We start from the raw sequence: 46,099 nt of genomic DNA, 5'->3' as shown, positions 1-46,099 counted from the left end.
CGCCGGCCCCTGTTCCGTCGCGGGGTCCGCGGACCGGACGACCACCGAGCCGACGTCGGCGGCGCGGTCCGCGCAGACCGCCTCGGCACCGCGCACCCAGCCGACCGCGCCGGCCCCGATCACCCTGGTCCCGGCCGCCGCTCCGCACGACCCCCCGGCCCCCGCACCGTTGCCCGTCCCGGCTCCGGCCGCGCCCGCCACGCCCGTGCCGCCGTCGCCCACGTCGCCCACGGGCGCCAACTGGTCGCCGCTCGGCGCCCTGTACGCCACGCTGCCCACGCTGCCGGGGCAGCCGGCACTGGCGGACGTCGTCGTCTCGACCGCTCCGCTCCGCACGCTCCAGGACGGCCTGCTGCCCGAGCCGTCGTCCTCCCCCGACTAGGGGTCCTCCCGCAGCTGCGGTTGACCGGTCTGCGCCGTCCCGGCGCGTGTCCGCCCAGCCCGGCTGCTCTCCCGTGTTCCCGGCCGCCCACGGCCGCGACACGCAGCGAGTGAGAGACCTGCCGATGACCGGCCGACCCCTCCAGCCCCTCGGGCGCTGACCAGGGACACGGCCTGGCGGTGGCGCCACGGGGGCCACCGCCTGATCGGTCGGGGCCCCGGCCACGGGGCGGGGCCCCGACCACAGACCGCCGGGGTCATTCTCGGGGGCGGATCCCGGCTCCCCCCGCCCGCCCGGGTGTCGATCGGCACCCGGGCGGGCACCTGGTCGCGGTGAGCACCTTGACGCTGCACGCCACCGGACCGGTCGCCCCGGCCGAGGCATGGGACCGCTACCTCCACCCGGCCCGCTGGTCGAGCTGGGCACCGCAGATCCTCGGCGTCGTCACCGACGCGGAGCAGATCGCCCAGGGCGTCACCGGCCGGGTGCGCGGCCCGCTCGGGGTGACCGTGCCGTTCGTGGTCGACGAGGTGGACGACGCTTCGCGGCGGTGGCGGTGGACCGTCCAGGTCGGGCCGGCCCGCATGTCGCTGCTGCACTGGGTGACGTCCGGGCCCGACGGCGGAACGACGACGGGGCTGCGGGTGCGCGGCCCGCTCCCGCTGGCCGCCGGGTACGCGCCCGCCGCGTTGGTCGCCCTGCACGGCCTGGTCCGCACATGACGACCGTCCTGCCTCACCGTGCGTGCTCCAGGCTCACCGCACACCGTGAGCCAGGAGCACGCATGATCAGGTGACCTGATCCCGGGGGAGCCGGGCGTCTCGTACGGTGCGTCCATGAGCGTCACGCACCAGGTGACCAACCAGGTCCCGCCGCTGGTCGGGCACGACCCGATCGGCGGGGACGCTGCGCTGTCCGAGGCCTGCCTCCGGCACGCCGACGCGGCCGCGCTGGCCTCGCTGGCCGGGCTGGGCGCCCTGGCCGGCAGCGCGCAGGCCCAGGAGTGGGGCCGGCTGGCCAACGAGAACCCGCCCCGGCTGCGCACCCACGACCGGTACGGGCACCGGGTCGACGAGGTCGAGTTCCACCCCGCCTGGCACGAGCTCATGGGCACCGCGATCGGCCACGGGCTGGCCGGCGCTCCCTGGGCGGATCAGGCGGCCGGCGACCGGCACGCCCACGTCCGTCGCGCGGTCGGCTACCTCGGCTGGACGCAGGTCGAGATGGGGCACGGCTGCCCGGTGACGATGACCTACGCCGTCGTCCCCGCACTGCGCCGCACGCCGGACCTCGCCGAGGCGCTGGAGCCGGCGCTGACCAGCCGGGACTACCAGTTCGGGCTCGCCGATCCGCAGACCAAGCGCGGGCTGGTGGCCGGCATGGGGATGACCGAGAAGCAGGGTGGCTCCGACGTCCGGGCCAACACGACGACGGCGACGGCCAACGGGGACGGCAGCTGGTCGCTGACCGGGCACAAGTGGTTCACCTCCGCCCCGATGAGCGACCTGTTCCTGGTGCTGGCGCAGACCGGCGAGGGGGTCTCCTGCTTCCTGGTCCCCCGGGTGCTGCCCGGCGGCGAGCGCAACGCCTTCGCGCTGCAGCGGTTGAAGGACAAGCTGGGTGACCGGTCCAACGCCTCCAGCGAGGTCGAGTTCGACGGGACGACGGGCTGGCTGGTCGGCGAGCCCGGCCGGGGCGTGCCGGCGATCATCGAGATGGTCGCCACCACCCGGCTGGACTGTGTGCTCGGGTCGGCGGCCACGGTGCGCGCAGCGCTGACCCAGGCGGTGCACCACGCCCGGCACCGGCGGGCCTTCGGTGCCCTGCTGGCCGAGCAGCCGCTGATGCAGAACGTGCTCGCCGACCTGGCGCTGGAGAGCGAGGCGGCCACCGCGCTGGCGGTCCGGCTGGCCGCGGCGCAGGACGCGGGGGAGCGGGACTACCTGCGGCTGGCCGGCGCGGTCGCCAAGTTCTGGGTCTGCAAGCGCGCCCCGGTCGCGGTCGCCGAGGCGCTGGAGGTGCTCGGCGGCAACGGCTACGTCGAGGAGTCGGGGATGCCCCGGCTCTACCGGCAGGCGCCGCTGAACTCCATCTGGGAGGGCTCGGGCAACGTCATCGCCCTCGACGTGCTCCGCGCGCTGGGTGCCGGGTCCTCGTCGCTGGCCGCGGTGACCGCCGACCTGGACGCCGCGCGCGGCGCGGACGCCCGGTACGACGCCGCTGTGCACCGGCTGGCCACCGAGCTCGCCGACCGGGAGCAGCTCCCGCTGCGGGCGCGCCGGATCGCCGGTCAGCTCGCGCTCTGCCTGCAGGCCGCGTTGCTGCTGCAGCACGCCCCGACCGCCGTCGCCGACGCCTTCTGCGCCACCCGGCTGGGCGGGGACTGGGGCGCGGTCCTGGGCACCCTCCCACCGGGCGCACCGGTGGCCGAGCTGGTCGATCGTGCCGCCGTCGTCCCGGCCTGAGGCGCCGGTGGGCGAGCAGCGGCGGCGTCGGCGGGCGACCAGTCCCACGGTGACACCCGTCGACCGGCACACTGACCCGGTGACCGAGACCTACGCCGTCGACACCGCCTCGGCCGACGGGTACGACGCGGACGGCGTCCGTCCGGCGCTCGACCTGCTGGTGTGGGACGCGCCCAACATCGACATGACCCTGGCGAACGTGATCGGGGCACGGCCCACCGCGGCGTCCCGGCCGCGTTTCGACGCGATCGCCGCCTGGTTCGTCGACGGCGCCGAGGACCCGGGTGCGCCGGTGCAGCCGGAGGTCGAGGCCTGCGTCTTCGCCAACGTGCCGCCGCAGCACGCCACCTCGCTGCAGCGGTGGGTGGAGGCGCTGCGCAGCTTCGGCTACGCCGTCTTCGCCCGGCCCAAGCTGCAGCCCGACGACGACATCGACCAGTCGATGCTCGACCACATCAGCGTCCGGACGCACAGCCACGAGCTGCGCCGGCTGGTGGTCTTCTCCGGCGACGGCCGCAACTTCGCCGAGCCACTGGAGGACCTCGCCCGGTCCGGCACCGAGGTCGTCGTCGTCGCCTTCAGCGAGGTGGCCGGCTACGCCATCACCTCGGAGCTCCTGCAGTTCGTCGACATCGAGGACGTGCCGGGCGCCTTCGCCGTCCCGCTCGACCGCGTCCGGCTCGACGCGCTGCCGGTGGACGGCGCCTGGCTGCGGCCGACCAAGAGCCTGCGGGACGCCGCCGGCGCCTTCACCGCGCGCCGCAGCTGAGGGAGGCTCCCTGCCCTGTCGGCAGGGGGCCCCTGCTCCTGCTACCTGCGGGCGAGCCGCCGGACGCCGGAGGTGTACGGCAGCGAGTAGTGCGCGAAGACGGCGGGCTCGTCCTCCACGCTGAGCTCGCCGTCGGTGTCGATCGACGGGGCGTCCTTCGTCAGGTCCTTGCTCACGGTGACCCGGATGGCGTCGGGCGTCACGGTGGCGTTGGTGAGCGGGACGAAGGTCAGCTTGTGGCGGCCGATGATGCCGGTGGTGACCGCGGCGAAGAACGGCAGGTCGGTCGTCGTGTCCACGTACACCGACTCCAGCGTTCCGATCTTGCTCCCGTCGGGGTCTATGACGTTCTTGGTGCGCCAGTCACGGATGTTCTCGGCCGGGAACACGGGTCCTCCTCGGGTCACGGGCAATCGTTCCTGCATGCCCGGCGATCGGCCCGCTGAACCGTTGACCAGCGGAATCGGGTGTCTCCGGGGGGTGTTGTACCGGGTGTTCGTCAACGCGAGGAGGACCCGTGAAGGGTGACCGTGTCGAGGTCGTCGTCGACGCCGGCGGCAGCAGCCGCACCTACGAGATCGAGGCCACTCGGGCCGGCCGCCGGGTGGAGACCACGCACGGGCGCGGGCTCGTCGAGGTCACCGAGGTGACCCGCGGCGGCACGCCGGTGCGCACCGCCCGGTTCATGGCCGGCCGGGTGCTGGCGCTCGTCGAGCACCCGGCCCCGCGCCGGGTCGAGGACGACGAGCCGGCGGGCGCCGACGTCCGGCCGGTCCGCGCCGCCTGAGGAAACACCCCCTGCCCCCCACGACTCGCACGCTCGCCGTAGGCCCCTGCAGGGGGCCGGCTGAAGCCTGCAACGAGTTGGTCGTGATGGTGGGGTTGCAGGGGGCGGGGAAGAGCACCTGGGTCGCCGAGCACCTGGCGGGGACGCACGTGGTCGTCAGCAAGGACCACTGGCCGAACGCGCGGCACCGGGAGGCCCGGCAGCGCCGGGTGGTCGCCCAGCTGCTCGCCGAGGGTGCCAGCGTGGTCGTGGACAACACCGACCCCTCACCGGCCGAGCGGGCGGCGCTGGTCGAGCTCGCCGTCGCCGCGGGCGTCCCGGTGCGGGCGGTGTTCCTCGACGTCCCGCTGGAGACCTGCCGGCGGCGCAACGACGCCCGTACCGGGCGCGCCCGGGTCCCGGACGTCGGCCTGTTCAGCACCGCGGCGCGGTTGGTCCCGCCGTCCACCGTCGAGGGCTTCACCGACGTCCAGGTGGTGGCGGGCTGACCTGCTAGGCCGCCGGGCCCGAGGAGGACCGGGGCCGCGGCAGCGCCTCGGCCGACATCTGGCCGGACGGGAGCCGGGCCCAGACGTGCTTGCGACCGGGCTCGTTGCACCAGCCGTAGTCGATGGACAGCTGGGCGACCATCGGCAGCCCCATGCCGCCGTACGCGGGGTCGCGGTCGACCGCGGGCTGCGGAGGCGAGTCGGGCGCGCCGTCGGTGAGCACGATCAGCCAGCCGGCGGGCAGCGCGACGATCAACGCCACGACCGAGCCGCCACCGTGCCGCAGGGCGTTGGAGGACAGCTCCTCGAACACCAGCAGCAGGCCCTCGCGGGCGTCCTCCGTCGACCGGGAGGCCAGAGACGGGTGCGCCAGCCGGGCTCGCAGGTCCATCCGTACCCGGGAGGCGTCGTGCACGGTGGGCAGCTCCCACCGCCAGACGTCGCCGTCCTCGGTCGGGACCGCGGCAGACGGCCAGACCAGTGCACCCACAGTCAGCCCCTCCCGTCGGCGGTTGCTCCGCCCGGCACCATGGTGGACGACGGCGTCTCGGACCGCAGCACGGGGGGTCCGGCACGCCGTGTCCGGGTCAGCCCGGAGGCGCGCTCCCCGGTCAGACCCCGGCCGGCGTGCCTGCCCCGTCCCCGTAGGCGACCAGCCGGCTGACCAGGAACTCCACTGCGGCGGGGCCGTCCACGCCCTCGGCGACCTCGACGGCCGCAGGCGCCGCCGACACGGTGCGCCGGTCGACCAGCGTCTGGCCGCGTGCGGCGCTCGCCCCGGTGTCCACGACGACGTCGCGGCGCACGGTGTGCAGCGTGCCCGGTGCGATCGCCTCGGTGAGCGCCAGCGCGTCGTGCACGACGACGCCGTCGGTGCCGTAGCTGCTCCGCGCGTGGTCCAGGTACTGCCGCAGGATCGCCGCGGCCTGGGAGCCGACCCCGCCGGCCGCGGCGAACCGGGCGATGCCGGCCTCGGTCAGGACGGTGGGCAGCGTGACGTCCAGGCCCACCATCACCGTGGGGAGACCGGCGCGGAACACCACCGCGGCCGCCTCCGGATCGGCCCACACGTTGAACTCCGCCGCCGCGGTCACGTTGCCGCCGCGGCTCGCGGACCCGCCCATCACGACCAGCCGGCCGATCCGGGCGGCGGCGTCGGGGTAGACGGCGAGCAGCAGCGCGAGATTGGTCAGCGGGCCGATCGCCGCGACGGTGACCGGCTCCTCGCTGGCCAGCAGGAGGTCGGCCAGGGCGACCACGGCGGGTCGCGGGTCCACCGACGCCGGCGACGGGGGCAGGACGACGCCGCCCAGCCCGGCGGCACCGTGGACGTGCCCGGCCCGCTCCGCCTGCGGGACCACCAGCGAGGTGGCGGCGCCGACCGCGACCGGCACGTCGGAGCGGCCCGCCAGGTGCAGCACCCGGAGCGCGTTCTCCGTCGTCTGCGCCAGGTCGACGTTGCCGTGCACCGTCGTGACCAGGCGCAGGTCCACCTCCGGGCTGGCCAGCGCCAGCAGGATCGCCAGGGCGTCGTCGATGCCGGGGTCCGTGTCGATCACGAGGGGGGTCACAGCCACGGCGACATCCCATCAGACGTACGCGACACGCCGGTGCGTCGCCCCGGCCGCCGAGGTCATCGACCGCCGGATCGGCCGGTGACCTGGACTTTCGTCGACGACGGTCGACAAGTGCCCGCCTCGGCGGCGGGGTCGTCGACCGCCCCGAGGGGGTCGCACAACGGTTCGGTCACGCGGCCGGACCGGGTCGCCCCGGGACGGGGTCCACCGGCGTCGCCGTCCGTAGGTTCTTCCTTGCCCGCGGTCCCTTCCCCGACCGCGGCAACTACTCCCCGGAAGGCGGCACCCCATGGCTGTGCAGACCGCACCGGGCTCCCGCACCGCCGTGCTCGCCGCCGGACCCGCCGGTGCCCCTGGGCTGTTCGGCACCGGACCCACCCAGCCGGCCGAGCGGTACGCCACCGCCGACCTCGCGGTCGGGCCGTCCGTCGGGCTCGCGACGGCGGTGCCCGGCGACGGACCCGGCGGCCCGCCGGCCCACGGGACGCCGGTCCGCTCCCGCTGGCAGCGGGTGAGCAGGCGCCTGGCGACCTGGGGTGCCGGCGCCGACGGGGCGCACCTGAGCTGGCGGGGCACGCCGCTGCGCGTCCACCGGCTGGGCGACGGGACGACCCGGGCGACCACCCCGGCCGTGGCGGTGGCACCCGTGCCGGCCGCCGCGCCCCCCGTGCTCCCCGCGCCCCCGCGTCCGGCGGCGGTGGACCACGACCTCGAGGCGGCCATCGAGTTCGCCACCGACTTCTCCGTGGACCTGCTGCGCACCCCGGTCCGGCTCGCCCCTCCCGCGCCACGGGGAACCGCACCGGTGCGGTCGCTGCTGGCCGGGCTGCGCGGGCTGGCCCGGCAGGCGGCCACCTGGGGGAGCGGCACGCACGGCGCGCGGCTGAGCTGGGACCGGCCGGTCCCGCCGCCGCTGTACAGCCTGGTCCTGGCGCCGCTCCCCGACCTCCGGCACAGAGCCCCGGACGACGACGACCCCGCGCCGCTGCGTGAGCTGCCCGGCACGCCCACCGCGCCGCCGCCCCGCCGGCACTCGTGGCAGCGCGCGCACCGCCGTCCTGTCCTTAGGCTGGCTACGTGTTCACCACGCGTCCGGAACTGGCCGGCACCTTCGGGATGGTCGCCTCGACCCACTGGCTCGCCAGCGCGGCAGGCATGGCGACCCTCGAGGCCGGCGGCAACGCCTTCGATGCCGCGGTCGCTGCGGGTCTCACCCTGCAGGTCGTCGAACCGCACCTCAACGGCCCCGGTGGGGAGGTCCCGGTCCTCTTCGCCCGGAGCCCGCGGGCAGCCACCGGCGCGGGGGAGCCCGTCGTCCTGTCCGGTCAGGGGGTCGCCCCCGCGGGCGCCACGATCGAGGCCTACAGCCAACTGGGCCTCGACCTGGTCCCGGGCACCGGGCTCCTCGCCGCCACCGTGCCAGGCGCCCTCGGCGCGTGGCTGACCCTCCTCCGCGACCACGGCACCCTGCCGCTGGACGCCGTCCTCCGCTTCGCCATCGAGTACGCCGAGCACGGCCACCCGCTCCTCCCGCGGGTCGCCGCGACCGTCGCCTCGGTCTCCGAGCACTTCCGTTCCCACTGGCCTACCTCGGCCGCCACCTGGCTCGCCCCCGACGGAGCACCCCCCACCGCCGGCCGCCTGTTCCGCAACCCGGTCCTCGCCTCGACCTACCGCCGACTGCTCGACGCAGCGCGCGGTCCCTCCCGAGAGGCACAGATCGACGCGGCACTCGCGGCTTGGTACACGGGGTTCGTCGCCGAGGCGATCGACGAGTTCTCCCGGTCCGCTGTCATGGACGACTCCGGTCGTCCGCACAGCGGGTTCCTCACCGGAGCAGATCTCGCCGGCTGGCGCCCGACGTACGAGCCGCCGGTCACCCTCGACTGGCGTGGGTGGACGCTCGCGAAGGCCGGGCCGTGGTCCCAGGGCCCGGCGCTGCTCCAGGCGCTCGCGATGGTGGACGGCCACCCGGCGGCAGGTGCCGGGGCCGGGTACGCATCGGGCACCGACGGTCAGCCCCGCGTCAGCCCGGACCTGGTCCACGCCAGCGTGGAGGCGGTGAAGCTGGCCATGGCCGATCGCGAGGCCTGGTACGGCGACACGGCAGAGGCACCGGTGGACGACCTCCTGTCCGCCACCTACACCGAGCAACGGCGGGCGCTCATCAGCGACCGGGCCAGCACCGAACTGCGGCCCGGCTCGCCCGGCGGGCGCCCGCCCAGGCTCCCGGCCTTCGTCACCGAGACGTCTGCCGGCGCCCGCCCGTCGGCGGGCACCATCGCCGGGGTCGGCGAGCCCACCGTCGACACGCGCGGCACGACCCGGGGCGACACCTGCCACGTCGACGTCGTCGACCGCTGGGGCAACATCGTCTCGGCCACCCCGTCCGGTGGCTGGCTGCAGAGCTCGCCGACCATCCCCTCGCTGGGCTTCGCGCTCGGCACCCGGGCGCAGATGTTCTGGCTGGAGCCGGGGCTGCCCAACTCACTGCTGCCGGGCAAGCGCCCGCGCACCACGCTGACGCCGTCGCTGGCCCTGCGCGGAGGGGTCCCGACCCTCGCGTTCGGCACCCCGGGCGGTGACCAGCAGGAGCAGTGGCAGCTGTGCTTCTGGCTGGCCCACGTGCTCGGTGGCCTGGACCTGCAGGCCGCGATCGACGCACCGGCCTGGCACACCACCAGCTTCCCGTCGTCGTTCTTCCCGCGGGACATGACCCCCGGCGAGGTCGTCGTCGAGTCGCGGCTCGGGGAGCCGGCCATCGCCGAGCTCCGGCGCCGCGGGCACACCGTCACCGTCGCCGACGGCTGGTCGCTGGGGCGGTTGTCGGCGGTGTCCGTCGACCCGGAGACCGGTGTCCTCCGTGCGGCGGCGAACCCCCGGGGCATGCAGGGGTACGCCGTCGGGCGCTGAGGGCAGGGCCGGGCCCACCAGGCATGATCGGTGGCGGGCGGGGACGTCTGCCCCGGGCGAGGAGGGGAGCGGGGTAGATGTCACCGCTGGACGCCGAGCGGCTCGCCGCCGCCCGCCGGGTCGCCGCGTCGGCGGTCGGCTCCCCCGGCCTGCAGCGGCTGGCCGACCTCGCCGCGCGGCTGCTGGGCGCACCCTCGGCCGGCATCGCCGTGATGGGCGAGGTGCAGACGATGGCCGGCGGCTCCGGGCCGCAGGTGTGGACCGTCGGCACCGAGCTCCCCCCGGCGGAGACGCTCAGCGGGCTGGTCGCCACCTCCGGCGCGCCGCTCGTGGTGCCGGACGCACGGGACGACCCGCGGCTGGCCGAGCTGCCCGCCGTCCGGTCGGGGACGGCCGTCGCCTACCTCGGCGTCCCGCTGACCGACCCGGTGCGCCACCACGTCGTCGGGGTGCTGGCCGTCTTCGACCCGGCGCCGCGGGCCTGGACCGAGGCCGACGTCGCCCTGCTGTCGCAGCTGGCCGCGCCGGCGGCCAGCGAGCTGGAGCTCGCCGCCCTGACCGCCGATTTCGAGGCGAACCGGCTGCGCTGGGGGCTGGCGATCGACGCGGCCGGCATCGGCAGCTTCGACTGGGACCTGGTCACCGGCCGGCTGACCTGGGACGACCGGATGCTGGAGGTCTTCGGGTACGACCAGGAGGGCTTCACCGGGGACATCGAGGCGTTCACCGACCGGCTGCACCCCGAGGATGCCGCCCGGGTGCAGGAGGCGATCCAGACCGCCGTCGACGGGTGCGGGGTCTTCGAGGCCGAGTACCGCGTGCGGCACCCCGACGGCGCGGTCCGCTGGGTGCAGGCCCGCGGCCGGGCCCTGCCGGACGAGCGGGGCGTCGCGGTGCGGCTGCTGGGCGCCGGCTACGACACCACCGAGCAGCGGCTGGCCGATGCGCGGGTGGCCCGGGTGCTGGAGTCGATGCCGGCGGCGTTCTTCTCCCTGGACCGGCAGTGGACCTTCACCCACGCCAACGTCGAGGCGGAGCGGCTGCTGGGGCTCGGCCGGGAGGAGCTGCTGGGTGGGGTGGTCTGGGACCTGTTCCCCGCCGCGGTCGGCAGCGACTTCGACCGGCAGTACCGCGCGGCCATGGACTCCGGCCGGCCGACGGCGTTCGAGGCGTACTACCCGCCGCCGCTGGACAGCTGGTACGAGGTCCGCGCCTGGCCGAGCCCCGAGGGCCTGTCGGTGTACTTCCTCGACATCACCGAGCGGCGGCGCCGGGAGGAGCAGTCGCGGCGGGACGCCCGGCGGCTCGCCTTGATCGCCCGGGTTTCGGACACGTTGTCCGCCGCGCTGGTCGACCGGCGCGGCGGCACCGGAGCCCTGCAGGAGCTGCTGCACGCGGTGGTGCCCGAGCTGGCGGACTGGGCGATCGCCAGCCTCGTCGGCGCGGACGGCCGGCTGCACGACGTGGCCAGCTGGCACGCCGACCCGGAGCTGCGGCCGGTCGCCGCGGAGTACGCCCGCGTCCGGCTGGGCGCGCTCAACTCCACCGCCCCGATCGTCGACGCCCTGGCGACCGGCGAGGTGACGGTCGTGCCCGACGTCTGGGCGGCGGTGGGCGCGCACCTGCCGCCCGGTCCGGCCCGCGACACCCACCAGCAGCTGGACCCGGCGACGGCGGTGGCCATCGCGCTGGTCGCCCGCGGCCGGGTGCTCGGCGCCATGAGCCTGTACCGCGGGCGGGACCGGGACCTGATGGACGCCGCCGACCGGGCCACCCTGCGGGACGTGGCCGACCGCGCCGCGCTGGCGTTGGACAGTGCCGCCCTGCACGAGCAGGAGCGCCGGATGGCCGAGGAGCTGCAGCGCAGCCTGCTCACCGCGCCGCCGGAGCCCGACCACTCCCAGATCGCCGTGCGGTACGTCCCGGCGGTGCAGGCCGCGCAGGTCGGCGGCGACTGGTACGACGCCTTCCTGCAGCCCGGCGGCGCCACCGTGGTGGCGATCGGGGACGTCGTGGGGCACGACACGGTGGCGGCCGCGGCGATGGGCCAGCTGCGCAGCCTGCTCCGCGGGATCGCCTACAGCAGCCGGGGCGGTCCGGCGGCCGTGCTGAGCGACCTGGACCGGGCGATCGAGGGGCTGCAGGTGCACACCCTGGCCACCGCGGCCGTGGCCCGGTTGGAGCAGGAGCCGGTGGACCGCGCCCGCGGCGAGGCCCGGCTGCGCTGGTCGAGCGCCGGGCACCCGCCGCTGCTGGTGCTGCTCCCCGACGGCCGGGTGGAGGTCCTCGCCACGGAGCGGGCCGACCTGATGCTCGGCGTCGACCCGCTGGCGGTCCGGCGCGAGCAGGTCGCCGTGCTCCCCATCGGGTCGACGGTGCTGCTGTACACCGACGGTCTGGTCGAGGGACCGGACCTGCCCCTCGACGACGGCGTGGCGCGGCTGACGACGCTGCTCGGGGAGCTGGGTGGCCTCGAGCTCGACGAGCTCTGCGACCAGGTGCTGGTGCGGATGCGCCCGCACGGCTCGGAGGACGACGTCGCGCTGGTCGCCGTCCGGCTGCACCCGGAGGACCGACCGCGCCCGGCCGAGGCCGGCCCGGAGGTCACGCCCCGCACCCCCTGAGGGCGCTCAGCGGCGGGGGAGCAGCGCCCAGACGCTCTTCTGGCCCTCGGTCAGGTGCCAGCCGTGGTCCTCGGCCATCTCCGCGATCAGGTACAGCCCGAGCCCGCCCTGGCTGGGGTCCCGGCCGACGGCGGGCTGCGGCGGGCGCTGCGCGGCGGAGTCCCGCACCTCCACCAGCCAGGCGTCCGGCGTCCGCTGCACCCGGGCGCGGACCCCGCCGCCACCGTGCCGGAGGGCGTTGGAGGCCATCTCGTCGAAGGCGAGGACGACGGCCTCGTCGAGGTCGGTCGCCTCGTCGGTGCCGCTGGACTCCTCGGCCAGGCCGCGGCGCAGCTGGGCGCGGACGCGGGGCAGCTCGGAGACGTGCTCGAGGGCCCAGTGCCAGCCGTCGGCGGCCGGCGGCGGTGGCGACGAGGGCCACGCCGGACCGGCCGACTCGCCCGTCACCCGCACTCCTCGCGACCTGGCCGCTGCATGCTCAGCGGCGAACCCCAGTACTGGCCCCCGCGGCCGGCCGTCAAACCCGGGGCGGGACGTGACCCGCACCTCATCCTGCCCCGACGCGGTCAGCGGGCACCAGCCGCACCCGCCGTCCTAGGGTGCGCAGCGATGGAGGAGACGGAACTGCTGCGCGCCACCGGCCTCGAGGTCGGCTACGGCGGAGAGCCGGTGTGCGCCCCGGTCACCCTCACGGTCGCTGCCGGGACGGCGGTGGCGCTGGTCGGTCCCAACGGCGCCGGCAAGTCCACCGTGCTGCAGACGATGGTCGGCCTGCTGCCGCCGCTGGCCGGGTCGGTGTCCTTCGCCGGCCGGCCCGTCGACGAGCGGGAGGCGCACTTCCGCCGGGCCGTGGCCGGCGTGCTGGACGACGACGCGTTCTTCCCCTCCCTCACCGGCGAGGAGCACCTGCTGCTCACCGCGCGGGGCCACGGGGTGGTGGGTGCCGAGCAGGTGGTGGCCGACCAGCTCGCCGCCTTCGGGCTGACCGAGCGGGCCGGTGCGCTGCCCTCCCAGCTCTCCTCCGGGCAGCGGCGCCGGCTGGCGCTGGCCGGCGTGCTGGTGCGCCCGGCCCGGCTGCTCGTGCTGGACGAACCCGAGCGCCGGCTGGACACCGCGATGCGGCGCAGCCTCGCCGACCGGCTCGCGGCGCTGGTGGACGCCGGCGTCGCCGTGCTCTTCGCCAGCCACGACCCTGCCTTCATCGGGGCGCTGGCCGACCGCGTGCTGGTGATCGGGGACGACGAGTGCCCGGTCGTCGCCCCCGGTGACGCGCTGGCCGCGCTGCAGGAGGGCTGAACCGTGCTGGCCGCGGCGCCGCTGGCGACCCGGGCCGGGGACGAGTGGAGCGGCGCGGCGGTGCGCCGGTTCACCCGCCGGGCCACCGCCGCCCGCGCCGACACCTCGTGGCTGACCCGCGCCGGTGACCTGCTCTCCGGCCTGACCTCGGCCGGCGTCGCCGTCGCGCTGTGTGGCGGCACCGTCGCCCGGCTGCGCGAGCAGATCGCCGCCCGGCCCGCCGCGGACTCCGCGGTGCTGCCCGGCTCGCTCACCGCCGCGGCGGTCGCGCTGGCCCTGGCGGCCGCCCTCGTCGCGCTCCTCGCCCGGCTCGGCCCGGTGAGCGCCACCCCGGCGGCCGCCGCCTGGTGGCTGTCGCTGCCGGCCGGGCGGCGCGGGCTGCTGCGCGGCGAGCTGCGCCGGGTCGCGCTGCTCGCCGGTGCGACCGCGGCGGCGGTCGGCGTCCCGGTGGCCCTGACCCTGGCCCGCACGCTGACCGGGGTGCTCGTCGGGGTCGGCGCCGGGGCGCTGCTGGCGGTCGCGGCGGTCGGGGCGCTGGTCCTGCGGCAGGCCGCCGGCCGCACGCGCCGGGTGCCCGCCGTGGCCGGGGTGGTCACCGTGGCCGCGCTGGCCGGACCGGCCGCGGTCGGCTGCCTGCTCGCGGGAGCCGGCGGGCGGCTCTCCGCCGGGGGGCCGGGAACGGTGCCGGAGCCGGTCGGGCTGGTCCTGGTCGGGCTGCTGGCCGTCGTCGCCGTCCTGGGCCTGGGGCTCGCCGACCGGCGGCTGGACCGGCTGCCGGCCGGGGCGCTGCGGGCCTCCGGGGAGACGGTGCAGTACGCCACCGCGTCGGTGCTCTCGCTGGACACCCGGGAGCTCGGCCGGGCGCTGCGGACGGCGGTGCGCCGGCCGCGGCGCCGGCGCTCCTGGGGCTGGGTGCACCGCCCCTGGCAGGCGGTCGTCGCCGGTGACCTGGCGGTGCTCGGCCGCTCCCCGGTGCGCTGGGGCCAGCTGCTGGCCGGTGGGGCGCTGCCGGTGCTGGCCGCCCGCACGGAGGGGCTGGCCGAGCTGCCGGCGCTGGTCGCGGTCGCCGTCGTCCTGGGCTGGGGGAGCGCGGCGGTCGCGCTGGGGGAGCCCAGCCGGCGGGCGGCCGCCGCCCCGGCCGCCGACCGGTCGCTGCCGATGGCGGCCTCCGAGGTGGTCCGGGTCCGGGTGCTGGTGCCGGTCGTCGTCCTGGCCGTGGTCTGCGGCCTCTCCGCGCTGCTGGTCGGCCAGGGGACCGGCGTCCCGCTGGGCTGGCTGGCGCTGGGCGCCGCGGCGGCGCCGGCCTGGGCGGGTGCCGCGGTGCGGGCCGGCTACCGACCGGATCTCGACTGGTCCGGCCCGGTGCTGTCCTCCCCGATGGGCGCGGTGCCGGTCGGGGTGAGCGCGACCCTGGTCCGGGGCCCGGACGTCGGGGTGCTGGGGACCGCCCCGGTGGCGCTCGCGCTGCTGCTGGGCACCGTGCCGCCGGTGCTGGTCGCGGTGCAGCTGGGCTGGTCGGTCGCGCTGGCCGCCTTCGCCGTCCTCACCGCCCAGCCACCGGACTGAGGGGGGCCATGTTGGCCAACATGGCCCCCCGGGGGGTCAGGAGAAGACCGGGTGCCAGGCGCCGGTGAGCACGCTGGCGGTCACCGCGACCGCGCACAGCGCCACCGCAGCCGCGACGAACCACCCGTCCAGCGGGCGCAGCACCGAGCCGCGGGCGTTGCTGCGGGCGACGCCGGAGTCGAAGCCGCGGGCGTCCATCGCGGTGGCCAGCCGGGTCGCCCGCCGCAGCGCACCGACGAGCAGGGTGAACGCCGTCCCGGCCAGCAGCCGGGCCCCGGCGACCGGGTTCCGGCCGGCGTCCACGCCGCGGGCCCGGCGGGCCAGCCGGATGGACTCCCACTCGGTGGCCAGCAGCGGCACCAGCCGGAGCGCGGCCAGCGCGCCGTAGCCGAACCGGGTGGAGACCCGCCAGTGCAGGGTCAGCGCGTCGGCCAGCCGCACCGGGTCGGTGGAGGCGACCAGCAGCACCCCGGGCAGGGCCAGGGCGATCACCCGGACTCCCCAGGTGGCGCCGCTCTGCCAGGCCGCCGCGCCCTCCAGCGAGCCGAAGGCGACGTTGACCCAGGTGATCCCGGCCGCGCTGAGCAGCAGCGGCCAGGTGCGCCGGGCGACGTCGGCCGGCCGGGTCAGCCCGGCGGCGGGCAGCAGCGCCAGCTCGGCGGCCAGCACCACCAGCGGGGTCACCAGGTCACCGCAGATCAGCAGCACGGCGGTGACGACGACGATGCCGGTGAGCTGGGCGACCGGGTTGACCGCCGACAGCGGCACCGGGCGGGCCGGGCCGAGGGACAGCGGTGCGCTCACCCGACGCCCACCGGGCGGCCGAGGGTGAGCACGTCGTCGGCGAGCGCGGCGACCACCGCGGCGTCGTGGGTGACCAGGCACAGCGCCCGCTCGTCGTCCTGCTGCTCGGCCAGCAGCGCCACCAGCTCCGCCCAGGTCTCCCGGTCCTGGCCGAAGGTGGGCTCGTCGAGGACCAGCACCCGCGGCCGGGTGGCCAGCGCGGTCGCGACCGAGAGCCGCCGCTGCTGGCCGCCGGACAGGGTGAAGGGGTTGGCGTCGGCCAGCGGGGCGAGCCCGAGCCGGTCCAGCAGCGCCTCGGCCGCGGCGTGCGCCTCGGCGGCCCCCGCGCCGGACCGCAACGGCCCCAGGGAGAGCTCGTCGCGGACCCGGCCGGTGAGGAACTGGTGCTCGGGCTGCTGGAAGACGGTGCCGATCCGGCGGGCCAGCTCACCGGCCCGCCACCGGGCCGGCGGCCGGTCCGGGTACCGCAGCCCCGCGATCAGCGCGGGTCCGGCGACGACCTCGCCGACGGTGGGGGCGCGGAGCCCGGCCAGCAGCAGGGCCAGCGTGGACTTGCCGGTGCCGTTGGGCCCGGTGACGGCCAGCGTCCGGCCGGCGCGCAGCACGACGTCGGTCGGGGCCACTGCGGGGCGGTCGCTGCCCCGGTGCGTGTAGCCGGCGCCCACGCCGGCCAGCAGCTGCTCACCGGGCGGGTGCGGCTGCCGCTCCGGCAGCCGCAGCGGAGCCGGTCGCCAGCCCGCCGGGTGCCCGACGGCGCCGCCGCCGGGCAGCAGCTCCACCACCCGGTCCACCAGCGGCAGCCACGCCTCGACGTCGTGGTCGACCACCACCAGGGTGGCGGACCGGCCGGCGACCGCGCGGACGACGGCCGCCCGGACCAGTGCCGCGCCCTCCGGGTCGAGCTGGGCGGTGGGCTCGTCGAGCAGCAGCAGTCCCGGGCGGGGAGCCAGCGCGCCGGCGAGCACCAGCCGCTGCTTCTGGCCGCCGGACAGCGCCGCGGTCGCCCGGTCGCGGCCGAGGGGAAAGCCGACCGCGTCCAGGGCGGTGTCCACCGCGGGCCAGATGAGCTCCGGCGGCGTCCCGGTGTTCTCCAGGCCGAACGCGACGTCGTCGCCGGCGCGGGTCATCACCAGCTGCGAGTCCGGGTCCTGGAAGACCATGCCGACCCGCTGCCGCCGGCGGTCGGGGACGGCACCGTCGACGGTCAGCTCGCCGGCGACGTCCCCCGACTCGGGTTCCAGCAGCCCGCCCAGCGCCCGGAGCAGCGTGGACTTGCCTGCCCCGGACGCCCCGGTGAGCAGCACCCGCTCGCCGGGGAGGACGACGAGGTCGACGTCCCGCACCGCCCAGGCCCGCCGGGAGGCGTGCCGGAAGCCCCAGCCGGCGAGCCGGACCGTCGCCGGTCCGCCGCCGGCGCTCACACGCGGGTGCGGCCGGAGGCGAACGAGGACAGTGCGCCGCTGGCGGCCAGCGCGCGGGTGAGCGCCATGCCGCCGGCACCCGCGACGGCGACCGTGCTGGCGACCACCAGCAGCAGGTAGGTCGTCTTCCAGCCGCCGGTCCAGTCCGGGTAGTAGTTGACGAAGTCCAGGACGGCGGCGGCGGTCCCGGCGAGGGCGGCGGCCAGCAGGGCCTGCAGCCAGCCGAAGCGCTTGTAGCGGAACAGCGCGAAGCCCAGCTCGGCGGCGGCGCCCTGGAGCAGGCCGTAGAGGATGACCAGTGAGCCGAAGTGCGAGCCGAGCAGCGCCTCGACGGTGGCGCCGATCAGCTCACCGAACAGCGCCGCGCCCGGCTTGCGGACGATCAGCGGGATGACGACCGCGGCCAGCAGCCAGACGCCGTAGAGCACGGCCTGGCCGGGCGGGAACGCCGCGAACGCGGGGCCGGCGGCGCTGGAGACCAGCGACCACGCCCAGAAGACGACGCCGAAGGCGACGCCCAGCACGGCGGTGACGATGATGTCGACGGTGCGCCACCGCGGCGTCGCCGGGGCAGCATCGGACGGACGGACGGCCTGAGCGGCCATGGTGCTCCTCCAGACTCCCTGCGCCGGCATGACCCGGATCAGGTTCGAGGGTCTGCGGTTGCCCGCACTCTCAGCGCCGAGGCGCTCCCCTGTCGTGTGTTGCCGCCGAGGGTAACCCCTGCGGGACGTCGGGACGACCGGTCGCTGGCACCCGGCGGGCGGGCGCGCGTCCGGTGTGCTGTGTACTGGTGAGTAGCAGGAGGTGTGCGCAGCGGGGGAGGACCCCCACGCGGCCTGCCGACCAACTCGACGAGGAGATGCAGTGGCACAGCAGCGGACGGCGATCATCACCGGAGCAGCACGGGGCATCGGCGCGGCCATCGCCCGGCGGTTCGCCCAGGACGGGATGCAGGTCGCCGTGCTCGACCTGGACGAGGCGGCCTGCAAGGGCACCGTCGAGGAGATCCAGCGGTCCGGGGGAGAGGCGCTCGCGGTGGGCGCCGACGTCGCCGACGAGGCCTCGGTGGCCGCGGCGGTGGAGCGGGTCGCACAGGAGCTCGGCGCGCCGACCGTGCTGGTCAACAACGCCGGCATCACCCGGGACAACCTGCTGTTCAAGATGAGCGTCTCGGACTGGGACGCGGTCATGGGCGTGCACCTGCGCGGCGCCTTCCTGATGACCAAGGCCGCCCAGGCGCACATGGTGCAGGCCGAGTTCGGCCGGATCGTGAACCTCTCCAGCGTCTCGGCGCTGGGCAACCGCGGCCAGGTCAACTACTCCGCGGCCAAGGCCGGCATGCAGGGCTTCACCAAGACCCTGGCCATCGAGCTGGGCCGCTGGAACATCACCGCCAACGCGATCGCGCCGGGCTTCATCGAGACCGAGATGACCGCGCAGACCGCCGAGCGGGTGGGCGTGCCGTTCGAGCAGTTCAAGGAGATGGCCGCCAAGCAGATCCCGGTCGCCCGGGTCGGCCAGCCCGCGGACATCGCGCACACCGCGTCGTTCCTGTGCAGCGAGGGCGCCGGGTTCGTCTCCGGTCAGGTCATCTACGTCGCCGGCGGTCCCCGGGACTGAGGAAGGACCCCCTCGCCCCCCGACCCTCGCTCCGCTCGGGCCGGGTCCCTGCGAGGGGGCCGTTCCAGCACGTCACGTGTCTCCGCGGCGGCTCGGGCCGCCGTGGAGGCCGCGGCGGGCCAGTGCGGCGGTGAGCGCCGTCCAGGCCCGCACCGGCACCACCCGCGCGAGCTTCATCGCGACCGCCATCGGGAGCGGGAAGACGATCTCGGCCTTGTCCCGGGCGATGCCGTCGGCGATCGTCCGGGCGGCTGCCTCCGGCTCGACCAGGAACGGCATCGGGAACCGGTTCCGGTCGGTCATCGGGGTCCGCACGAAGCCCGGTGACACCGTCTGGACGACGATGCCGCGCGGCCCCAGCGACCCGCGCAGCGCCTCCAGCAGGTTGAGCAGCGCCGCCTTGCCGGCTCCGTAGGCCTCCGAGCCGGGCAGCCCGCGGTAGCCGGCGACCGATGCCGTCCCGACGACCCGGCCGCGGCCCTCGGCCAGCATCTGCGGCACCACCGCCTCCAGCGTGTGCACCGCGCCCATCACGTTGACCTGCAGGTGGTCGGCGAACAGCTGGGAGTCCCACGGTTCCACGTGGAACTGCGACCAGGTGCCCGCGTTGAGCACCGCGACGTCCAGCCCGCCGAGTGCCTCCCGCACGCTCTGACCTGCGGCGACGGTCGCCGCCCGGTCGGTGACGTCGACCGGGACGACGACCATCCGGCCCCCGGCGACCTCGGCCAGGACGTCGGCGCTGCGGGCGCTGATCGCCACCCGGGCGCCCCGGTCGGCCAGCTCGCGCGCCAGCGCCGCGCCGATCCCGGTCGAGGCTCCGGTGACCCAGATGCGTGCGCCGGAGATCTCCATGCGGCACAGCCTGGATGATGGGCACGTGGCAGCACGCAAGGGGGCGAAGCGGGCGACGCCGGCACCGCGGCTCGGCAGGGGCGAGTTCGTGGCCTGGCCGGGCGGCCCGACGGCCGTCTACGACCTGCTGGAGCGGCTCGCCGCCGTGGCCGGGGACTCGCCGGACGCCGGCACCCACGGGATCAGCCTGGACCGCACCCGGCTCGTCGTCCGCTGGTTCGGGGAGCTCCCGGAGGCGGCGCAGGCCGTCCTGCGGGACGCCGGCGGGGTCGAGGTGACCGTGCAGCAGACCGAGTTCCGACCGGGCGACCTGGCCACCGAGGCCGACCGGCTCGTCGCCGAGCACCCGGCCGTCGTCGCCTCGGCGACCCCGCGGCCGGAGGGCGACGGCATCGAGGTGCTGGTGCCGCCCGCGGTGGCCGAGACCGCAGGCGGCGCGCAGCCCGCGCTGGCCGGCGTACCGAGCGCCTTTCCCCTGTTCGCGGAGGTGGGGGAGCCCCCACTGAGCAGCTGATCCGACCGTTGAGGTCTGCCCCACCAGGGGGCAGACCTCGACTGCGCGGGCTGCCTCAGCCGGCGGCGCCGCTGAGCGCTGCTCCGGCGGCGGGCACGGCGGTCCGCCCGGACGCCGAGGCGAACCCCAGCCAGGTGTGCCGGTTGCCGGCCCAGCACCAGCCGACCTTCGGGGCACCGCGGTGTTCCCTGCCGTCGCGTCCGGTCCCGTTGCTCAGCCACAGCGCCGGCGTGCGGGTGTCCAGCCGGCCGTCCGGCTTCCGCAGCCGCGACCCGATGGTCATGAAGCAGCGGTTGCGCTCCAGGGCGGCGGGCTGCTGGAGCAGCCAGTGCAGGCCCTCGGTGAGCGTCAGCGGGCTGCGGCCCCGTCCGGTGATCGCCGGCAGTGCCTCGTCCGGGCTCCAGTTGGCCAGCTCGTCGCCGCGCTCCAGCCCGTGCACCACGGCGACCGGCCCGGCGGGCAGGTCGACCTGATCGATCGGGGCGAAGGCGTCGACGTCGGTCATGTCGACCACCACGAAGCCCCGCCTGCCCTCGCGCTCGACGAGCGGGGCCAGCCGGGAGGCCGGCGCCCGGTCGGGGTGGAGGACGAGCAGCGCGCCGTCGCCCGGGCCGGCAGCGATCGCGGCGTCGCACAGCTCCGCCGCGGTGAGCCCGGCGAGTTCGTGCAGCCCGAGGGCGATCAGCCGGTCGGCCTGGTCGGTCAGTGGGGGCAGCGGCAGCACGGGGGACCTCCACGGCGGGGAGCGGGCGGTCAGGCGTCAACGAGGTGCCCGCCCCCGGGGTTCCCGGCCGCCGGGCCCGTCGCCCGAGGCACGCCTCGGGCGACGAAACCCGGTCGATCGGGGGGTCAGCCGGCGGCCGGCGCGGGCCCGTAGGTCAGGTGCGCGACCCCGTTGCTGAGGCCCTCGGCGCCCAGCAGGGACAGCGTCTGCGGCGTGCCCTCGGGGAACAGCCGGATGCCCGTGCCCACGGCCAGCGGGTAGACGAACAGGTGCAGCTCGTCGACCAGGCCGTCGGCGAGCAGGGCGCGCACCAGCGTGGCGCTGCCGCTGACGTACAGGTCGCCGTCCACCTCGTCCTTGAGCGCCCGGATCCGGTCGGCCGAGTAGCCGCCGAGCGCCGTCGAGTTGCGCCACACGGACTCGGCGTCGGTGAGCGTCGAGCTGACCACGTACTTGGTGGTGTCGTTGAAGAACGGCGCGCCGGGGTCCTCGGCGACGGTCCGGGTCGACCAGGCCGGCGCGAACATCTCGAAGGTGGTGCGGCCCAGCAGGATCCCGGAGGAGGAGCCGGTGAGCCTTCCGATGGTCGCGGACAGGTCGTCGGGGAACCCGTAGTCCACCGTCCACATCGGGACGTCGACGACGCCGTCGACGGTGGTGAACTCGTGGACCTTGATCGCGCCCATGTGCAGTGCTCCTCAGCGTCGGTACCGGCCGGTGCCGGTGGTGTCGTAGCAGAGACCACGGACGGATCAGTTTCTCATCGGTCAGCCGAGGAAGGTGCTCACCAGCAGATAGCCGTTGAGCCCGATGATCAGCGCGGCGACCACCGAACCGGTCAGTGTGGTGATCCGCCGGTTGACCCAGCCGCCCATCAGGTCCCTGCGGGAGGTCAGCCAGAGCAGCGGCACGAGGGCGAACGGGATGCCGAAGCAGAGCACCACCTGCGACCAGACCAGCGCTGTCGTCGGGTCGCCACCCAGGCCGAGCACCAGCAGCGCCGGCGCCAGGGTGACCAGCCGGCGGACCAGCACGGGGATGTGCTTGCGCAGGAACCCGGCCATCACCACCTGGCCGGCGTGCGTGCCGACCGAGGACGCCGCGAACCCCGACGCCAGCAGGGCCAGCGCGAAGGCCAGGGCAGCCCCACCGCCGAGCTGGGCGCCGAGGCCGGCGTGCACGCTCTCCAGCGAGGTGATCGACGCGTCCCCGGTGAACAGCTGGGCGGCGATCACCAGCATGGCGGCGTTGACCAGGCCGGCCAGGCCCATCGCCAGCAGCACGTCGAGCCGCTGGGCGCGCAGCAGCCGCCCGCGACCGGCCCGGGTGCGGCCGGCGGTGACCGCGTCGCCGTAGCGTCCCGGGGTGAGCGCGGAGTGCACGTAGATGACGTGCGGCATGACCGTGGCGCCCAGGATGCCGGTGGCCAGCAGCAGGCTGTCGGTGCCGGCGAAGGTCGGCACCATGCCCGACGCCACCTCGCCGGCGTCGACCCCGGAGCCCACCAGCGTGTAGGCGAACCCGCCGCCGATCACCAGCAGCAGCCCGGTGATCACCCGCTCGAAGGGCCGGTGTCCCCGCGACTGGGCGGCCAGCAGGACGAACGCGACGACAGCGGTGATGACGCCGCCGATCGGCAGCGGCACGCCGAACAGCAGGTACAGCGCGACCGCGCCACCGACGATCTCCGCCAGGTCGGTGGCGATCGCGACCGCCTCGGCCTGCGCCCACAGCCCCCACACGACCGGCTTGGGCAGCCGCTCGCGGCAGCAGGTGGCCAGGTCGCGCCCGGTGGCCAGCCCGAGCTTGGCGGTGAGCGACTGGATGAGCATCGCCATCAGGTTCGCCGCGACGATCACCCACAGCAGCGTGTAGCCGAAGGAGGCGCCGCCGGAGAAGTTGGTCGCGAAGTTGCCCGGGTCGACGTAGGCCACCGCGGCCACGAACGCCGGCCCCAGCAGCGGCCACAGCCGCCGCTTCACCTGCGGCTCGGCCGGGCGGGGCAGCGTGCGGGGGAGCGTGCTGGTGAGGACGGCGGCCTCGGTCTTGGACAGGTACACGGTGACCTCGCGGGGCGTGGGCAGGAGCGGTCGTCCTCTTCCTGCCCGGGCCGAACGGGCCGCCGGGGCCGACCTGTGGCCCCCGGGGGTCAGGTCAGCCTCACCTGCCCCCGGGGCCGGCGGTCACGCCGCGACGATCAGCCCGCTGGTGGCCGTCCGGGCCCGGCCGAGCCGCTGCTCGACGTCGGTCCAGTTGACGACGTTCCACCAGGCCTTCACGTAGTCGGCCTTCACGTTCTGGTAGTCCAGGTAGAACGAGTGCTCCCACATGTCGAGCAGGAGCAGTGGCACCAAGCCTGCCGCCAGGTTGCCCTGGTGGTCGTAGAACTGGTTGATCAGCAGCTTCTGGCCGACGGAGTCCCAGGTCAGCGCCGCCCAGCCGGAGCCCTGGACGCCGAGCGCGGTGGCGGTGAGGTGGGCCTGGAAGCCGTCGAACCCGCCGAACTGGTCCTCGATCGCCGCGGCGATCTCACCGGCGGGCCGGCCGGCGCCGTCGGGGGTCATGTTGGGCCAGAACACCGAGTGGTTGACGTGCCCGGCCAGGTTGAAGGCCAGGTTCTTCTCCTGCTGGTTGACCGTGTCGAAGTTCCCCGAGGCCCGCGCCTCGGCGAGCTTCTCCAGCGCGGTGTTCGCGCCGGTCACGTACGTCTGGTGGTGCTTGTCGTGGTGCAGCTCCATGATCCGGCCGCTGATGTGCGGCTCGAGGGCGCTGTAGTCGTAGGGCAGGTCGGGCAGGACGTACTCGGGCACGGGGTCTCCTCCGTCGCAGCGTGCGGACGGTGTGGTCATCCCCGGCTCCGGCGTCCTCCCCGTGCCTGTTCGTGGCCCCGAGGGGTCAGGACGCCGGGCGACGCGGCTGCCGCACGAGGGTCCAGACCGGCAGCTCGTGGTCGACCGCCGTCCGGGTGCTGTGGGTGACCGCGAAGCCGGACCGCTGCAGCCAGCGGACGACGGTCGAGGTGTAGACCGTGGCCGCGGCCGGCACCCGCTCGGCGTCGCAGCGCTCCAGCACCGGCTGCAGCACCGCCGCCCCCAGGCCCTGGTGCCGGGCGGCCGGGCGGGTGCCCACGGCGGTCAGCCACCAGTGCGGCTCGTCGGGCCGGCCCAGCGCGCCGAGCCGCTCGCTGGCCAGCACGACGGGCTGCCGGCCGCCGAACACCCGCGGCAGGTCGCGGTCGATCACCGACTGCAGGTCGGCGGCCGGCTCCCCGGCGTCGGGTGCGACCCACGACGCGACCGCCGCCAGGTCGTCGGTGACCCACGCCGTCCCGGCGAGCACCGGCACCAGACCGCCCCACAGCTCGGCCCAACGGGAGAGCCGTTGGGCGCGGCCGTCCTCCGGGAGCGCCCAGGAGGTCCACCGGTAGTCCGGGTAGGCGGCGGCCAGCGTGGCCGCCATCCGGGGGACGTCGGCGCGGACGGCAGTGCGCACGACGGGGGGCTCGGTCACGCCCTCATGAGACCACGGACCCGGTACGGGAATTGTCCAGTCCCTTTCTCTGAGAGCACAGGAAATGCGCGTGGAGCGGAAGATGCCATTCCCTCTCGCCATTCTCCGCGGACCGCAGTTGGCTGACGGTGTCCATCCCACCGCCGGAGAGGAACTGACCGATGACCACTGCCACCCTGGACGATGCGGTCTACGAGCGGCTGCTGAGGGAGCGGATCGTCTTCCTCGGCCGCGAGGTCGACGACGTGCTCGCCAACCAGCTGGCGGCGCAGATGCTGCTGCTCGCGGCCGAGGACCACCGCCGCGACATCCACCTCTACGTCAACTCACCCGGGGGCGGCGTGACCGCGGGGATGGCCGTCTACGACACGATGCGGTCCCTCGACTGCGACGTCGCCACCTACGCCATGGGCATGGCCGCCTCGATGGGCCAGTTCCTGCTCAGCGCCGGCACGCCGGGCAAGCGCTTCGCCCTGCCGCACGCACGGATCATGATGCACCAGCCCTCGGCCGGGCTCGGTGGCACCGCCGCCGACATCAGCATCCAGGCGGACATGCTGGCGCAGACCAAGCGGCAGCTCAACGAGCTGCAGGCGGAGCACACCGGGCAGTCCGTCGAGCAGGTCGAGCGGGACTCCGACCGGGACCGCTGGTTCACCGCCGCGGAGGCGCAGACCTACGGGCTCATCGACCAGGTGATCGCCGACGCGGGCGCGCTGCCGCAGGTGCGCACCACCTTCGGGATCGGCTGACCCGGGTCTCGTGGTCGACGGCCCGGTCTGACACGGTGACCGGATGGCTCCCGACGCCCTCGCCGTCACCCTCACCGGCGGGCCGACCGCCCTGCTCGAGCTCGGCGCGGTGCGCCTGCTGGTCGACCCCACCTTCGACCCGCCGGGGAAGTACCCGCTGGGCGGCGGCCGGTCGCTGACCAAGACGGCGCCGGCCGCGCTGGACGCCCGGGACCTCGGCCCGGTCGACGCCGTCCTGCTCAGCCACGACCAGCACCCGGACAACCTGGACACCGCCGGCCGGGCGGCGCTCGGCGACGCGCCGGTGGTGCTCACCACCGAGCTCGCCGCCGAGCGGCTCGGCGGGACGGCCCGGGCGCTGCGCACCGGCGAGACCGCGGCGGTCGGTCCGGTGCAGGTCACCGGGGTGCGCGCCGAGCACGGGCCGCCGGGGGCCGAGCGGCTGACCGGCCCGGTGACCGGCTTCGTGCTGACCGGCGAGGGGCTGCCCACGGTCTACGTGAGCGGCGACAACGCCTCGCTGGACTGCGTCGACGAGGTCGCCACGGCCTTCCCGCAGGTCGACGTCGCCGTCCTGTTCGCCGGTGCCGCGCGCACCGCGCTGTTCGACGGGGCCCCGCTCACGCTGACCGGCGGCGACGTCGCCGAGGCGGTCCGCCGGCTGGACGCCGACCGGGTGGTCGTCGTCCACGTGGACTCCTGGGCGCACTTCAGCGAGAGCCGGGACGACGTCCGGGCCGCGCTGACCGCCGCCGGGCTGGCCGACCGTCTGGTCGAGTGCCCGCCGGGGCAGCGGGTCGAGCTCGACTGAGCAGTTCCGGTCGGCGACACGGCAGGACCCGCCGGGCTCGGCGACCGGAACTGCCCACTCGGCCCGAGGGAGGCGGCGCGGTGGCTAGCCGACCTGGGTGCCGGGCTGGGGGCGGATCAGCAGGATGCTGCTGACCGCCGTCCCGAGCAGCCGGTCGGCGGGGTCCCGCAGCTCGGCCTGGGCCAGCGCCGTGCGGCCGCCCAGGTGCGGGACCGTGCCGATGCAGCGGACGCGGCCGGTGTCGACGGTGATCGGCCGCAGGAACTTCACGGTCAGGTCCAGGCTGGTGTAGCCGACCCCGGCGGGCAGCATGGTGTGCACGGCGCAGCCGGTCGCCGAGTCCAGCAGCGTCGCGTAGACCCCGCCGTGCACCGAGCCGATCGGGTTGTAGTGGTACTCGGCCGGGTCGAAGGAGAACTGCACCCGGCCAGCCTCGACCGAGTCCAGCTCGAACCCCATCGTGGCGATGATCGGCGGCGCGGGCAGCTCGCCGCGGGCCAGCGCCTGCATCACCTCCAGGCCGGCCGACGTGCGGGCCGCCCCCGCGCTCAGTGAGGGGTCGCCCCAGGAGTAGGTCCGTTCACGAGTCGGTTCGATCACCCAACCGACTCTAGAGGCCAGCGGAAGAGCTCCTCGCCGGCGGCCACCCGCGCCCCGGCGGTCACCGGTGGCATCGTGTCGGCGGCGGCGTCCATGACGACCACCGGGCTCACCGGCGACATCCCGGCCGCCCGCACCGCGGCCACGTCCACGGTCACCACCCGGTCGCCGGCCGCGACCTCCTCGCCCTCGGTCACGTGCAGCGTGAACGGCGCGCCGTCCAGCCGCACCGTGTCGATGCCGACGTGCACCAGCACGCCGCGACCCTCCGGGGTCAGCACGATGAACGCGTGCGGGTGCACCTTGAGCAGCCGCCCGCTCACCGGGGCGACCACGTCGACCGACCCGGCGTCCGGAGCGGGGTCGATGGCGACCCCGGCCCCCACCATCGAGGCGGCGAACACCGGGTCGGGCACCGCGGTGATCGGCAGGACGACGCCCGGCAGCGGGGCGCTGACGGCCAGCCTGCTCACAGCAGGTCCTTCACGTCATCGGCCAGCGAGTCCGCCTCCGGTCCGACGACGACCTGCACGATCGTGCCGGCGACCAGCACCCCGTGCGCCCCGGCCTGCTTGAGCGCGGCCTGGTCCACCAGCGACGGGTCCTTGACCTCGGTGCGCAGCCGGGTGATGCAGCCCTCGACGTCGTCGATGTTCCCGGCGCCACCCAGTCCGGCGACGATCTGCTCGGCCTTGCCCATGACGTGCTCCTCCCGGCGGCCGGGGCCGCGGTTCCGGTTGTCGAGTCGTACAGGTACGGCACGGACCCGGTCGGCGTCCAGGGTGTTGACAGGCAGCGAGCGGGCCCGCCATCCTCCCGGATCAACTGGTCATGACCGGACGGTACCGGTTGGTGCACGTCCTGGGGAACGGCCGGTGAACCGCTCGACGCCCAGCCCGGACCTGCCCCGACCCATCCCCTGGAGACATGGTCATGAGCTTCCTGAACGCACCGCCCACCGGATTGCGCGGCCTCGGTGGCCTGCAGCGACTCGGCCGCAGCCTGATGCTGCCGATCGCCGCCCTGCCCGCCGCCGGGCTGCTGCTCCGGCTCGGCCAGGACGACCTGCTGGGCAGCATCGGCTGGCTGAGCGACGTCGCGGCGGTCTTCGCCGGCGCCGGTGGTGCGATCTTCGACAACCTGCCGTTGATCTTCGCCGTCGGCATCGCGATCGGCTGGGCCAAGAAGGCAGACGGTTCGACGGCGCTGGCCGCCGTCGTCGGTTACGTCGTGCTGCAGGGGGTGTTCGAGGCGATGAGCCCCATCATCCTGGGGGCGGCCGCCGAGGGCGAGGAACAGGAACTGATCGACTTCGGCGTCCTCGGGGGCATCGTCACCGGGCTGATCGCCGCTGTGCTGTGGCAGCGCTTCTACCGGATCAAGCTCCCCACCTACCTGGCCTTCTTCGGCGGTCGGCGGTTCGTCCCGATCATCACCGCGGTCACCATGATGGTCGTCGGGGTGCTGCTGTCCTTCGTCTACTCGGCGTTCGACACCGGCCTGACCAACCTGGGCGAGGCCGTCGACGCCAACACCGTCGTCGGCGGCGGGATCTTCGGCACGGTCAACCGGCTGCTCATCCCGCTGGGCCTGCACCACATCCTCAACTCGGTCGTCTGGTTCGTCCTCGGCGACTACAACGGCGCGACCGGCGACCTGAACCGCTTCTTCGAGGGCGATCCGACCGCCGGGACCTTCATGACCGGCTTCTTCCCGATCATGATGTTCGCGCTGCCGGCCGCGGCGATCGCCATCTGGCACGAGGCCAGGCCGGAGCAGCGCACGGTCGTCGGCGGCATCATGCTGTCCACCGCGCTGACCGCGTTCCTCACCGGCATCACCGAGCCGCTGGAGTTCTCCTTCCTGTTCGTCGCCTGGCCGCTGTACGTGGTGCACGCCCTGCTCACCGGCACGTCCATGGCGCTGACCAACGCGCTCGGCATCCACGACGGGTTCACCTTCTCCGCCGGTGCGATCGACTACCTGCTCAACTTCGGGCAGGCCACCAAGCCGCTGTTGATCATCCCGATCGGCCTGGCCTACGCCGTCGTCTACTACGTGCTGTTCCGGTTCGTGATCCGGCGGTGGAACCTCAAGACCCCCGGTCGCGAGGAGGACGCCGAGGCGGTCGTGGGCAGCACCGACGACGCCGTGGCCCCGGCGGCCACCCCCGGGACGGTGGCGCCGACCAGCACCGTGGACGACGGGTCGCGGTCCTGACCGACGTCCCGGGCCCGGTCCTGCGGGGCCGGCTGGTGACCGGCGGCTGGGTCGTCGACGACGGGGTGCTCGCCGTCGTCGGCGACCGGGTCGGCTACGCCGGCCCCGCCGCGAGCTGGGCCGGTGACCTCCCGGCCCCCGCCCCCGGCCGGCTGCTGCTCCCCGGGCTGGTCGACGTGCACTGCCACGGCGCAGCCGGGCACGGCTTCCCCGACGCCGCTGCCGACGGGGTCCGGGAGGCGGCCGCCCACCACCTCGCCGCCGGGACGACGACGCTGGTGGCGAGCCTGGTCTCCGCGCCGGCCGCGGAGCTCCGGGAGCGGCTGGCCGTCCTCGCGCCGATGGTCGAGGCCGGCGAGCTGGCCGGCGTGCACCTGGAGGGGCCGTTCCTGTCCGCGGCCCGGTGCGGAGCCCAGGACCCGGCCGCCCTGGTGCCCGGTGACCTCGCCCTGCTCCGCGGGCTGCTCGCCGTGGGCGGAGTGGTCTCGATGACGCTGGCGCCGGAGACCGCGCACGCCGCGGAGCTGGTCGCCGTCCTGCGGGAGCACGGCGCGCTGCCCAGCTTCGGGCACACCGACGCCACCGCCGGGGTGACCACCGCGGCGATCCGGGCCGCGGCGGCCGGTGGCCGGTTGTCGGCGACGCACCTGTTCAACGGCATGCCGCCGCTGTCGTCCCGCGCGCCCGGACCGGTCGCCGCCTGCCTGGCCGCCGCGGCCCGCGGCGAGCTGGTCGTCGAGCTGGTCGGCGACGGCGTGCACCTGGCGCCGGACACGGTGGCCGCCGTGTTCGACCTGGTGGGCGCCGGGCAGGTCGCGCTGGTGACCGACGCGATGGCCGCCGCCGGGATGCCCGACGGCCGGTACCGGCTCGGCGCGCTGCCGGTGGAGGTCGTCGGCGGGGTGGCCCGGCTGGCGGACGGCGACGGACGGGGAGCCATCGCCGGCGGGACGGCGCGGCTGGTCGACGTCGTGCGGCACACCGTGGCGGCCGGCGTCCCGCTGCCTGATGCCGTCCTCGCCGCCACCGGGACCCCGGCCGGGCTGCTCGGCCTCCCCGACGTCGGCCGGCTGACCCCCGGGGCGCGCGCCGACGTCCTGGTCACCGATGCTGACCTCGTCCCCACCGCCGTCCTGCGCGCGGGCCGGTGGGTGCGCCGAGAGGAGAGCTGACCGTGGAGGTCGTCCTGCTGCCCACGCCCGAGGACTGCGGACGGGTCGTCGCCGACGCCGTCGCGGGGTCGGTGCTCGACGCGGTCGCGCGGGGTGGGCCGGTCGTGCTCGGCCTGGCCACCGGGTCCTCGCCGCTGCTGGCCTACCGCGAGCTGCTGCGGCGCCGCGAGGAGGGGCTGGGGTTCACCGGGGTGCAGGCCTTCCTGCTCGACGAGTACGTCGGCCTGCCCGCCGGGCACCCGGAGTCCTACCGGGAGGTCATCCGCCGCGAGCTCACCGACGCCCTCGGCCTGGACCCCGCGGTCGTGCACGGACCCGACGGCGCCGCCTCCGACCCGCTGCAGGCCGCCCGGGACTACGAGCAGCTGCTGCTCTCGGCCGGCCCGGTCGCCGTCCAGGTGCTCGGCATCGGCGCCAACGGGCACCTCGGCTTCAACGAGCCCGGCTCCTCGCTGGCCAGCCGCACCCGGGTCAAGACGCTGACCGAGCAGACCCGCTCGGACAACGCCCGGTTCTTCGGCGGCGACGTCGCCGCGGTGCCGCGGCACGTCATCACCCAGGGCCTGGGCACCATCCTGGGCGCCCGGCACCTGGTGCTCGTGGCGACCGGGGAGGCGAAGGCGGCCGCGGTCGCCGCCGCGCTGGAGGGACCGCTGACGGCGTCCTGCCCGGGGTCGGTGCTGCAGCTGCACCCGCACGTCACCGCCGTCGTCGACGAGGCCGCCGGCAGCCGGCTGGCCCGCGCCGAGCACTACCGCTACGTCTTGTCGCACAAGCTCGAGGAGCAGGGGTGGTGAGCATCCGGCGGGCCGCCGGCACGACGGCGGGGGCGGAGCCGTTCATCGTCGACGGGATGGTGCCCAAGCACGAGCAGCTCCGCGGTCGGCTGACCGAGCTGGCCGCCCGGCTGCCCGCCGGGTCGCCGCTGCCCGGCGAGCGGCAGCTCTGCGTCGAGCACGGGGTCAGCCGGATCACCGTCCGCGAGGCGATCGGCCAGCTGGTCAGCGAGGGCGTCCTGGTCCGGGTGCGCGGCAAGGGCACCTTCGTGGCCGAGCGGGCCGCCCGGTCCCGGCTGCACCTGGCCTCCTTCCACGAGGACATGCGCCGGCTCGGGCTGCGCCCGGGCACGGCCGTGCTCGACGTCGCCCGGTCGGTGCCGCCGCCGGCCACCCGGCGGGCCCTCGAGCTGCCGCCGGGTGCCCAGGCCTGGCACGTGCGCCGGCTGCGGCTCGCCGACGACCAGCCGATGTCGATCGACGATGCCTGGTACGAGGCAGGCGTGCTGCCCGACCTGGACCGGCAGGACCTGACCGGCTCGCTCTACACGCTGCTGGCCGACGAGTACGGCTGCACCATCGACCGGGCCGAGCAGACGGTGCGCGCCGCCGAGGCCGACCGGGCGACCGGGGCACTGCTCGGCGTGCCGGCCGGGCGTCCGGTGCTGGTGTTCGACCGGGTGTCCTACAGCGGCGGCCGGCCGGTGGAGCACGCCGAGTCCACCTACCGAGGCGACCGCTACGAGCTGCTGATGACCGTCGAGCTGGGCAGGAGCTGAGCCGTGGAGCCGGTCAGCCTGTCGGTCGACGAGCTGGTGCTCCGGCCGTGGCGCGACGACGACGCCGAGGCCCTGTGCGCCGCGGCCCAGGACCCGCTGCTGCGCCGCTGGAACGGCGAGGAGGCGACCACCCTGGACGGCGCCCGCGCGCGGCTGGCCCGGATCGCGGGGTGGACCGCCGAGCACTGCTCGTGGGCGGTCGAGGACGGCGGCGTGCTGGTCGGCTCGCTGTCGTTGCACGAGATCGACCGCGTGCAGGACGAGGGCGAGGTCGGCTACTGGACGGTGGCCGCCGCCCGCGGCCGTGGGATCGCCGCGCGTTGCACCGATGCCGTGTGCCGCTGGGGGTTCTCCGCCCTGGAGCTGGACCGCGTCCAGCTGTTCCACGCGGTGGGGAACACCGCCTCGGCCCGGGTCGCTGTCAAGGCCGGCTTCACGCAGGAGGGCCGGCTCCGCCGGTCGTACCGCTACCCCGACGGCATGAAGCACGACGAGCTGCTGTGGAGCCGGCTCTCCGACGACCCGCCCCCTCGGGGCGGGCTGGAGCGGCCCCCTCCCTGGGGCCCGCGCTCAGCTCGCTGAGCGTGGGGTGGAAGGGGCCTTCTTCAGGCGGCGACGCGGGTGGTGCTGAGCAGGCGGCCGTGCTCGGCGGCCTCGCGCTCGGAGGTGCTCCTGAGCTCGGCAGCGAGGTCGGCGAAGGAGTCCAGCGCCGGGTTGACCCCGACGAGGGTGAACTCGCGCTCGACGACCCGCAGGTCCAGCTGCCGGGGGTGTGCTGAGGCTCAGCAGCCGCAGCTGATGCCGGCCGGTGCGGTGAGCGGGTCGACGTCCGGTCGCGCGACGCCGTCCGCCGTCTCGACGGCCAGGCCCTCCCGGGCCCAGTACTCGAACCCGCCGATCATCTCCCGCACCCGGTAGCCCCGCCGGGCCAGCGTCATCGCTGCCCGGGTGGCGCCGTTGCAGCCCGGACCCCAGCAGTAGGTGACCACCGGGACGGCGGAGTCGAGCTCGGCCGCGGCCCGCCCGGCGATCTCGCGGCCGGGCAGGTGGACGGCGCCGGGCACGTGCCCCTGCGCCCAGGACTCGGCGCTGCGGCTGTCGACCAGCACGAACCCGGGCCGGCCGGACTCCAGGGCGGCGTGCACGTCGGAGACGTCGGTCTCCACGGCCAGCCGGTGGGCGAAGTGCGCAGCTGCGTCGGCGGGGCTCGTCGTCCAGTCCAGGCTCATGGGCGCCAACGCTAGGGACCGCGCGCCGCCCCGGCGAGCGGCTGCACGGTCGCCGACCGCAACGATCCCGCCGGATCGGTCACGGTGCTTGACACGGCAGCAACTGACATGTCAGATGTCAGCTGTGACGATCGGTCCGGTGCCCCGGGTGCTGCTGCGGGACCACGCGTTGATGCTCATCCGGTCGGCCATCGTCAGCGGGGAGCTCGCACCCGGCGCCGTGGTCAAGGACGCGGAGCTGGCCGGCCGGCTCGGCCTGTCGGTCGCCCCGGTGCGCACCGCACTCGCCCGGCTCGCGGACGAGGGGCTGGTGGAGAGCAAGCCGCAGAGCCACACCCGGGTCACCCCGCTGGTGCCGGAGCAGGTGCGGGACGCCGCCGTCGTCGTCCGGGCGATGCACGAACTGGCCGTCCAGGAGGCCGCCGCGACGGTCACCGCCGCCGACGTCGCCGCGATGCGGGCTGCCAACGAGCGCTTCGCCGCCGCCGTCGGTGCCGGGGACCTCGACGGCGCACTCGCCGCCGACGACGACTTGCACGACGTGCTGCTGGCCCGCTGCGGGAACACCGCGGTGCGGGCCACGATCGACCGCTTCACCCCCGCGGTCCGCCGGCTGGAGCGGCAGCGGTTCGCCGCCGCGCACGGCCGCGAGTCGGTCGCGCTGCACGAGCAGCTGATCGCCGCCTGCGCGACGGCCGACGTCGACGCCGCCGTCACCACCACCACCGAGATCTGGACGGCGCTGCTGTCCGAACTGGAGGAGACCCGCGATGGCGCCACCTGACCCGCCCGCCGCCCGGAGGGCGACGACCCTGGACGACTTCCCCCGGCACCCGCTGCTGTTCGGACCCTCGCCGGTGCACCGCCTGGACCGGCTGACCGCCCACCTGGGCGGCGCTGCGGTGTGGGCCAAGCGAGAGGACGTGAACTCCGGCATCGCCTTCGGCGGCAACAAGACCCGGAAGCTGGAGTACCTGGTCGCCGACGCGCTGGCCCAGGGCTGCGACACGCTGGTCTCCATCGGCGGGGTGCAGAGCAACCACACCCGGCAGGTCGCCGCCGTCGCCGCGCACGTCGGGCTGCGATGCGTGCTGGTGCAGGAGAGCTGGGTCGACTGGCCCGACGCGGTCTACGACAAGGTCGGCAACATCCTGATCAGCCGGCTGGCCGGCGCCGACGTCCGGCTGGTGAAGGCCGGGTTCGGCATCGGGTTCAAGGAGAGCTGGGAGACCGCGCTGCAGGAGATCGTCGACGGCGGCAGGAAGCCCTACCCGATCCCGGCCGGGGCGTCGGACCACCCGCTCGGAGGTCTCGGCTTCGCGAACTGGGCGCACGAGGTCGCCGCCCAGGAGGCGGAGCTCGGCGTCTTCTTCGACACCGTCGTCGTCTGCTCGGTGACCGGCTCGACCCAGGCCGGCATGGTCGCCGGCTTCGCCCAGCTCGAGGAGCAGGGTGCCCGGCCGCGCCGGGTGCTGGGCATCGACGCCTCGGCCGAGCCGGCCGAGACCCGCGACCAGGTGCTGCGGATCGCGCAGCGGACGGCGACGGCGATCGGCCTGCAGCGCCCGCTGACGCTGGCCGACGTCGAGCTCGACGAGCGCTTCCACGCCGGGGTCTACGGCATCCCGGACGCGACGACGATCGCCGCGATGGAACTGGCGGCCCGCACCGAGGGCATGGTCACCGACCCGGTGTACGAGGGGAAGTCGATGGCGGCCACGATCGACCTGGTCGGCCGGGGTGAGATCGACCCGTCGGCGACGGTGCTCTACGCCCACCTCGGCGGTCAGCCCGCGCTCAACGGCTACAGCGCGCTGTTCTCCTGAGGACCCCTCGACCCCGACGAACGGGCCCGGCCACCGCGAGGTGACCGGGCCCGTCCGCGTCCGGGTCAGCCGAGGGTGCTGGTCCGACGGCGGGGGAGCACGATCAGAGCGAGCCCCAACGCCAGGGCGAGCAGGCCGCTGAGCGCCAGCGTGCCCACCGGGGTGCCGGTGTAGGCCAGCCCTCCGGACGTCCCGGAGCTGCTGCCGTCAGCGGTCACCAGGACGCCGGACGAGGCCGGGGCGCGCACCTCGCGGACCGCACCGTGCTGGTCCACCGCGCCGAGGGTGACCGGGCCGGCCGACGTGGCCGGACCCTGCAGACCGGTCAGGACCTCCGGCGTGGTCGGGTCGGCCGGGGTGCCCCCGGTGCCGGGGGTGGTCGGCTGCACCGGCGTCGCCGGGGTGGTGCAGCCGCCGGTGGCGTCGCCGAGGAGGGCGAGGCCGTTGCCGCAGGCGGTCACCGGGACGTCGACGTCGATGGCGGGGTTGCCGCCGGTGCCCGGCGTGGTGGCCGGGGGAGTGCAGTTCCCCGTGGCGTCGCCGAGGACGCCGAGGCCGTTGCCGCAGACGGTCACCGGCGCGTCGACGTCGACGACGGGGTCCCCGCCGGTGCCCGGCGTGGTGGCCGGGGGAGTGCAGCTCCCGGTGGCGTCGCCGAGGACGCCGAGGCCGTTGCCGCAGACGGTCACCGGCGCGTCGACGTCGACAACGGGGTCCCCGCCGGTGCCCGGCGTGGTGGCCGGGGGAGTGCAGCTCCCGGTGGCGTCGCCGAGGACGCCGAGGCCGTTGCCGCAGACGGTCACCGGGACGTCGACGTCCGCGAGTGACCCGCCGGCCCCGCTGCCCGTCGCCGGCGGGGCGGCCGGGCTGTCGGCGGTCGCCTCGCCGAGAACAGCGGCCGCGTTGCCGGTGACGCTCACCGGGACGTCGACGTCCACGAGCGAGCCCGTCGCCGGGCCTGCCGCGGGAGCGGCGGGGATCTCGGCGTCGGGCTGCACGACGTCGATCCCCGCGACGTCCGCCGCGTTCCCGCCGATCGTGATCGGCACGGTCACGCTGATCGCCCCGAGGTCGGCGGCGAGGGTGCCGTCCAGCGCCGGCAGGTCGATCTCTGCCGGGGTGCTGCCGGCCGTGCCGAGGACGGCCAGGGCGTTGTCGGTGACGGTGACCGGGACGGTCACGTCGGCCACGCCGTCGTCGGCGGAGGCGATGCCGGTGCCGAGGGCCAGCAGGCCGCCGGTGAACAGGCCCGTCTGCAGGGCGCGCTTCATCCACACGTTCATGAGAGGTGTCCTTCTCGAGGGTGGTGCCGGACTGAGGGGGACCGGTCCCGTCCGAGGGGCGGGCCGGGTGGTGCCGCAGGTCAGCGCAGGGCTGACGGCGGCGGATTCAGTCGGGCGAGAAGGAGGGCTCGAAGGAGGCGGGACGGGCCGGTCGGGACCCGGTCCCGAGCGCCGCCGCGAGGGCGGCGCCGAGCACCGTCCGCGGAGCGGAGGAGAGGTCGGCCGGCGTCTGGTCACCGGTGGAGGAGCCGGGCCCTGCCGACGACGTGGGCACGGGCGTGGCGGGCAGGCCCGCCGGCGCCGCGGGCGCCGACGGCCCGGGCGTCGTCCCGGGCGCGGCCGGACCGGCGAGGACCTCGTCACCAGCCGCCGGAGCGGCCGAGGACGCCCTCGCCGGGGACGGTGCCGAGTCGTCGGCGGGGTCCGCGACGGTCGCCGTCGGCAGCGCGACGGACGACGCGTCGTCAGCGTGCTCGGGCAGGGCGGTGGCACCGTCGACGGCCGGGGTGGGGAGGGGCACGACCGGGACGACGTCCACGACGACGTCCTCGACGACCGGCTCAATGACGGGGTCGACCACGGGGTCTACCACGGGGTCGACCACGGGGACGACGATCTGGTCCACCACGGGGACGACGATCTGGTCCACCACGGGGAGGACGACGCGGTCCACCACGGGCACGACGACCTGGTCCGCCACGGGGACGACGACCTGGTCCGCGACCGGGACGACGACCTGCTGGACCGTCGGCGTCAGGACGTCCGTGACGACCGGTCGCACCACGGGGCTGACCGCCGGGACCACGACCTGCTGCGTCATCGGTGCGACGACCTGGCCGACCGGCGTGAGCAGGTCGGCGGCGACGGAGAGCACCGGACCGGGCGGGGGCACGGCCTCCTCCGCCGAAGCGGTCGAGGCGGCCGAGCCGAGCAGCCACAAGCCGGTCCCGACGCCGGCGAGCACCAGCGCCCGGCCGGCGGAGCGGGGGAGGCGGCGTCGCGGAGCGACAGCGTGCGCGTGCTCGGTCATGCCACCTCCCCACTGCATGTGATCGGGCTCTCACGCACAGTGAACAAGCAGTCGCCGACCCTCGCATCTCGGAACAGGTCGCTCGATCGGGTGGACCTGCCCCGCGCGAGGTGACGCAGCGTCGAACGACCCCGTTACAGCGGGACGGCCAGCCCCTCCGGGCCCGGCTGCTGCAGGGCCTCGGCGATGTCGGCGCGCAACGGTTCGAGCCCGGTGCCGGCGAGCACGACGTCCCGGGCGAAGGCGTGCCAGCGGGCGGCGCGGCGGATCATCGAGTGCCCACCGGCGACGGTGAAGCGGGCGACCCGCGCGCCGGCCCGGCGGGCGCGGACGGCGTGGTCGAAGGAGAGCCGGGCCGGGACCCAGCGGTCGCCGCGACCGTGCAGGATCGCCACGGTCTGGCCGCGCAGCTGCATCACCGGCTCGCCCGGCGGCGTCCACGGAGCCAGCGCGCAGACGGCGGTGACCGACGGCTCCCCGCCGGCGCGCAGAGCGGCCCGGCCGCCCATGGAGTGCCCGACCAGCACGATCGGGACGTCGGTGCCGTGCTGCTGCCGGAGCTGCTCGACCGCCCAGCGGACGTCCTGGAAGGCATCGGCGGCCTCCCCGTTCCAGCCGGCGACGCGGTAGCGGATCAGTGCCGTGCCGATCCCCAGGTGCCCGGCGGAGGCGTGCACGAACTGGTCGATGGCGCGGATCCGCACCAGCGAGAGGGCGCGCTCCCGGGGCGGCTCGATGCTGGCGACGGTGCCGCCGTGGCAGAACAGCGCGAGGCCACGGGTCTCACCCTGCGCGGCGCGCTGCTCGAGCACCGGGACGAGCGGGTCGGGGCGGTCGGCGTCGGGCGTGGGGAACGGTGGCTGGGCGTCCACGGTGTCCTTCGGTGTCGGCGGATGCGGTCCGGCGGGGTCCGTCGCGGCGGCCGCGACGGGGCCCCCACCCGTCCGTCAGCGACCGCGGCGGCGGGGCTTGCCCCCCAGCTTGACGCGTGCCCGGTCGCCGACGTCGCCGGCCTTCAGCAAGCCGTTGCTCAGGGCGGTCGGGCCGTTGCGCTTCTGCAGGGCCAGCCCGAGGCGGCGCAGCACACTGGTGGCCAGCGGGGCGAGGACGGTGAGCAGGACCCACATGCGGAACCGGCGGGTGAGGAAGAGCCACATGATCAGCACTCTGCCCGGATCGTCGACCGGTCAACCAGACCGCGCCCGGGGAGGGCGCAGGCCGCCGTCCCCGGGCACCGTCGATCAGCTCGGGTCGGGCCCCATCCGGACGACCATCTTCCCGGTGTTGCCCCCGCTCAGCAGTGCGCGGAACGCGTCCACGGCGGAGTCCAGCCCCTCGACGACGGTCTCCCGCGCCACCACCGACCCCTCGCGCAACCACCCCGACACCGCGGTGACGAACTCCGGCCGCAGGTCGGCGTGCGAGCCGACGATGAACCCCCGCAGGGACAACTGCTTGCCCACGACGAGGCCCAGGTTCCGCGGCCCCGGCGGCGCGCTGACCGCGTTGTAGTTCGAGATCGACCCGCACAGCGCCGCCCGGCCGAACGTCCGGAACGAGGTGATCGCCGCCTCCAGGTGCTCGCCGCCGACGTTGTCGAAGAAGACGTCGATCCCGTCCGGGGCGGCACCGGCGAGCAGGTCCGCGACCGCGCCGTCGTGGTAGTCGAAGGCCGCGTCGAAGCCGATGGACCGCAGCCAGGCCACCTTCTCCGGCGTCCCGGCGCTGCCGACCACCCGGGAGGCCCCGCGCAGCCGGGCGAACTGCCCGACCAGGCTGCCCACCGCGCCGGCCGCCCCGGACACGAACACCGCGTCGCCGGACTGGAACGACGCCAGCCGGAACAGCCCCGCCCAGGCGGTCAGCCCGGGCATGCCGAGCACGCCGAGGTACAGCGACAGCGGCAGGCCGGGCAGCGGCTGGACCACCGACACGTGCGCGGCCGGCAGCACGGCGACGTCCCGCCAGCCCGCCCCGTGCAGGACGAGCGCGCCCTCGGGCACGTCGTCCGAGCGTGAGGTGACGACCTGCCCGATGGCTCCGCCCTGCATCGTCTCGCCCAGCTCCCAGCTGGGTGCGTAGGACTTCGTCGCGTTCATCCGGCCCCGCATGTACGGGTCGACCGACATCGCGATCGTCCGCACGACCACCTCGCCGGGCTGGGGGTCCGGGCGCTCACCGGTGACCAGGGCGAAGTCGGCGTCCACCGGCTCGCCGTGCGGCCGGCGGACCAGCCGCCACTCCCGGGTCGGGATGCTCACCGCGGGAAGTCCGGCTCGTTGCGCGGCACCACGAACACCTCGGGCACGAAGCTGGTGTCCGGCATCGTGACCATCGTCAGCACCATCCGGGCGACGTCGGCCGGCGGCATCATCCGGTGCGCCGGGATCCCCCAGCGCTCCATCATCGGGGTGTCCATCGCGGCCGGCACGATGCTGTGCACGCGGGCCGGGAACGGGGTCTCCGCCCCGTCCGCGTCCACGGTCGCCTTCTCCCGCAGCTCCCGCTGGATGCACCGGGTGGCGCTGCGGAACGCCGCCTTCGAGCTGTTGTAGGCGATCGCCCCGGCCCCCGAGGTCACCGCGGACAGCGAGGTCACGTGCACCACGTCGGCGACGGTGTCGGCCGGCCGCTGCTGCACCACCTTGAGGAACTCGCTGGTCAGGAACACCGGGCCCTCGCAGTTGACCGCGTGCACCATCCGGTAGTCGGCGAGGTCGATGTCGGTGATGTAGCCGGGCCGGTCGATGCCCGCGACGTTGACCAGCAGGTCGAAGGCGTCGCCGTGCCGGGCGAACAGGTCGGCGACCACCCGGCGGCGCGCGTCGTCGTCGGTGACGTCCAGCGCGACCACCTCGGCGCGGTCCCCGATCTCGGCCCGGGTCTTCTCCGCCCCGGCGGTGTCGATGTCGCCCAGCACCACGGTGGCCCCGGCCTCGGCCAGCGCGGCCGCCACCGCCCGGCCCAGCCCGCTCGCGGCTCCGGTCACCAGGGCCACCCGACCCGACAGCTCTGTCGTCATGTGCAGTGCGCTCCGTCCCTCGTCCGCCGAAGTGGCCACAATGGCGGACGGCGACCGTTGTCGCAGCGCGGACCTAGGATCGAGGCATGTTCTTCTCCCGCGCCAAGACCCAGCCGGTCACGGCGGAGGACGCCCTGGCCGGCCGTGGCGAGCCGACCTACCGCGTCCCCGAGGTGCACGCGGTCAACGGCAACCGCATCCAGCCGCCGTTCCCCGACGGCATGCAGACCGCCGTCTTCGGCGCCGGCTGCTTCTGGGGTGTCGAGAAGGTGTTCTGGGAGACCCCGGGCGTCTGGTCCACCGCAGCCGGTTACGCCGGTGGCCACACCCCGCACCCCACCTACGACGAGGTCTGCTCGGCACGCACCGGCCACACCGAGGTCGTGCTGGTCGTCTTCGACCCGGCCGTCATCTCCTACGACCGCCTGCTCAAGGAGTTCTGGGAGGAGCACGACCCGACCCAGGGCATGCGCCAGGGCAACGACGTCGGCACCCAGTACCGCTCGGCCGTCTACACCCAGGGCCCCGAGCAGGAGGCGGCCGCCAAGCTCAGCCGCGACCTGTTCCAGGAGCGGCTGACGGCGGCCGGCTACGGCGAGATCACCACCGAGATCGCCCCGCTCGGCGAGTTCTACCACGCCGAGGGCTACCACCAGCAGTACCTGTACAAGGTCCCGAACGGCTACTGCCCGGTGAACTCCACCGGCGTCGCCTGCCCCGTCGGCCTGCCCGGCGTCTGACGAGGGACCGGATGTCGTTCCCGGCCCCTCTGCAGGGGCCCGCGCCGAGCTCGCGAGGCGTGGGGGGCAGAGGGGTCCTTCCGCTCTTCGCCCAGCTGCGTCGTGAGCCCGACGTCGACGCACCCGACCTGGTGGCCGTCGACGCCACCGACCGGCTGCTCCTCGACGAGGCCGCTGCCGACCTCGCCGCCCACCCCGGCGCGGTGGTCGTGGTGGACGACGGTCACGGCGCGCTGACCCTGGGCGCCGTCGCGCTGCACGGCGCCACCGACGTCCGGGTCCACCAGGACCTGCTGGTCGGTGAGCTGGCGCTGGCGGCCAACGCCGAGCGGACCGGGCACGTCGGCAGCTACCGCTCGGTGCCGCAGCTGGACGCCGACCTGCTGCGCGGCGCGCGGGTCGTGCTGGCGAAGGCACCCAAGAGCCGCGACGCGCTGCGGGAACTGGTCCAGGTGGTGGCCACCGGCGCCGACCCGGAGGTGACCCTCTACGTGGGCGGCCGGGTCAAGCACATGACGCTCGGCATGAACGACGTGCTGGCCGAGGGCTTCACCGACGTGCACGCCACCCTGGCCCGGCAGAAGTCCCGGGTGCTCGTCGCCCGCGGCCCCCGCCCGGTGCAGAGCTCCTTCCCGGTCTGCCGGGAGCACGCCGACCTCGGCCTCACCGTCTGCGCGCACGGCTCGGCGTTCGCCGGGGTCAAGGTCGACCGCGGCACCCGGACGCTGCTCGGTGCGCTGCCCGGCGCCGTCCCCGACGCTGCATCGGCGGTCGACCTCGGCTGCGGCACCGGGGTCCTGGCGGTCGCGCTGGCCGCAGCCCGGCCCGGGCTGGCGGTCGTCGGCGTGGACCAGTCCGCGGCCGCGGTGGCCTCGGCCGTGGCCACGGTCGCCGCCAACGGGCTGGCCGACCGAGTGCGGGTCGTCCGGGACGACGCCGCCGGCAGCCTGCCGGCGGGCAGCGTCGACCTCGTCGTCTGCAACCCGCCGTTCCACGCCGGGGTCGCGGTCTCCGAGACGCTGGCGCACCGGCTGTTCGCCGGCGCCGCCCGGGTGCTGCGCCCGGGGGGCGAGCTGTGGTGCGTCTACAACAGCCACCTGCCGCACCGCGACGCGCTGCGCCGCATCGTCGGCCCGACCCGGCAGGTCACCCGCGACCCCACGTTCACGGTCACGGCCAGCACCCGGTCCTGATCCAGCGCCCGAGCGGAACGAGAAGGTCCGCGAGAAGTCCGCGCCACGGCTGGAGTGGGACGGCGGGCGGCCGAACCTCTGGGCATCGACGGTGTGACCGCACTCACGTCGCTGCCAGAGGAGACCCCATGACCTGGTGGACCGACCGCCCACTCGGTGTCAAGTTGTCCGCCCTGGTGGGGGCCGGGTCCCTCGCTCTCGGGGTCTTCGGCGTCATCGCCGTCACCGCGCTGCAGGACACCGGCGAGCGCACCGACGAACTGCTGCTGACCACGACGGCGACCGGCTCGGCGCTGGAGGCGGACATGATGCACGACGCCGTCCGGGCCGACGTGCTGCAGGCCCTGCTCGACGGCGGCGGCAGCTCGTACGCGTCCGCGGTCACCGACCTGAAGGACCACGCCAGCACGCTGCAGGCCTCGTTGGCCGCCGTCCGGGACGGTGGCCTGGGCGGGGACGTCGCCGCGGCCGTCGACTCGGTGGCCGACGAGGTCGACGCCTACCTGACCTCCGGGCAGCAGATCGTCACCCTCGCCGGGACCGACCGGGTCACGGCGACCGCCGCGTACCCGCAGTTCCTCCGCGCGTTCGACGGCCTGGAGCAGGCGCTCCCGGCGGTGAGCGCCGCCGTCGGCGCCGAGGCCGCTGCGGCGGCCGCGGAGAGCCGGCAGCAGCGTGAGTCGGCGATCGCCTCCTCCATCGCCGTCGGCATCGGTGCCGTCCTCCTGCTCAGCGTGCTCGGCTGGGTGGTGACCCGGTCGGTGGTCCGCCCGCTGCAGCGGGTGCGCGCCGTCGTCGCCGGCCTGGCCGCGGGCGACCTGCGCGGCAGCACCGGCGTCACCAGCACCGACGAGGTCGGGGCGATCGCCACCGCGCTGGAGGCCTCGATGGAGACCATGCGCGGGCTGCTCACCACGATCGGCGACGGGTCCACGACGCTGGCCTCGGCCACCGAGGAGCTCTCGGCGACCGCGCAGGACATGACCCGGCTGGCGGGGGAGTCCGCGACGCAGACCGGCCGGGTCGCCGCCACCGCCGAGCAGGTGTCGGGGAACGTGCAGACGGTGGCGGCCGGCACCGACCAGATGGGCAGCTCGATCCGGGAGATCGCACAGAACGCGGCCGACGTCGCCCGGATCGCCGGTCAGGCCGTCGGGGCGGCGGAGTCGGCCACCGCCACCGTGGGCAAGCTGGGGGAGTCCTCGACCGAGATCGCCACCGTGGTCGGGGTGATCACCTCGATCGCCGAGCAGACCAACCTGCTGGCGCTCAACGCCACCATCGAGGCCGCTCGGGCCGGCGAGGCAGGCAAGGGGTTCGCCGTGGTCGCCAACGAGGTCAAGGAACTGGCGCAGGAGACCGCGAAGGCGACCCAGGACATCACCGCGCGGGTGGAGGGCATCCAGGCCGACACCCGCGGTGCGGTCGCGGCCATCGGGGAGATCGCCGCGGTCATCGCGCGGATCAACGACGCGCAGGGCACCATCGCCGCCGCCGTGGAGGAGCAGACGGCGACGGCCGCCGAGATGAGCCGCAGCGTCGCCGAGGCCGCCTCCGGGGTCGGTCAGATCGCCGGCAGCGTCGGGTCGGTGGCCGAGGCGACCAGCTCCACCACCCGGGCGATGGCCGATGCCCAGGTCGCGATCGACGAGACCGCCCGGCTCGCCGCCGAGCTCAGCACCGCCGTCGGCCGGTTCCGCTACTGACACCCCTGGCGCACCACCGGCGGGCAGGGACACACTCGTCGGGCATGACGACGACGTCAGCGCCTGCGCTTCCCGCCCTCGCCGACCGGATGCTCGCCGCGGTGGTCGGCAGCTTCGAGATGGCGGCAGCATCCCTCGGCCACCGGCTCGGCTGGTACCGCTGCCTGGCCGACGGCGGGCCGGTCACCGCCCCCGAGCTGGCCGAACGCGCGGGCACGGACGGACGGTACACCCGGGAGTGGCTGGAGCAGCAGGCCGTCGCGGGCTACCTCACCGTGGTGGAACCGACGGCCCCGCCCGAGGAGCGGCGCTTCGCCCTCCCCGCGGAGCACCGCGCCGTGCTCGTCGACGAGCTGGACCCCGCGTACCTCATGCCGTTGGCCGACGCGGCAGCTGCCTTCGTGCGCCACCTGCCGCAGCTGGCTCAGGTGTACCGCGGCGCACGCACGCTGTCGTGGGCGGACCTGGGGGACGAGGTCCGGGACGCCCAGGCCGCGGCGAACCGCCCCTTCCTGGCCGGACCGCTGGTCGACGAGGTGCTCCCCGCGGTGCCCGGCCTGGACGACGTCCTCCGGGCCGGCGGCCGGGTCGCCGACGTCGGCTGCGGGTACGGCTGGTCCACGATCGCCATCGCCGGTCGCTGGCCGACCGTGCGGGTCGACGGGTTCGACGTCGACGAGCCCTCGGTCGAGCGCGGCCGCCGGCACGCGGTCGAGGCCGGCGTCGCGGAGCGGGTCACCTTCAGCACCACCGATGTCCGGGAGCTGGCGGCCGCGGCGGCGTACGACCTGGTCACCGCCGTCGAGTGCGTGCACGACATGCCCGACCCGGTCGGTGTGCTGGCTGCGATGCGCCGGCTGGTCCGCCCGGGTGGGACGGTGCTGGTGCTCGACGAGGCGGTCGCCGAGGAGTTCACCGCGCCCGGTGACCAGGTCGACCGGCTGATGTACGGCTACAGCCTGCTCTGCTGCCTGCCGGACGGCCGGTCCCACGGCCCCTCGGCGGCGACGGGCACGGTCATGCGCCCGGCCCTGCTCCGCCGCTACGCCCAGCAGGCCGGCTTCACCGACGTGGAGGTCCTCCCCGTGGACGCCGGCTTCTTCCGCGTGTACCGATTAGTGGCCTGAGCCGCCGCGGGAGACGACCGGCGGCAACGTCGACCACGGGAAGTCGATCCACGCGTCGGTCCGCTTCCAGGCGTAGTCGCAGCTCACCAGCGAGCGCGGCTTCTCGTAGATGACGGCGGTGCGCACCTCGGTGACGTGGCCGGCGCAGAAGTCCTTGACCAGCTCGAGGGTCTTGCCGGTGTCGGCGACGTCGTCGGCGATGAGCACCGTGGTCCCGCGCAGGTCGACGACGTCGAGGGTCGGCGGCAGGACCACCGGCAGCTCGAGCCGCTCGTCGACGCCGGTGTAGAACTCGACGTTCATCACGAAGAGGTTCTTGACGTCCAGCGCGTAGCCCAGCGCCCCGCCGAGGAACAGCCCGCCGCGGGCGATGGACAGGATGATGTCGGGCTCGAAGCCGCTGTCGGCGACCTGCTGTGCCAGGTCCCGGGCGGCCCGCCCGAAGTCGGAGTACGTCAGGGTCTCGCGGTCGGCCCCAGCAGCTGCGCTCACCGGTGGATCGTCCCAGTCGGTGCGATGGCCGGCAGCACGGCGTCGCTCTTGTGCACGTCGCTCACCCAGACCGGCTCGGGATGGGTCTCGCGACCGGCCACGACGTCCTCCGCGGTGCGCAGCTTCGCGACCTTGTGCACCAGCATCCCGAAGCCCACCTTCGCCAGCACGTCGGCCGCCGAGTAGGCCAGCTGCATGGTCGTCAACCAGGTCGAGGTCACGTCGGCGAACACCGGCACCGCGTAGACCAGCGGGTACACCCCGAAGGTGGCCAGCAGCACGATCGTGGCGTTGCGCAGGCTGACCGCCGCCTCCGGGCCCATCGTCGGCAGCGACTCCCGGACCGCCTGGACCAGGGCGAGGTAGAGGTAGCCGAAGAACACCGTGCTGACCAGCCCCCAGACGACCAGTGCCACGGTGCTGCGGCCGGAGTCCAGCACCTGGGAGCCGAGGTACCCGGTGAGGATCATGAGGAAGGCCGCGGTCATCGTGCTCGCCCGCAGCGCCCGGGCCCGCGCACCGGCGATCGAGCACACCGCGAGCAGTTCGACGGTCAGCAGCGGCACGGTGACCGACCAGTCGATGTAGCGCGGCGACAGCGACAGCCGCGCCTCCTCGTTCGGCACGTAGACGTTCCCGGCCAGGTCGAAGCCGGTGCCCCAGCGGAGGAACAGGACGGCGTAGGACAGCGTGGCCACCGCCCCGATGCACAGCCCGGCGTAGGCCGAGGGGCGGTACCGGGCACTCAGCTCCTCGCGGCTGGTCCAGGTGTAGAGGGTGTAGGCCAGCAGGGCGAACCCGGCGGCAACCAGCGCGAACTCGACCAGGTCGTACTCGCCCAGCGTCATGGTCTGCAGCTCGGGCGTGGGGGTGTCGGCCAGGTCCACGGTCTCTCCGGGGGGTCGGGGTGCGGCATGGGTCAGCCTGTGGTCACCTACCCCGCCCGCGTCAGCAGAAGCGGCAGCACGGGCCGCTCCTCGTCGCCGGTGTGAACTCCACGACCATCACGGGGAGGTCCCCTCC

At 75.3% G+C, this 46,099-nt stretch carries 50 protein-coding genes and 1 riboswitch; of the genes, 25 read left to right on the top strand and 25 right to left on the bottom strand.

What is annotated here, in order from left to right; translation table 11 throughout:
• From FHL79_RS25140 to FHL79_RS14685, 4 genes are all read left to right on the top strand, one after another.
• Positions 1 to 382 (top strand): hypothetical protein (locus FHL79_RS25140; protein WP_218938477.1); only part of this gene is annotated, 382 nt, incomplete at its 5' end.
• Between the two features lie 332 nt (positions 383 to 714).
• Entirely contained in the window at positions 715 to 1,104 is a 390-nt protein-coding gene (locus FHL79_RS14695) for an SRPBCC family protein (RefSeq protein ID WP_138759331.1), read from the top strand.
• 114 nt (positions 1,105 to 1,218) lie between these two features.
• On the top strand, positions 1,219 to 2,847 hold the full coding sequence (locus FHL79_RS14690; protein ID WP_138759330.1) for an acyl-CoA dehydrogenase family protein: 1,629 nt from the start codon (positions 1,219 to 1,221) through the stop codon (positions 2,845 to 2,847).
• 79 nt (positions 2,848 to 2,926) lie between these two features.
• Positions 2,927 to 3,616 (top strand): NYN domain-containing protein, encoded by a 690-nt coding sequence (locus tag FHL79_RS14685; protein ID WP_138759329.1) that lies wholly within the window; start codon positions 2,927 to 2,929, stop codon positions 3,614 to 3,616.
• A gap of 41 nt (positions 3,617 to 3,657) precedes the next feature.
• On the opposite strand, the gene FHL79_RS14680 is transcribed toward FHL79_RS14685, so the two are convergent.
• Positions 3,658 to 4,005 (bottom strand): PRC-barrel domain-containing protein, encoded by a 348-nt coding sequence (locus tag FHL79_RS14680; protein ID WP_138759328.1) that lies wholly within the window; start codon positions 4,003 to 4,005, stop codon positions 3,658 to 3,660.
• Positions 4,006 to 4,133: 128 nt separating this feature from the next.
• On the opposite strand from FHL79_RS14680, the gene FHL79_RS14675 reads away from it, so the two are divergent.
• Positions 4,134 to 4,403, top strand: a complete 270-nt coding sequence (locus FHL79_RS14675) for a DUF8836 family protein (RefSeq protein ID WP_138759327.1) — start codon at positions 4,134 to 4,136, stop codon at positions 4,401 to 4,403.
• Between the two features lie 86 nt (positions 4,404 to 4,489).
• The gene (locus FHL79_RS14670) at positions 4,490 to 4,891 is read left to right on the top strand and encodes an ATP-binding protein (RefSeq protein WP_138759326.1); all 402 of its coding nucleotides are present in this window, start codon (positions 4,490 to 4,492) and stop codon (positions 4,889 to 4,891) included.
• Positions 4,892 to 4,895: 4 nt separating this feature from the next.
• Here FHL79_RS14670 and FHL79_RS14665 read toward each other — a convergent pair whose 3' ends face one another.
• Positions 4,896 to 5,381, bottom strand: a complete 486-nt coding sequence (locus FHL79_RS14665) for an ATP-binding protein (protein WP_138759325.1) — start codon at positions 5,379 to 5,381, stop codon at positions 4,896 to 4,898.
• Positions 5,382 to 5,502: 121 nt separating this feature from the next.
• Positions 5,503 to 6,468 (bottom strand): nucleoside hydrolase, encoded by a 966-nt coding sequence (locus tag FHL79_RS14660; protein WP_138759324.1) that lies wholly within the window; start codon positions 6,466 to 6,468, stop codon positions 5,503 to 5,505.
• Between the two features lie 1,077 nt (positions 6,469 to 7,545).
• Here FHL79_RS14660 and FHL79_RS14655 point away from each other — a divergent pair.
• Positions 7,546 to 9,381 carry a gamma-glutamyltransferase family protein gene (locus FHL79_RS14655; protein WP_138759323.1) on the top strand — a complete coding sequence of 612 codons (1,836 nt, stop codon included), beginning with the start codon at positions 7,546 to 7,548 and terminating at the stop codon, positions 9,379 to 9,381.
• A gap of 77 nt (positions 9,382 to 9,458) precedes the next feature.
• Positions 9,459 to 12,005 carry a SpoIIE family protein phosphatase gene (locus FHL79_RS14650; protein WP_138759322.1) on the top strand — a complete coding sequence of 849 codons (2,547 nt, stop codon included), beginning with the start codon at positions 9,459 to 9,461 and terminating at the stop codon, positions 12,003 to 12,005.
• A gap of 6 nt (positions 12,006 to 12,011) precedes the next feature.
• Here the strand turns inward: FHL79_RS14650 and FHL79_RS14645 are convergent, their stop codons facing one another.
• Positions 12,012 to 12,452 carry an ATP-binding protein gene (locus FHL79_RS14645; RefSeq protein WP_138759321.1) on the bottom strand — a complete coding sequence of 147 codons (441 nt, stop codon included), beginning with the start codon at positions 12,450 to 12,452 and terminating at the stop codon, positions 12,012 to 12,014.
• Between the two features lie 162 nt (positions 12,453 to 12,614).
• On the opposite strand from FHL79_RS14645, the gene FHL79_RS14640 reads away from it, so the two are divergent.
• Together FHL79_RS14640 and FHL79_RS25135 are read left to right on the top strand one after the other, a co-directional pair.
• Positions 12,615 to 13,301, top strand: coding sequence for an ABC transporter ATP-binding protein (locus FHL79_RS14640; protein WP_138759320.1), 687 nt, complete (start codon positions 12,615 to 12,617; stop codon positions 13,299 to 13,301).
• Between the two features lie 3 nt (positions 13,302 to 13,304).
• A complete protein-coding gene (locus tag FHL79_RS25135; RefSeq protein WP_171058169.1) occupies positions 13,305 to 14,867 on the top strand; it encodes a DUF6297 family protein in 1,563 nt (520 codons plus the stop codon).
• A 36-nt stretch (positions 14,868 to 14,903) separates the two neighbouring features.
• Here the strand turns inward: FHL79_RS25135 and FHL79_RS14630 are convergent, their stop codons facing one another.
• From FHL79_RS14630 to FHL79_RS14620, 3 genes are all read right to left on the bottom strand, one after another.
• Positions 14,904 to 15,671, bottom strand: coding sequence for an energy-coupling factor transporter transmembrane component T family protein (locus FHL79_RS14630; RefSeq protein WP_218938476.1), 768 nt, complete (start codon positions 15,669 to 15,671; stop codon positions 14,904 to 14,906).
• A complete protein-coding gene (locus FHL79_RS14625) occupies positions 15,668 to 17,092 on the bottom strand; it encodes an ABC transporter ATP-binding protein (RefSeq protein ID WP_246080800.1) in 1,425 nt (474 codons plus the stop codon). Before FHL79_RS14625 ends, FHL79_RS14630 begins: the two co-directional genes overlap by 4 nt.
• Positions 17,089 to 17,697, bottom strand: a complete 609-nt coding sequence (locus FHL79_RS14620) for an ECF transporter S component (RefSeq protein WP_138759319.1) — start codon at positions 17,695 to 17,697, stop codon at positions 17,089 to 17,091. Before FHL79_RS14620 ends, FHL79_RS14625 begins: the two co-directional genes overlap by 4 nt.
• Positions 17,696 to 17,798: riboswitch (TPP riboswitch) on the bottom strand. (Overlaps the previous gene by 2 nt.)
• 161 nt (positions 17,799 to 17,959) lie before the next feature.
• On the opposite strand from FHL79_RS14620, the gene fabG reads away from it, so the two are divergent.
• Positions 17,960 to 18,715 (top strand): 3-oxoacyl-ACP reductase FabG, encoded by a 756-nt coding sequence (gene fabG / locus FHL79_RS14615; protein WP_138759318.1) that lies wholly within the window; start codon positions 17,960 to 17,962, stop codon positions 18,713 to 18,715.
• Positions 18,716 to 18,787: 72 nt separating this feature from the next.
• Here fabG and FHL79_RS14610 read toward each other — a convergent pair whose 3' ends face one another.
• A complete protein-coding gene (locus tag FHL79_RS14610) occupies positions 18,788 to 19,570 on the bottom strand; it encodes an SDR family NAD(P)-dependent oxidoreductase (protein ID WP_138759317.1) in 783 nt (260 codons plus the stop codon).
• 25 nt (positions 19,571 to 19,595) lie between these two features.
• Between FHL79_RS14610 and FHL79_RS14605 the strand changes: the two genes are divergently transcribed.
• On the top strand, positions 19,596 to 20,084 hold the full coding sequence (locus FHL79_RS14605; RefSeq protein ID WP_138759316.1) for a hypothetical protein: 489 nt from the start codon (positions 19,596 to 19,598) through the stop codon (positions 20,082 to 20,084).
• A 55-nt stretch (positions 20,085 to 20,139) separates the two neighbouring features.
• On the opposite strand, the gene FHL79_RS14600 is transcribed toward FHL79_RS14605, so the two are convergent.
• The 5 genes from FHL79_RS14600 to FHL79_RS14580 all read right to left on the bottom strand — a co-directional run bounded on the left by FHL79_RS14600 (position 20,140) and on the right by FHL79_RS14580 (position 24,318).
• Positions 20,140 to 20,808 carry a DUF5701 family protein gene (locus FHL79_RS14600; RefSeq protein WP_138759315.1) on the bottom strand — a complete coding sequence of 223 codons (669 nt, stop codon included), beginning with the start codon at positions 20,806 to 20,808 and terminating at the stop codon, positions 20,140 to 20,142.
• A 125-nt stretch (positions 20,809 to 20,933) separates the two neighbouring features.
• Complete coding sequence (locus tag FHL79_RS14595) at positions 20,934 to 21,494, bottom strand: dihydrofolate reductase family protein (protein WP_138759314.1); 561 nt, start codon at positions 21,492 to 21,494, stop codon at positions 20,934 to 20,936.
• A gap of 81 nt (positions 21,495 to 21,575) precedes the next feature.
• Complete coding sequence (locus FHL79_RS14590) at positions 21,576 to 22,868, bottom strand: Nramp family divalent metal transporter (RefSeq protein ID WP_138759313.1); 1,293 nt, start codon at positions 22,866 to 22,868, stop codon at positions 21,576 to 21,578.
• Positions 22,869 to 22,991: 123 nt separating this feature from the next.
• Complete coding sequence (locus tag FHL79_RS14585) at positions 22,992 to 23,618, bottom strand: superoxide dismutase (RefSeq protein ID WP_138759312.1); 627 nt, start codon at positions 23,616 to 23,618, stop codon at positions 22,992 to 22,994.
• 85 nt (positions 23,619 to 23,703) lie between these two features.
• Positions 23,704 to 24,318 carry a GNAT family N-acetyltransferase gene (locus FHL79_RS14580; protein ID WP_138759311.1) on the bottom strand — a complete coding sequence of 205 codons (615 nt, stop codon included), beginning with the start codon at positions 24,316 to 24,318 and terminating at the stop codon, positions 23,704 to 23,706.
• Positions 24,319 to 24,479: 161 nt separating this feature from the next.
• Here FHL79_RS14580 and FHL79_RS14575 point away from each other — a divergent pair, with 161 nt between their 5' ends.
• Positions 24,480 to 25,070: an ATP-dependent Clp protease proteolytic subunit gene (locus tag FHL79_RS14575; RefSeq protein ID WP_138759310.1), complete on the top strand. Its 591-nt coding sequence runs from the start codon at positions 24,480 to 24,482 to the stop codon at positions 25,068 to 25,070.
• Between the two features lie 43 nt (positions 25,071 to 25,113).
• Complete coding sequence (locus tag FHL79_RS14570; protein ID WP_138759309.1) at positions 25,114 to 25,881, top strand: MBL fold metallo-hydrolase; 768 nt, start codon at positions 25,114 to 25,116, stop codon at positions 25,879 to 25,881.
• Positions 25,882 to 25,965: 84 nt separating this feature from the next.
• On the opposite strand, the gene FHL79_RS14565 is transcribed toward FHL79_RS14570, so the two are convergent.
• The 3 genes from FHL79_RS14565 to FHL79_RS14555 are packed head-to-tail and all read right to left on the bottom strand — an operon-like array spanning position 25,966 to position 27,181.
• The gene (locus tag FHL79_RS14565) at positions 25,966 to 26,481 is read right to left on the bottom strand and encodes a PaaI family thioesterase (RefSeq protein ID WP_138759308.1); all 516 of its coding nucleotides are present in this window, start codon (positions 26,479 to 26,481) and stop codon (positions 25,966 to 25,968) included.
• Complete coding sequence (locus FHL79_RS14560; protein WP_218938475.1) at positions 26,478 to 26,954, bottom strand: PTS sugar transporter subunit IIA; 477 nt, start codon at positions 26,952 to 26,954, stop codon at positions 26,478 to 26,480. Before FHL79_RS14560 ends, FHL79_RS14565 begins: the two co-directional genes overlap by 4 nt.
• Positions 26,951 to 27,181 (bottom strand): PTS sugar transporter subunit IIB, encoded by a 231-nt coding sequence (locus tag FHL79_RS14555; protein WP_138759307.1) that lies wholly within the window; start codon positions 27,179 to 27,181, stop codon positions 26,951 to 26,953. Before FHL79_RS14555 ends, FHL79_RS14560 begins: the two co-directional genes overlap by 4 nt.
• 233 nt (positions 27,182 to 27,414) lie before the next feature.
• Here FHL79_RS14555 and FHL79_RS14550 point away from each other — a divergent pair, with 233 nt between their 5' ends.
• The 5 genes from FHL79_RS14550 to FHL79_RS14530 are packed head-to-tail and all read left to right on the top strand — an operon-like array spanning position 27,415 to position 32,010.
• Complete coding sequence (locus FHL79_RS14550) at positions 27,415 to 28,701, top strand: PTS transporter subunit EIIC (RefSeq protein WP_138759306.1); 1,287 nt, start codon at positions 27,415 to 27,417, stop codon at positions 28,699 to 28,701.
• Between the two features lie 35 nt (positions 28,702 to 28,736).
• Positions 28,737 to 29,873 (top strand): N-acetylglucosamine-6-phosphate deacetylase, encoded by a 1,137-nt coding sequence (locus tag FHL79_RS14545; protein ID WP_218938474.1) that lies wholly within the window; start codon positions 28,737 to 28,739, stop codon positions 29,871 to 29,873.
• A 2-nt stretch (positions 29,874 to 29,875) separates the two neighbouring features.
• Positions 29,876 to 30,670: a glucosamine-6-phosphate deaminase gene (gene nagB / locus FHL79_RS14540; protein ID WP_138759305.1), complete on the top strand. Its 795-nt coding sequence runs from the start codon at positions 29,876 to 29,878 to the stop codon at positions 30,668 to 30,670.
• Positions 30,667 to 31,428 (top strand): GntR family transcriptional regulator, encoded by a 762-nt coding sequence (locus FHL79_RS14535; protein WP_246080798.1) that lies wholly within the window; start codon positions 30,667 to 30,669, stop codon positions 31,426 to 31,428. Before nagB ends, FHL79_RS14535 begins: the two co-directional genes overlap by 4 nt.
• A 3-nt stretch (positions 31,429 to 31,431) precedes the next feature.
• Positions 31,432 to 32,010 carry a GNAT family N-acetyltransferase gene (locus FHL79_RS14530; protein ID WP_138759304.1) on the top strand — a complete coding sequence of 193 codons (579 nt, stop codon included), beginning with the start codon at positions 31,432 to 31,434 and terminating at the stop codon, positions 32,008 to 32,010.
• 200 nt (positions 32,011 to 32,210) lie between these two features.
• Here FHL79_RS14530 and FHL79_RS14520 read toward each other — a convergent pair whose 3' ends face one another.
• Positions 32,211 to 32,657: a rhodanese-like domain-containing protein gene (locus FHL79_RS14520; RefSeq protein WP_138759303.1), complete on the bottom strand. Its 447-nt coding sequence runs from the start codon at positions 32,655 to 32,657 to the stop codon at positions 32,211 to 32,213.
• A gap of 124 nt (positions 32,658 to 32,781) precedes the next feature.
• On the opposite strand from FHL79_RS14520, the gene FHL79_RS14515 reads away from it, so the two are divergent.
• Positions 32,782 to 33,441, top strand: a complete 660-nt coding sequence (locus FHL79_RS14515) for a GntR family transcriptional regulator (RefSeq protein ID WP_218938473.1) — start codon at positions 32,782 to 32,784, stop codon at positions 33,439 to 33,441.
• Positions 33,428 to 34,483 (top strand): 1-aminocyclopropane-1-carboxylate deaminase, encoded by a 1,056-nt coding sequence (locus tag FHL79_RS14510; RefSeq protein ID WP_138759301.1) that lies wholly within the window; start codon positions 33,428 to 33,430, stop codon positions 34,481 to 34,483. Before FHL79_RS14515 ends, FHL79_RS14510 begins: the two co-directional genes overlap by 14 nt.
• Before the next feature lie 65 nt (positions 34,484 to 34,548).
• On the opposite strand, the gene FHL79_RS14505 is transcribed toward FHL79_RS14510, so the two are convergent.
• From FHL79_RS14505 to FHL79_RS14480, 6 genes are all read right to left on the bottom strand, one after another.
• The gene (locus FHL79_RS14505; protein ID WP_138759300.1) at positions 34,549 to 35,766 is read right to left on the bottom strand and encodes a hypothetical protein; all 1,218 of its coding nucleotides are present in this window, start codon (positions 35,764 to 35,766) and stop codon (positions 34,549 to 34,551) included.
• A gap of 106 nt (positions 35,767 to 35,872) precedes the next feature.
• Positions 35,873 to 36,796 carry a hypothetical protein gene (locus FHL79_RS14500; RefSeq protein ID WP_138759299.1) on the bottom strand — a complete coding sequence of 308 codons (924 nt, stop codon included), beginning with the start codon at positions 36,794 to 36,796 and terminating at the stop codon, positions 35,873 to 35,875.
• Between the two features lie 134 nt (positions 36,797 to 36,930).
• Positions 36,931 to 37,668, bottom strand: a complete 738-nt coding sequence (locus FHL79_RS14495) for an alpha/beta fold hydrolase (protein WP_138759298.1) — start codon at positions 37,666 to 37,668, stop codon at positions 36,931 to 36,933.
• Positions 37,669 to 37,743: 75 nt separating this feature from the next.
• Positions 37,744 to 37,953, bottom strand: a complete 210-nt coding sequence (locus tag FHL79_RS14490) for a hypothetical protein (protein WP_138759297.1) — start codon at positions 37,951 to 37,953, stop codon at positions 37,744 to 37,746.
• 84 nt (positions 37,954 to 38,037) lie between these two features.
• Positions 38,038 to 39,057: an NADP-dependent oxidoreductase gene (locus FHL79_RS14485; protein WP_138759296.1), complete on the bottom strand. Its 1,020-nt coding sequence runs from the start codon at positions 39,055 to 39,057 to the stop codon at positions 38,038 to 38,040.
• Positions 39,054 to 39,818 carry an SDR family NAD(P)-dependent oxidoreductase gene (locus FHL79_RS14480; protein WP_138759295.1) on the bottom strand — a complete coding sequence of 255 codons (765 nt, stop codon included), beginning with the start codon at positions 39,816 to 39,818 and terminating at the stop codon, positions 39,054 to 39,056. Before FHL79_RS14480 ends, FHL79_RS14485 begins: the two co-directional genes overlap by 4 nt.
• Positions 39,819 to 39,904: 86 nt before the next feature.
• On the opposite strand from FHL79_RS14480, the gene msrA reads away from it, so the two are divergent.
• The 4 genes from msrA (at position 39,905) to FHL79_RS14460 (ending at position 44,584) form a co-directional block, all read left to right on the top strand.
• A complete protein-coding gene (gene msrA, locus FHL79_RS14475; protein WP_138759294.1) occupies positions 39,905 to 40,558 on the top strand; it encodes a peptide-methionine (S)-S-oxide reductase MsrA in 654 nt (217 codons plus the stop codon).
• Positions 40,559 to 40,617: 59 nt separating this feature from the next.
• Positions 40,618 to 41,751: a class I SAM-dependent methyltransferase gene (locus FHL79_RS14470; protein ID WP_138759293.1), complete on the top strand. Its 1,134-nt coding sequence runs from the start codon at positions 40,618 to 40,620 to the stop codon at positions 41,749 to 41,751.
• A gap of 128 nt (positions 41,752 to 41,879) precedes the next feature.
• Positions 41,880 to 43,457 carry a methyl-accepting chemotaxis protein gene (locus FHL79_RS14465; RefSeq protein WP_138759292.1) on the top strand — a complete coding sequence of 526 codons (1,578 nt, stop codon included), beginning with the start codon at positions 41,880 to 41,882 and terminating at the stop codon, positions 43,455 to 43,457.
• A 44-nt stretch (positions 43,458 to 43,501) separates the two neighbouring features.
• Positions 43,502 to 44,584 carry a class I SAM-dependent methyltransferase gene (locus FHL79_RS14460; RefSeq protein ID WP_138759291.1) on the top strand — a complete coding sequence of 361 codons (1,083 nt, stop codon included), beginning with the start codon at positions 43,502 to 43,504 and terminating at the stop codon, positions 44,582 to 44,584.
• On the opposite strand, the gene FHL79_RS14455 is transcribed toward FHL79_RS14460, so the two are convergent.
• Together FHL79_RS14455 and FHL79_RS14450 are read right to left on the bottom strand one after the other, a co-directional pair.
• Complete coding sequence (locus tag FHL79_RS14455; protein ID WP_138759290.1) at positions 44,573 to 45,076, bottom strand: phosphoribosyltransferase; 504 nt, start codon at positions 45,074 to 45,076, stop codon at positions 44,573 to 44,575. The two genes, FHL79_RS14460 and FHL79_RS14455, sit on opposite strands and share 12 nt — an antisense overlap.
• Complete coding sequence (locus FHL79_RS14450) at positions 45,073 to 45,963, bottom strand: bacteriorhodopsin (RefSeq protein ID WP_138759289.1); 891 nt, start codon at positions 45,961 to 45,963, stop codon at positions 45,073 to 45,075. Before FHL79_RS14450 ends, FHL79_RS14455 begins: the two co-directional genes overlap by 4 nt.
• Positions 45,964 to 46,099 lie beyond the last annotated feature (136 nt).

Origin of the sequence: Modestobacter altitudinis (assembly GCF_005930475.1) — a bacterium.
Taxonomy (GTDB): Bacteria; Actinomycetota; Actinomycetes; order Mycobacteriales; family Geodermatophilaceae; genus Modestobacter; species Modestobacter altitudinis.
The sequence above is the reverse complement of the archived record's forward strand: the minus strand, read 5'-3'. Positions and strand labels throughout refer to the sequence as shown.

Excerpts from the sequence above, each read along its gene's own strand:
- FHL79_RS14690 (WP_138759330.1), top strand. The coding sequence starts at position 1,219 with ATGAGCGTCACGCACCAGGTGACCAACCAGGTCCCGCCGCTGGTCGGG.
- FHL79_RS14670 (WP_138759326.1), top strand. The coding sequence starts at position 4,490 with ATGGTGGGGTTGCAGGGGGCGGGGAAGAGCACCTGGGTCGCCGAGCAC.
- FHL79_RS14650 (WP_138759322.1), top strand. The coding sequence starts at position 9,459 with ATGTCACCGCTGGACGCCGAGCGGCTCGCCGCCGCCCGCCGGGTCGCC.
- FHL79_RS14640 (WP_138759320.1), top strand. The coding sequence starts at position 12,615 with ATGGAGGAGACGGAACTGCTGCGCGCCACCGGCCTCGAGGTCGGCTAC.
- FHL79_RS14620 (WP_138759319.1), bottom strand. The coding sequence starts at position 17,697 with ATGGCCGCTCAGGCCGTCCGTCCGTCCGATGCTGCCCCGGCGACGCCG.
- FHL79_RS14610 (WP_138759317.1), bottom strand. The coding sequence starts at position 19,570 with ATGGAGATCTCCGGCGCACGCATCTGGGTCACCGGAGCCTCGACCGGG.
- FHL79_RS14595 (WP_138759314.1), bottom strand. The coding sequence starts at position 21,494 with ATGGGCGCGATCAAGGTCCACGAGTTCACCACCGTCGACGGCGTCGTC.
- FHL79_RS14575 (WP_138759310.1), top strand. The coding sequence starts at position 24,480 with ATGACCACTGCCACCCTGGACGATGCGGTCTACGAGCGGCTGCTGAGG.
- FHL79_RS14570 (WP_138759309.1), top strand. The coding sequence starts at position 25,114 with ATGGCTCCCGACGCCCTCGCCGTCACCCTCACCGGCGGGCCGACCGCC.
- FHL79_RS14555 (WP_138759307.1), bottom strand. The coding sequence starts at position 27,181 with ATGGGCAAGGCCGAGCAGATCGTCGCCGGACTGGGTGGCGCCGGGAAC.
- FHL79_RS14550 (WP_138759306.1), top strand. The coding sequence starts at position 27,415 with ATGAGCTTCCTGAACGCACCGCCCACCGGATTGCGCGGCCTCGGTGGC.
- FHL79_RS14520 (WP_138759303.1), bottom strand. The coding sequence starts at position 32,657 with ATGAGCCTGGACTGGACGACGAGCCCCGCCGACGCAGCTGCGCACTTC.
- FHL79_RS14510 (WP_138759301.1), top strand. The coding sequence starts at position 33,428 with ATGGCGCCACCTGACCCGCCCGCCGCCCGGAGGGCGACGACCCTGGAC.
- FHL79_RS14505 (WP_138759300.1), bottom strand. The coding sequence starts at position 35,766 with ATGAACGTGTGGATGAAGCGCGCCCTGCAGACGGGCCTGTTCACCGGC.
- FHL79_RS14500 (WP_138759299.1), bottom strand. The coding sequence starts at position 36,796 with ATGACCGAGCACGCGCACGCTGTCGCTCCGCGACGCCGCCTCCCCCGC.
- FHL79_RS14490 (WP_138759297.1), bottom strand. The coding sequence starts at position 37,953 with ATGTGGCTCTTCCTCACCCGCCGGTTCCGCATGTGGGTCCTGCTCACC.
- FHL79_RS14480 (WP_138759295.1), bottom strand. The coding sequence starts at position 39,818 with ATGACGACAGAGCTGTCGGGTCGGGTGGCCCTGGTGACCGGAGCCGCG.
- msrA (WP_138759294.1), top strand. The coding sequence starts at position 39,905 with ATGTTCTTCTCCCGCGCCAAGACCCAGCCGGTCACGGCGGAGGACGCC.
- FHL79_RS14465 (WP_138759292.1), top strand. The coding sequence starts at position 41,880 with ATGACCTGGTGGACCGACCGCCCACTCGGTGTCAAGTTGTCCGCCCTG.
- FHL79_RS14460 (WP_138759291.1), top strand. The coding sequence starts at position 43,502 with ATGACGACGACGTCAGCGCCTGCGCTTCCCGCCCTCGCCGACCGGATG.